The 57671-nt window shown below is 75.1% G+C and carries 50 protein-coding genes and 1 pseudogene (2 of these 51 cut by a window edge); 25 read left to right on the forward strand and 26 right to left on the reverse strand.

Features of this window, described 5'->3' with window-relative positions:
• The 5 genes in view from pcaC to pcaH are tightly spaced (at most 37 nt apart) and all read right to left on the reverse strand, a layout consistent with a single transcriptional unit that may run on beyond the window.
• Positions 1 to 184, reverse strand: partial view of a 4-carboxymuconolactone decarboxylase gene (gene pcaC / locus ACI79S_RS11185; RefSeq protein WP_456593503.1) — the 5' portion only. Its footprint begins 218 nt before the window's first position; 184 of the gene's 402 nt are visible here — the first part of the coding sequence; the start codon lies at positions 182 to 184; the stop codon falls past the left edge of the window.
• On the reverse strand, positions 181 to 963 hold the full coding sequence (gene pcaD / locus ACI79S_RS11190) for a 3-oxoadipate enol-lactonase (protein ID WP_456593504.1): 783 nt from the start codon (positions 961 to 963) through the stop codon (positions 181 to 183). Before pcaD ends, pcaC begins: the two co-directional genes overlap by 4 nt.
• Entirely contained in the window at positions 960 to 2282 is a 1323-nt protein-coding gene (gene pcaB, locus ACI79S_RS11195) for a 3-carboxy-cis,cis-muconate cycloisomerase (RefSeq protein WP_456593505.1), read from the reverse strand. The genes pcaD and pcaB overlap by 4 nt, the downstream gene beginning before the upstream one ends.
• Before the next feature lie 37 nt (positions 2283 to 2319).
• Positions 2320 to 2982, reverse strand: coding sequence for a protocatechuate 3,4-dioxygenase subunit alpha (gene pcaG, locus ACI79S_RS11200; protein ID WP_456593506.1), 663 nt, complete (start codon positions 2980 to 2982; stop codon positions 2320 to 2322).
• On the reverse strand, positions 2979 to 3725 hold the full coding sequence (gene pcaH / locus ACI79S_RS11205) for a protocatechuate 3,4-dioxygenase subunit beta (RefSeq protein WP_456593507.1): 747 nt from the start codon (positions 3723 to 3725) through the stop codon (positions 2979 to 2981). Before pcaH ends, pcaG begins: the two co-directional genes overlap by 4 nt.
• 68 nt (positions 3726 to 3793) lie before the next feature.
• On the opposite strand from pcaH, the gene ACI79S_RS11210 reads away from it, so the two are divergent.
• The 7 genes from ACI79S_RS11210 (at position 3794) to ACI79S_RS11240 (ending at position 12269) form a co-directional block, all read left to right on the forward strand.
• On the forward strand, positions 3794 to 4570 hold the full coding sequence (locus ACI79S_RS11210; RefSeq protein ID WP_456593508.1) for an IclR family transcriptional regulator: 777 nt from the start codon (positions 3794 to 3796) through the stop codon (positions 4568 to 4570).
• A 115-nt stretch (positions 4571 to 4685) separates the two neighbouring features.
• A complete protein-coding gene (locus ACI79S_RS11215; protein ID WP_456593509.1) occupies positions 4686 to 6689 on the forward strand; it encodes a PIG-L family deacetylase in 2004 nt (667 codons plus the stop codon).
• A complete protein-coding gene (locus ACI79S_RS11220; protein ID WP_456593584.1) occupies positions 6578 to 7690 on the forward strand; it encodes a 4-hydroxybenzoate 3-monooxygenase in 1113 nt (370 codons plus the stop codon). Before ACI79S_RS11215 ends, ACI79S_RS11220 begins: the two co-directional genes overlap by 112 nt.
• 51 nt (positions 7691 to 7741) lie before the next feature.
• Entirely contained in the window at positions 7742 to 7984 is a 243-nt protein-coding gene (locus ACI79S_RS11225) for a hypothetical protein (protein ID WP_456593510.1), read from the forward strand.
• A gap of 179 nt (positions 7985 to 8163) precedes the next feature.
• Positions 8164 to 9756: a carboxylesterase/lipase family protein gene (locus tag ACI79S_RS11230; protein ID WP_456593511.1), complete on the forward strand. Its 1593-nt coding sequence runs from the start codon at positions 8164 to 8166 to the stop codon at positions 9754 to 9756.
• Positions 9757 to 9938: 182 nt separating this feature from the next.
• Positions 9939 to 11114: an acyl-CoA dehydrogenase family protein gene (locus ACI79S_RS11235; RefSeq protein WP_456593512.1), complete on the forward strand. Its 1176-nt coding sequence runs from the start codon at positions 9939 to 9941 to the stop codon at positions 11112 to 11114.
• 6 nt (positions 11115 to 11120) lie between these two features.
• Positions 11121 to 12269 (forward strand): acyl-CoA dehydrogenase family protein, encoded by a 1149-nt coding sequence (locus ACI79S_RS11240; protein ID WP_456593513.1) that lies wholly within the window; start codon positions 11121 to 11123, stop codon positions 12267 to 12269.
• A 122-nt stretch (positions 12270 to 12391) separates the two neighbouring features.
• Here ACI79S_RS11240 and ACI79S_RS11245 read toward each other — a convergent pair whose 3' ends face one another.
• Positions 12392 to 13228 carry an HDOD domain-containing protein gene (locus ACI79S_RS11245; protein WP_456593514.1) on the reverse strand — a complete coding sequence of 279 codons (837 nt, stop codon included), beginning with the start codon at positions 13226 to 13228 and terminating at the stop codon, positions 12392 to 12394.
• The gene (locus ACI79S_RS11250; protein WP_456593515.1) at positions 13225 to 15300 is read right to left on the reverse strand and encodes a putative bifunctional diguanylate cyclase/phosphodiesterase; all 2076 of its coding nucleotides are present in this window, start codon (positions 15298 to 15300) and stop codon (positions 13225 to 13227) included. Before ACI79S_RS11250 ends, ACI79S_RS11245 begins: the two co-directional genes overlap by 4 nt.
• Positions 15301 to 15606: 306 nt before the next feature.
• Between ACI79S_RS11250 and ACI79S_RS11255 the strand changes: the two genes are divergently transcribed.
• From ACI79S_RS11255 to ACI79S_RS11275, 5 genes are all read left to right on the forward strand, one after another.
• The gene (locus ACI79S_RS11255; protein WP_456593516.1) at positions 15607 to 17178 is read left to right on the forward strand and encodes a Re/Si-specific NAD(P)(+) transhydrogenase subunit alpha; all 1572 of its coding nucleotides are present in this window, start codon (positions 15607 to 15609) and stop codon (positions 17176 to 17178) included.
• On the forward strand, positions 17175 to 18590 hold the full coding sequence (gene pntB, locus ACI79S_RS11260) for a Re/Si-specific NAD(P)(+) transhydrogenase subunit beta (protein ID WP_456593517.1): 1416 nt from the start codon (positions 17175 to 17177) through the stop codon (positions 18588 to 18590). Before ACI79S_RS11255 ends, pntB begins: the two co-directional genes overlap by 4 nt.
• 47 nt (positions 18591 to 18637) lie before the next feature.
• The gene (locus ACI79S_RS11265; protein WP_456593518.1) at positions 18638 to 19024 is read left to right on the forward strand and encodes an STAS domain-containing protein; all 387 of its coding nucleotides are present in this window, start codon (positions 18638 to 18640) and stop codon (positions 19022 to 19024) included.
• A 99-nt stretch (positions 19025 to 19123) separates the two neighbouring features.
• Positions 19124 to 19558, forward strand: coding sequence for a hypothetical protein (locus ACI79S_RS11270; protein WP_456593519.1), 435 nt, complete (start codon positions 19124 to 19126; stop codon positions 19556 to 19558).
• A gap of 2 nt (positions 19559 to 19560) precedes the next feature.
• Positions 19561 to 20292 carry a sulfite exporter TauE/SafE family protein gene (locus ACI79S_RS11275; RefSeq protein WP_456593520.1) on the forward strand — a complete coding sequence of 244 codons (732 nt, stop codon included), beginning with the start codon at positions 19561 to 19563 and terminating at the stop codon, positions 20290 to 20292.
• 3 nt (positions 20293 to 20295) lie between these two features.
• On the opposite strand, the gene ACI79S_RS11280 is transcribed toward ACI79S_RS11275, so the two are convergent.
• Positions 20296 to 20679, reverse strand: coding sequence for a hypothetical protein (locus tag ACI79S_RS11280; RefSeq protein WP_456593521.1), 384 nt, complete (start codon positions 20677 to 20679; stop codon positions 20296 to 20298).
• 227 nt (positions 20680 to 20906) lie between these two features.
• Here ACI79S_RS11280 and ACI79S_RS11285 point away from each other — a divergent pair, with 227 nt between their 5' ends.
• A complete protein-coding gene (locus ACI79S_RS11285) occupies positions 20907 to 22070 on the forward strand; it encodes a glycoside hydrolase family 3 N-terminal domain-containing protein (protein WP_456593522.1) in 1164 nt (387 codons plus the stop codon).
• Positions 22071 to 22213: 143 nt separating this feature from the next.
• Here the strand turns inward: ACI79S_RS11285 and ACI79S_RS11290 are convergent, their stop codons facing one another.
• The 5 genes from ACI79S_RS11290 to ACI79S_RS11310 all read right to left on the reverse strand — a co-directional run bounded on the left by ACI79S_RS11290 (position 22214) and on the right by ACI79S_RS11310 (position 27351).
• Positions 22214 to 23059, reverse strand: a complete 846-nt coding sequence (locus ACI79S_RS11290) for an aggregation-promoting factor C-terminal-like domain-containing protein (RefSeq protein ID WP_456593523.1) — start codon at positions 23057 to 23059, stop codon at positions 22214 to 22216.
• Between the two features lie 211 nt (positions 23060 to 23270).
• Complete coding sequence (locus ACI79S_RS11295) at positions 23271 to 23927, reverse strand: class I SAM-dependent methyltransferase (RefSeq protein ID WP_456593524.1); 657 nt, start codon at positions 23925 to 23927, stop codon at positions 23271 to 23273.
• Between the two features lie 46 nt (positions 23928 to 23973).
• Entirely contained in the window at positions 23974 to 24984 is a 1011-nt protein-coding gene (locus ACI79S_RS11300) for a GNAT family N-acetyltransferase (RefSeq protein WP_456593525.1), read from the reverse strand.
• Between the two features lie 40 nt (positions 24985 to 25024).
• Positions 25025 to 25864, reverse strand: a complete 840-nt coding sequence (locus tag ACI79S_RS11305) for an SDR family NAD(P)-dependent oxidoreductase (RefSeq protein ID WP_456593526.1) — start codon at positions 25862 to 25864, stop codon at positions 25025 to 25027.
• Positions 25864 to 27351, reverse strand: a complete 1488-nt coding sequence (locus ACI79S_RS11310; RefSeq protein WP_456593527.1) for a flavin-containing monooxygenase — start codon at positions 27349 to 27351, stop codon at positions 25864 to 25866. The genes ACI79S_RS11305 and ACI79S_RS11310 overlap by 1 nt, the downstream gene beginning before the upstream one ends.
• 123 nt (positions 27352 to 27474) lie before the next feature.
• Here ACI79S_RS11310 and ACI79S_RS11315 point away from each other — a divergent pair, with 123 nt between their 5' ends.
• On the forward strand, positions 27475 to 28128 hold the full coding sequence (locus ACI79S_RS11315; protein WP_456593528.1) for a TetR/AcrR family transcriptional regulator: 654 nt from the start codon (positions 27475 to 27477) through the stop codon (positions 28126 to 28128).
• Between the two features lie 12 nt (positions 28129 to 28140).
• Here the strand turns inward: ACI79S_RS11315 and ACI79S_RS11320 are convergent, their stop codons facing one another.
• From ACI79S_RS11320 to ACI79S_RS11330, 3 genes are all read right to left on the reverse strand, one after another.
• The gene (locus ACI79S_RS11320; RefSeq protein WP_456593529.1) at positions 28141 to 29061 is read right to left on the reverse strand and encodes an SMP-30/gluconolactonase/LRE family protein; all 921 of its coding nucleotides are present in this window, start codon (positions 29059 to 29061) and stop codon (positions 28141 to 28143) included.
• 80 nt (positions 29062 to 29141) lie between these two features.
• Positions 29142 to 29651, reverse strand: coding sequence for a universal stress protein (locus ACI79S_RS11325; RefSeq protein WP_456593530.1), 510 nt, complete (start codon positions 29649 to 29651; stop codon positions 29142 to 29144).
• Positions 29652 to 29751: 100 nt separating this feature from the next.
• Complete coding sequence (locus ACI79S_RS11330; RefSeq protein WP_456593531.1) at positions 29752 to 30642, reverse strand: DivIVA domain-containing protein; 891 nt, start codon at positions 30640 to 30642, stop codon at positions 29752 to 29754.
• Between the two features lie 251 nt (positions 30643 to 30893).
• Here ACI79S_RS11330 and ACI79S_RS11335 point away from each other — a divergent pair, with 251 nt between their 5' ends.
• On the forward strand, positions 30894 to 32039 hold the full coding sequence (locus ACI79S_RS11335; RefSeq protein WP_456593532.1) for an LLM class flavin-dependent oxidoreductase: 1146 nt from the start codon (positions 30894 to 30896) through the stop codon (positions 32037 to 32039).
• Entirely contained in the window at positions 32036 to 32656 is a 621-nt protein-coding gene (locus ACI79S_RS11340; RefSeq protein WP_456593533.1) for an FMN reductase, read from the forward strand. Before ACI79S_RS11335 ends, ACI79S_RS11340 begins: the two co-directional genes overlap by 4 nt.
• Before the next feature lie 31 nt (positions 32657 to 32687).
• On the opposite strand, the gene ACI79S_RS11345 is transcribed toward ACI79S_RS11340, so the two are convergent.
• The 5 genes from ACI79S_RS11345 to ACI79S_RS11365 form a co-directional block, all read right to left on the reverse strand.
• Positions 32688 to 32858 carry a hypothetical protein gene (locus ACI79S_RS11345; RefSeq protein WP_456593534.1) on the reverse strand — a complete coding sequence of 57 codons (171 nt, stop codon included), beginning with the start codon at positions 32856 to 32858 and terminating at the stop codon, positions 32688 to 32690.
• A 137-nt stretch (positions 32859 to 32995) separates the two neighbouring features.
• Positions 32996 to 34570 (reverse strand): FMN-binding glutamate synthase family protein, encoded by a 1575-nt coding sequence (locus ACI79S_RS11350; RefSeq protein ID WP_456593535.1) that lies wholly within the window; start codon positions 34568 to 34570, stop codon positions 32996 to 32998.
• 58 nt (positions 34571 to 34628) lie between these two features.
• The gene (locus ACI79S_RS11355; protein ID WP_456593536.1) at positions 34629 to 36185 is read right to left on the reverse strand and encodes a GntP family permease; all 1557 of its coding nucleotides are present in this window, start codon (positions 36183 to 36185) and stop codon (positions 34629 to 34631) included.
• A 28-nt stretch (positions 36186 to 36213) separates the two neighbouring features.
• The gene (locus ACI79S_RS11360) at positions 36214 to 37776 is read right to left on the reverse strand and encodes a gluconokinase (RefSeq protein ID WP_456593537.1); all 1563 of its coding nucleotides are present in this window, start codon (positions 37774 to 37776) and stop codon (positions 36214 to 36216) included.
• A gap of 70 nt (positions 37777 to 37846) precedes the next feature.
• Positions 37847 to 39178: an MFS transporter gene (locus tag ACI79S_RS11365; RefSeq protein WP_456593538.1), complete on the reverse strand. Its 1332-nt coding sequence runs from the start codon at positions 39176 to 39178 to the stop codon at positions 37847 to 37849.
• A 90-nt stretch (positions 39179 to 39268) separates the two neighbouring features.
• Between ACI79S_RS11365 and ACI79S_RS11370 the strand changes: the two genes are divergently transcribed.
• Positions 39269 to 39898 (forward strand): TetR/AcrR family transcriptional regulator, encoded by a 630-nt coding sequence (locus ACI79S_RS11370; RefSeq protein ID WP_456593539.1) that lies wholly within the window; start codon positions 39269 to 39271, stop codon positions 39896 to 39898.
• A gap of 4 nt (positions 39899 to 39902) precedes the next feature.
• Here the strand turns inward: ACI79S_RS11370 and ACI79S_RS11375 are convergent, their stop codons facing one another.
• A complete protein-coding gene (locus ACI79S_RS11375; protein ID WP_456593540.1) occupies positions 39903 to 40646 on the reverse strand; it encodes a class I SAM-dependent methyltransferase in 744 nt (247 codons plus the stop codon).
• 112 nt (positions 40647 to 40758) lie between these two features.
• On the opposite strand from ACI79S_RS11375, the gene ACI79S_RS11380 reads away from it, so the two are divergent.
• On the forward strand, positions 40759 to 41994 hold the full coding sequence (locus tag ACI79S_RS11380; RefSeq protein ID WP_456593541.1) for an acyltransferase family protein: 1236 nt from the start codon (positions 40759 to 40761) through the stop codon (positions 41992 to 41994).
• 914 nt (positions 41995 to 42908) lie between these two features.
• Here ACI79S_RS11380 and ACI79S_RS11385 read toward each other — a convergent pair.
• The 3 genes and pseudogenes from ACI79S_RS11385 to ACI79S_RS11395 all read right to left on the reverse strand — a co-directional run.
• Positions 42909 to 46130 (reverse strand): annotated as a pseudogene (locus ACI79S_RS11385) (alpha-(1->3)-arabinofuranosyltransferase domain-containing protein); the annotation flags it as partial.
• A gap of 41 nt (positions 46131 to 46171) precedes the next feature.
• Positions 46172 to 47134, reverse strand: a complete 963-nt coding sequence (locus ACI79S_RS11390; RefSeq protein WP_456593542.1) for a DUF3068 domain-containing protein — start codon at positions 47132 to 47134, stop codon at positions 46172 to 46174.
• 154 nt (positions 47135 to 47288) lie between these two features.
• Positions 47289 to 48056, reverse strand: a complete 768-nt coding sequence (locus ACI79S_RS11395) for a class I SAM-dependent methyltransferase (protein ID WP_456593543.1) — start codon at positions 48054 to 48056, stop codon at positions 47289 to 47291.
• Positions 48057 to 48127: 71 nt separating this feature from the next.
• Between ACI79S_RS11395 and ACI79S_RS11400 the strand changes: the two genes are divergently transcribed.
• On the forward strand, positions 48128 to 49495 hold the full coding sequence (locus ACI79S_RS11400) for a glycosyltransferase family 4 protein (protein ID WP_456593544.1): 1368 nt from the start codon (positions 48128 to 48130) through the stop codon (positions 49493 to 49495).
• Here ACI79S_RS11400 and ACI79S_RS11405 read toward each other — a convergent pair.
• A complete protein-coding gene (locus ACI79S_RS11405; protein WP_456593545.1) occupies positions 49387 to 51126 on the reverse strand; it encodes a hypothetical protein in 1740 nt (579 codons plus the stop codon). The genes ACI79S_RS11400 and ACI79S_RS11405 overlap by 109 nt on opposite strands.
• 67 nt (positions 51127 to 51193) lie before the next feature.
• Between ACI79S_RS11405 and ACI79S_RS11410 the strand changes: the two genes are divergently transcribed.
• The 6 genes from ACI79S_RS11410 to ACI79S_RS11435 all read left to right on the forward strand — a co-directional run.
• Positions 51194 to 52483: a hypothetical protein gene (locus tag ACI79S_RS11410; protein ID WP_456593546.1), complete on the forward strand. Its 1290-nt coding sequence runs from the start codon at positions 51194 to 51196 to the stop codon at positions 52481 to 52483.
• Between the two features lie 127 nt (positions 52484 to 52610).
• The gene (locus ACI79S_RS11415; RefSeq protein ID WP_456593547.1) at positions 52611 to 53012 is read left to right on the forward strand and encodes a cupin domain-containing protein; all 402 of its coding nucleotides are present in this window, start codon (positions 52611 to 52613) and stop codon (positions 53010 to 53012) included.
• Positions 53013 to 53129: 117 nt separating this feature from the next.
• Positions 53130 to 55979: an FAD-binding and (Fe-S)-binding domain-containing protein gene (locus ACI79S_RS11420; RefSeq protein WP_456593548.1), complete on the forward strand. Its 2850-nt coding sequence runs from the start codon at positions 53130 to 53132 to the stop codon at positions 55977 to 55979.
• Between the two features lie 19 nt (positions 55980 to 55998).
• Positions 55999 to 56382, forward strand: coding sequence for a hypothetical protein (locus ACI79S_RS11425; protein ID WP_456593549.1), 384 nt, complete (start codon positions 55999 to 56001; stop codon positions 56380 to 56382).
• Between the two features lie 50 nt (positions 56383 to 56432).
• On the forward strand, positions 56433 to 56927 hold the full coding sequence (locus ACI79S_RS11430) for a cation:proton antiporter regulatory subunit (RefSeq protein ID WP_456593550.1): 495 nt from the start codon (positions 56433 to 56435) through the stop codon (positions 56925 to 56927).
• Positions 56928 to 56933: 6 nt separating this feature from the next.
• On the forward strand, positions 56934 to 57671 hold the 5' portion of the coding sequence (locus ACI79S_RS11435) for a cation:proton antiporter (RefSeq protein WP_456593551.1). 429 nt of this gene lie beyond the right edge of the window; 738 of the gene's 1167 nt are visible here — the first part of the coding sequence; it begins with the start codon at positions 56934 to 56936; the stop codon falls past the right edge of the window.

The raw sequence follows: 57671 nt of genomic DNA on the forward strand, positions 1-57671 counted from the left end.
GGCGGGCCAGCCCCGGGCGCTGCCAGAGGTCGCCCCACGCGGTCCGGGTGATGAAGTCCTGGAACGCGGCGGTGAACGGCGTCGTGCTCGCGACCGCGCGGTCGACCCACGCGTCCCCGAGCACCTCGCGCCGGGTCCGCATGCCCGCCTCGCGCCGGGCGTCGTCGGTGTTCGGCTCGCTCATCGCGCACTCCCGGCGGCGTCGAAGTGGGCGAGCAGCGCAGCGGTGACCTCCGACGGCTGCTCGATGTTCGCCAGGTGCGCGCCGGGGCTCACGGTGAGCACCCGGGCCCCCGGGATGGCGTCGGCGATCGCCTGCTGGTGCTCCGGGGGCGTGGCCGGGTCCTCCGCGCCCGAGATCACCAGCGTCGGCGCGGTGATGGCCGGCAGGTCGGCGCGCAGGTCCATGTCGGCGATCGCCTCGCAGCAGCCGGCATACCCCTCGCCGTCGGTGCCCGCGACCATCTCGCGGAGGCGGGCGACGACGTCCGGGTGCTCCGCGGCGTAACCGGCGGTCACCCACCGGCTGACGACGGTGGCCGCGAGCACGCCGGTGCCCTCGGTCCGCGCGGTCGCGGCCCGGTCCACCCAGTTCTGCCGCGGCCCCAGCAGCGCCGCGGTGCACAGCAGCGCCAGCCGGTCCACCCTCCCCGGTTCCCGGGCCGCGAGGCGCATGCCGGTCATCCCGCCCAGCGACAACCCCGCGACGTGCGCCCGTGCGGCGCCGACCTCGTCGAGCAGGGCGACCAGGTCGTCGGTGAGGTCGTCGAGGGAGTACGGCCCCCGAGGTGCCGGGGACTCGCCGTGCCCGCGGGTGTCGTAGGTGACCACCCGGAACCGCTCGGCCAGGGCCGGCACCTGGGCGTCCCACATGGCTCGGGTGGCCCCGAGGGAGTTGGACAGCACGACCACCGGCGCGTCGGCAGGCCCGGCGACGGTGTACGAGACGGCGATGGCGGTCACGGCGTGCCTCCGGTGCGGGCGTGGTGGTCGGCGAGGACGGCGTCGACCTGGGCGCCGGCCTCGCCGACGTCGGGGGCAGTACGCAGGTCGGCGGGGTCGAGATCGGCGCGCTCGGCGAGCAGCTCGGCGAGCGGGCGGCCGGTCGCGCGGGCGGCGCGGGCGGCCTCGGCGACGGCCTCGTGGGCGGCACCCCGGCCCAGCCGGGCCGCGAGCGCGTCGGTCGCCGCCGCGGCGAGCGCCGGCGCGTCCGCCGCCGCCACGGTCGCGGCCATGCGGTCCGGATCGGGCCGCAGCGACTCCAGGCTCTCGGCCAGCCAGGACGCCGCCGAGCCGACCGTGGCCAGCAGGGCCGTGAGCGTCGGCCACTCGCTGTGCCACGCACCAGCGGCCCGCTCGTGCTCCTGCTCCATGGCCGCGAGCAGGGTGGCCACCAGCCCGGGGGCCCGGCGGGCGCACGCACGGGCAGAGATGGCGGCCACCGGGTTGTTCTTGTGCGGCATCGCCGAGGAACCGCCACGGTGCTCGCTCACCTCGGCGACCTCGGCCACCTCCGTCTGGGCGAGCAGCACCAGGTCGAGGGCCACGGACGCCACGACGCCCCCGGCCGAGCCGAGCGCACCGGCCAGGTCCGCGATCGGCAGCCGCATCGTGTGCCACGCGACGGGCGTGGCGGACAGCCCCAGCTCCGCGGCGAGCGCCTCCCGCAGCGCCACCCCCGAGCCGTCCAGGCCGCTCAGCGTGCCCACCGCGCCCCCGTACTGCACCGGCAGGGAGGCATCCACGGCTCGCAACCGGGCGCGGGCGCCGTCGAGCCCGCTGAGCCAGCCGGCCGCCTTGAGCCCGAACGTGGTCGGCAGGGCCTGCTGCATCAGCGTGCGCCCCATGGCCACCTGGTCGCGGTGGCTGCGCGCGAGCCCGGCCGCCGCCTCGGCGGCGACGGCGAGCTCGCGGTCGATCGCGGCGACCGCCCGGCGGGCCAGGAGGACCAGCGCGGTGTCCAGCACGTCCTGGCTGGTGGCACCGAGGTGCACCGCGACCGCGTCCCGCTCCCCCACCGCCGAACGGAGCACGCGCACCAGCGGGGGCACCGGGTTGCCGGCGTCGGCCGCCGAGGTGATCACCGAGGCCAGGTCCAGACCGGCCGGCTCGGCGCAGGCACGGGTCACCGCGTCGGCCGCCGTCGTCGGCACGAGCCCGAGGCGGGCCGCCGCGCGGGCGAGCGCGGCCTCCACGTCGAGGAGCGCGTCGATCCAGGCGGAGTCGGAGACTGCCGCCGCGGCACCTCCACGAGCGAAGGTCCCGTCGAAGAGGCCGGTCACGGATCGTTCCTGCCGGAGCCGCAGGTGGCGCAGCGGCTCATACCGCGAAGAACACCGTCTCGCGCTCACCCTGCAGGTGGATGTCCAGGCGGTAGCCGTCCTCGACGGGTGTGGCCAGCAGCGTGCCCCGCCGGTCCTCGGGCAGCCCCCGCAGCACGACGTCCTCGGCGTTCGCCTCCGCCTCGTCGGCGAAGTAGATCCGGGTGACCACCCGGTCGAGGATCCCGCGGGCGAACACCGAGACGTCGATGTGCGGGGCCTGCAGGCCGCCCTCGCCGTCGGGCACCCGGCCGGGCTTGAGGGTGAAGACGGCGTACTCCCCGGGCGGCTGGACCGTCGCCGATCGCGCGTAGCCCCGGAACCCCGGGTAGGACGACGCGCCTCGCGGGTCCTCCGGCGACGGGAAGCCGCCGTCGGGGTCGGCCTGCCAGGTCTCCACCATCGCGTCGGGGACGGGGTCACCGGCGCCGTCGAAGATCCGGCCGCGGATCCAGAAGCCGCCCTCGGTGCCCTCCTCGGCCGCCCAGACGCCGTCCGGCCAGGTGAGCCCGATGGCGAGGTAGGGCCCGACCGTGGCGCTCGGCGTGGGGCCCAGGCGCAGCGGATCGGTGAGGAAGCCGGAGCCGCGCTGCCCCGACCGGGGCTGGTACGGCTCGCTGACCTCGGGGACGTCCAGCAGGTTCACGATCGGCCCGGTCATGCCACGTCTCCGTCGTCCTCGGTCTCGAACGGGGTCTGCTCGCTGCCGCGGAGCACGATGTCCCACTCGAACGCGAGCGCCCAGTTGTCCTGGGTCCGCTCGAGGGAGTGGCGGCTGATCGCGCGGTGCCGTGCCGCGGCGGGGATCGCGTTGAAGATCGGGTCCTGGCCGAAGAGCGGGTCGTCCGGGAAGTACATCTGCGTCACCAGGCGCTGCGTGAACGCACGCCCGAAGAGGCTGAAGTGGATGTGCGCCGGCCGCCACGCGTTGTGGTGGTTGCCCCACGGGTAGGCGCCGGGCTTGATCGTCATGAACTCGTAGCGGCCCAGGCTGTCGGTGACCACCCGGCCGAGACCGTCGAAGTGCGGGTCGACCGGCGCCGGGAAGGTGTCGACGACGTGCCGGTAGCGGCCTCCGGCGTTCGCCTGCCAGATCTCGACCAGCGCGTCGGGCACCGGGCGGCCGTCGCTGTCCAGCACCCGCCCGTAGACGAGGATCCGCTGCCCGATCGCCTCCCCGCCGTTGCGCAGGGTCAGGTCGGCGTCCGCGGCGGTGACCCGGTCCTCACCCAGCACCGGCCCGGTGATCTCGGTCAGCCGGTGCGGCAGGTCCACCGGCGTGCGCAGCGGCGCGCGGAGCGCCGTGCTGCGGTACTGGGGGAACCCGACGGGCGTCCGCAGGGCGTCGTCCTCGCGGTAGTAGCGCGGCAGGTGGAGCCCGGCGCTCGGTGTGGTCCCGGTCATGCCGGGAAGGTACGGCTCCGCCACTATGCTCACCAAGCCCAGGCTTCCACTGCGCGGGAGGAGCTCGCATGGCCGGCCGCAGCGCCGAACCGGGCCGCTCGGTCACCTCGCGGGCACTGGCCATCCTCGACGCGTTCGACAGCTCGGCGCCGCGGCTGCTGCTGTCGGAGATCGCCGAGCGCTCCGGAACGCCCCTGACCACGGCACACCGGCTCCTGGGTGAGCTCACCGCGTGGGGTGCCCTGCACCGCAGGTCCGACGGCCGCTACGAGATCGGCCGCAAGATCTGGGACCTCGGTCTGCTCGCACCCGTGCAGATGGAGCTGCGTCAGGTCGCCGCGCCGTTGCTGCACGACCTGCACACCACGATCCGCGACACGGTGCACCTCGCCGTCCGGGACGGGCTGCGGGCGCTCTACGTCGAGCGGATCTCCGGTCGGGAGTCCGTGCCGATCGTCAGCCAGGTGGGCAGCCGGCTCCCCCTGCACGCGACCGGGGTCGGCAAGGTCCTGCTGGCGTCGGCACCCCCCGACGTCGTCGAGCAGGCGCTCGGCTCGCTGAGCCGGGAGACCCGGCACACCGTCGTCGACCCCGGCCGGTTGCGGCGCGAGCTCGCCGAGGTCCGCCGCCGCCGCTACGCCCGGACGTCGGAGGAGATGTCCCCCGGCGCCGCATCCCTGGCGGTACCGGTGCAGGTGGACCGCCCCAGCGGGCCGGTCGTCGTGGCCGCCCTGGGCATCGTCGTCCCCCCGCACCGGCGCGACCTCCCCCGCCTCGTGCCCGTTCTCGAGGTGGCGGCGCGGGGCATCGGCCGGGAGCTCGCCCGCACGCGCGAGTTCCGCTGACCCGCGGTGAGCTCCCCGGGCAGCCCGGCGCGCTTCCGTCCGCCGGGCTGCCCGGGGAGGATGCTGCAACCGCCCGGCGAGGTCTCGCCGATCCGGCGAGCGGGAGGAGAGGCCGGTGGACGCCTCCGTCGTGGCCGTCGTCGCCCATCCCGACGACGACCTGCTGTTCCTGAACCCGGACCTCGACGCCGGCATCCACGCCGGGATCCCCACCACCGTGGTCTACGTCAGCGCGGGGGACGCACTGCTCCCCCGCGAGGAGGCGTCGATCCGCGCCCGTGACCGGCGACGCGGCATCCAGGACGCCTACCGGATCTCCGGCGACGTGCGGGACCTCACCCTCCAGGACGAGTGGGAGGGCGAGGTGGTCCGGCTCGGGGGCCACCTGGTGGAGGAGTTCCGGCTCCGCGACCGGCCCGAGGTGCGGGTCACCTTCATGGGGCTGCCCGATGGCCGGCTCTCCCGGCTCCTCTCCGGCGCCACCCTGGAGACCGTTCCGGCTGCCGGTGGGCTCGTCGACCTGGCGCAGCGGTACGACGAGGACGACGCGGTGGCGGTGCTGCGCGGGCTCATGGAGCGCTACCGGCCGACGGTGCTGCACGTGACCGAGCGCTTCGCCGACCACCGGTACGACGCGCCGCAGTCGCACCCGGACCACCGGGCGGCGACCGCCCTCGCCCTCGAGGCCGTGCGCCGCTACCGGGCGGTGCAGGGCACGTGGCTGCCGTACGTGCTCGAGCACCGCGACTACGGCGTCGGCCAGCACCCGGTGAACCTCGACAGCGCGACCCGCCTCCGCAAGCGGGAGCTCTTCGCGACGGCGTACCAGCCGTGGGACCCGGCCGCGGCGGACGTGTTCGGCGCGACCGACCGCTCCTACTACCGGACCTCCCGCGGCACCCGGTGGTCGGCGACCGACGGCGAGGGCGCGGTGCGGCTCTTCGCCGTGCGGGACGGCCGGGTCGCCTGCTGGGTCGGTCCGGGCAGCTGGGCGGGCCCGGTGGACCTCGGCCCCGACGACCTCGGCGCCGGCGTCACCACGGTCGTGGCGGCGACCGGGACCGACGGCAGCACCCACCTCGCGGCCCGCACCGACGACGGTCGGGTGGCGGTGCGCCCCCTGGCCGGCGGCACGTGGACCGACCTGGGCACGCCGAACCCCGGCGACGCCGCCCGGTACGTCGGCAGCCCCGCCCTCGCGCCGAACGCGGACGGCCGGCTGCAGGTCGTCGTCGTCAACGCCGGGGGCGGCCTGTCCACCCGCCGGCAGGAGGCCGACGGGGCCTGGCACCCCTGGGTGGACCTGGGGGGCACCGACCTGCAGGACCCGTGCGACGCGCTGCTGGACGCCACCGGGCGCATCGAGGTCGTCGCTGCCTCGCGGACCGGACTGGTCCTGTGGCGGCAGGCCGTGCCCGGCGGCGGCTTCCTGCGGGGTCCGGTGCCCGGCCTGACCCCCGCCAGCGCCGCCACGTTCGCCGTCAACGCGGACGGGAGACCGGAGGTGCACTACCGCCAGGCGGGCACCGCGGACGTCGCGACCAGCTGGCAGGACCGCGACCTCGCGTGGCGATCGGCCACCGCGATCGGCGGGCACGGCGGCACGGGGCCCACGGCGAACGCCACCGTCGACGGGCGGATCGCCTGCATCGCCCGGAACGCCGGCGGGGGCCTCTCGGTGGCCGAGCAGGTCGCCCCCGACAGCCACTACGGCCCGTGGACCGACCTGGGCGGTTTCGTCACCGATCACCCCACCGCCGCCGTCACACCCGACGGCCGGCTGGTCGTGGCGGTGGTCGACGCGGGCGGCGCGCTCGCGCACCGGATCCGGTCGGCCGACGGGGAGTGGGGGCCCTGGCGGGGGTCGGCGAGATCGTCTGACGGGGTCTTTCCTCCGCTGGACGGAAGGAACCCAGCGACAGCAGCGGCGGCGGACGGGACACTCGCCTCGTGCGCACCCAGGTTGCCATCATCGGTGCCGGCCCGGCCGGCCTGCTCCTCTCCCGGCTGCTCTCCCTGCAGGGCGTCGACTCGGTCGTGCTGGAGAACCGCTCCCGGGAGTACGTGGAGGCCCGCATCCGGGCCGGGATCCTGGAACAGCACACCGTCGACACGCTGACCGACGCCGGGCTGGGCGACCGGCTGCACCGGGAGGGCATGGAGCACCGGGGCATCTACCTCCAGTACCCGGGCACCCGCCACCAGCTGGACTTCGCGGAGCTGTGCGGCCGCACGGTCTGGGTCTACGGGCAGACCGAGGTCACCAAGGACCTCATCGCCGCCCAGCTGGACGGCGGCCCGCCGCTGCTGTTCGACGTCTCCGACGTCGCCCCGGAGGACGTCGACTCCGAGAGCCCGCGGGTCCGGTTCACCGACGCCGACGGGGTGGCCCGGGTGCTCGAGTGCGACGTGATCGCCGGCACCGACGGCTTCCACGGCGTCTCGCGCCCCGTGGTGCAGGCCGCCGCCGGCGGGCGGACGTGGGAACGCACCTACCCCTACGCCTGGCTGGGCATCCTGGCCGACGCGGCGCCGGCCACCGACGAGCTGATCTACGCCTGGCACCCCGAGGGGTTCGCGCTGTACTCGATGCGCTCCCCCTCGGTCTCCCGGCTCTACCTTCAGGTCGACCCCACCGAGAAGATCGAGGACTGGTCCGACGACCGGATCTGGGAGAACCTCGCCCGCCGCTTCGCGTTCGACGGCTGGGAGATCGGCACCGGCCCGGTGACCGAGAAGTCGATCCTGCCGATGCGCTCGTTCGTCAGCGCACCCATGCGCCGCGGCCGGTTGTTCCTGGCCGGCGACGCCGCCCACATCGTCCCGCCGACCGGCGCCAAGGGGCTCAACCTCGCCGTCGCCGACGTGACGCTGCTGGCCCAGGCGCTGGTGCGGCTGCTGACCGAGAAGCAGAGCGACCTGGCCGACACCTACTCCGACCGGGCGCTGGCCCGCGTCTGGCGGTCCACGCACTTCTCCTGGTTCATGACCTCGATGCTGCACACCTCCGGCGACGACTTCGACGCCCACCTGCAGCTCTCCCAGCTGCGGCGCATCTGCTCCTCGGAGGCGGCCGCTCGCGAGCTCGCCGAGAACTACACCGGCCTGCCCGTGGAGTAGCGGGACCGAGGAGGGTGCATCCGCCGGGCGGACGTCGTCCGAATGCGGTGCGTGGAGTCCCCTGCCCCGCAGCAGCAGACGGTATGGCTGGTGCAGCCCCTGGTCGACGCCGGGCTGGACCTCGACGAGATCCAGGTGCTGGTGACGCGCCTGGGCTTCGAGGCCGTCGTCGGGACCGGGCGGGCCGCCGCCACCGACTTCCTGGATGTCGTCGGCGACCGCCCCCGCGGCGTCCGGGCCGCCTGGGTCGAGGTCCTCGAACGGATGACCAGCCCGCCGCTGCCCGGCTGCTGAGCAGCTGCCCCGGCGGTCACCGGGCCGGCGAGGCGGGCAGGCAGTGTGACCCCCGGCACACCCGGTGCAACACGTGTGGTTAGTGTCCCAGGTGCTGTGGCCCAGCTCACCCCAGGGCTCGGCCGGCACTCCTTGGAGGTCACGTGCGCACCACTCCCCCACGTCCCGCCCGAAGGTCGTTGCTCGCACTCGGGCTGGGCGCCGCCCTGACCGCCGGCGCCCTCGCCACCGCCGCGCCCGCCGGAGCCGCCCCCGATCGCGCCCCGCTGGTCGTGCAGACCACCGAGGGCGCCGTCGAGGGCACCGCGGCCGACGGCTACCGCCTGTTCCAGGGCATCCCGTACGCCGCCCCGCCGGTGGGCGACCTGCGGTTCCGGCCACCGGCCCCGGCGGAGCCGTGGGAGGGGGTCCACGACGCCACCGTCCCGGGCAGCGCCTGCCCGCAGGAGCCCGGTGCCACGAACCCGACGTCGTCGGTGGAGGAGGACTGCCTCTACCTCAACGTCACGACCCCCTCGGGCCTGGACACCTCCCGGAAGAACCTTCCGGTCATGGTCTGGATCCACGGTGGCTCCTGGCAGACGGGCAGCGGCGACCGGTACGACGCCAGCAAGCTCGCGCTCGAGGGCGACGTCGTCGTGGTGACGATCAACTACCGGCTCGGCGCGCTGGGCTTCATGGCCCAGGAGGACCTCTCCCGCGAGAACGGCGACGTCGCCTCCGGCAGCGCCGGGCTGCTCGACCAGCAGGCCGCGCTGCGCTGGGTCGAGCGCAACATCCGCTCCTTCGGCGGCAACCCCGGCCGGGTCACCATCTTCGGTGAGTCCGCGGGTGGCTCAGCCGTCTGCGCGCAGCTCACCTCGCCGTCGGCGCGGGGCCTGTTCGACCGGGCCATCGCCCAGAGCTACAGCTGCACCGCCCCCTACGACACGCTGGAGACGGCGGAGGCCAAGGGCGCCGGGGTGGCCGAGACCGTCGGGTGCGACACCGCGGCCGACGTCGCGGCCTGCCTGCGGGAGACGCCGGTGCAGGAGCTGCTCGACGCCTGGCCGGGCGGCGCCTTCGTCGTCGGCGGCTCGGCGCTTCCGGTCCAGCCCGCCGAGGCGATCGCGGCCGGCGACCACGCGCGCGTACCGGTCATGCACGGCAACCTCAGCGACGAGAACACCCTGTTCACGCCGCTGAACCCGGCCGTGGCGGCGCTCGCGAACGACGCCGGCGGCTTCACGGAAGCCGACTACGCGGCCGTCCTCGCCGGGGTCTTCGGCGACGCCGCCGACGAGGTGCTGGCGCGCTACCCGGCCGGCGCCCACCCGTCGCCGCTGCGTGCCCTCGCCGCCGTCAACAGCGACGCGGGCAGTGCGCTGTCGACCTGCGAGCACGTCGACGCCTACGACACGCTGGCCCGTCCCCCGGTGCCGGCGCCCGTGTTCGCCTACCAGTTCCGCGACGAGACGGCCGACCCGCTGCTGGACTTCCCGTACCCGGCGTACCCGGAGGACGCGCAGCACGCCACCGAGCTGCCGTACCTGTTCCCGGGGCTGTTCGGGGACGGGCTGGACGCCGAGCAGGAGGAGCTCTCCACGGCGATGGTCCGCTACTGGACCAACTTCGCGGCCCACGGCAACCCCAACGGCCCCGGCGTCCCGCCGTGGACCCGCTACCGGGCCCCGGCCGACGTCCAGGGCCTGGACATCGCCTCCGACGGGGGGATCGGCCCGGTCGACGTCGCCGCCGAGGCCAACTGCGCGTTCTGGGAGACCATCTCCTAGACCGTGGGGCAGGGGGCACCGGTTCCCGGGTGGGACCACCACCCGGGAACCGGTGCCCTCCCGCTTTTTCGCCCCGCCAGGGGTGCCGCATCTACTGGCCAGTACCCCGTGTGGGATCGTCCGAGGCACACGTCGAGACGGCGCGCGCGACGACGAGTGCCGCCGTCAGGAAATGAGGACCGATGCGGTTGCAGCTGTCCCCGGAGCTCGAGGCCTTCCGGGAGGAGATGCGGACCTTCTTCACCACGCAGGTGCCGCAGGAGATCCGCGACAAGGTCGCGTCCCACCGGCACGTGACCAAGGATGAGTACGTCGAGGCCCAGCGCGCGCTCAACGCCGCGGGCCTGGCCGTGCCCCACTGGCCGGTCGAGTGGGGCGGCCAGGACTGGACGCCGCTGCAGCGCCACATCTGGCGCGAGGAGATGCAGCTCGCCGGTGTGCCCGAGCCGCTGGCCTTCAACACCAGCATGATCGGCCCGGTCATCGCCGCCTTCGGCAACCAGGAGCAGAAGGAGCGCTTCCTGGCCAAGACGGCCAACCTCGACATCTGGTGGTGCCAGGGCTTCTCCGAGCCCGACGCCGGCTCCGACCTCGCCTCGCTGCGCACCACCGCCGTCCGCGACGGCGACGACTGGGTGGTCAACGGGCAGAAGACCTGGACCACCCTGGGCCAGCACGCCGACTGGATCTTCTGCCTGGTCCGCACCGACCCGACGGCGGAGAAGAAGCAGCGCGGCATCTCGATGCTGGTCTTCCCGATGGACACCCCCGGCGTCACGCTGCGCCCCATCGAGCTCATCGACGGCGGGTTCGAGGTCAACGAGGTGTTCTTCGAGGACGTGCGCGTTCCCGCCGAGAACCTCATCGGCGAGGAGAACCGCGGCTGGGACTACGCCAAGTTCCTCCTCGGCAACGAGCGCGTCGGCATCGCCCGCGTGGGCGCGACCAAGAAGATGCTCGCCCAGGCGAAGGAGTACGCCCGCGAGATCACCGTCGACGGCCGTCCGCTGCTGGAGGACCCGTTCATGGCCCGGCGGATCGCCGAGGTCGAGAACGAGGTGGTGGCCCTGGAGCTCACCGCGCTGCGCGTGGTCGCCAACTCCGCCGACGGCAAGCCGCACCCGGCCTCGTCGGTGCTCAAGCTCAAGGGGTCGGAGCTGCAGCAGGCCGCCACCGAGCTGCTGGTCGACATCGCCGGCCCGCTCTCGGTCGCCTCGTTCGCGCAAGAGGGCTCCGACGTGCCGGACTGGGCACGCACCGCGACGCCGCACTACCTGAACTACCGGAAGGTCTCCATCTACGGAGGCTCCAACGAGGTTCAGCGCACCATCATCGCCGGCACGATCCTGGGGCTGTGATCTGACGTGAACTTCGATTTCGACAGCGAGCAGAACGACCTGCGGGAGGCCGTGCGCGGCCTGCTGGCACGCACCTACGGCGACAGCGAGCAGCGTCGGAAGGTGGTCGCGAACGACCCGGGCTTCGATGAGAAGACCTGGTCGCGGCTGGCCGAGATGGGGCTGCTCGGTCTGCCCTTCGCCGAGGAGCACGGCGGCATGGGCGCCGGGCCGATCGAGGTGGCGATCGTCGCCGAGGAGATCGGCCGGGTCATCGCCCCGGAGCCGTTCATCGAGGCCGTCGTGCTGGCCGGTGGGCTGATCGCCGCCGTCGGCACCGACGAGCAGAAGAGCGAACTGGTGGGCGCGATCGCCGAGGGCACCAGCGTGCCGGCGTTCGCGCACGCCGAGATCGGCACCCGGTGGAGCCCGTCGGCCTCGGCGGTCACAGCCACGCAGGCCGGCGACGGCTGGACCCTCTCCGGCGTGAAGGAGCCGGTGCCCACGGGCGCCCGCGCCGACGTCCTGGTGGTCTCGGCCGTGGTCGACGGCGGCACCGGGCTGTTCGTCGTGCAGGGGGACGCGGCGGGGCTGACCCGCACCGGCTACCGCACGCACGACGGCACCCGCGCGGCCAACGTCCGCTTCGACGGCACCCCGGCGACGCTGCTGGGCACCGGCGGCGACCAGACGGCCGCCATCGAGCGGGCGCTGGCCGAGGCGCGCATCGCCTACAGCCACGAGGCGATCGGCGCGATGGACACCGCGCTGCGGATCACCGCGGAGTACCTCAAGACCCGCAAGCAGTTCGGGGTCACGCTCAACAAGTTCCAGGCGCTCACCTTCCGCGCGGCGGACATGTACGTGTCCCTGGAGCTGGCCCGGAGCACCGGGCTGTGGGCGTCGATGGTGGCCGACGCCGGCGGCGACGTCGTCTCCGCGGCCGACCGCGCCCGGCTGCAGACCAGCCGCGCCGGCCGGCACGTCGGCAAGGAGGCCATCCAGCTGCACGGCGGCATCGGCGTGACCGCGGAGTACTCCGTCGGGCACTACGTCAGCCGGCTCACCGCCATCGACCACCTGCTCGGCGACGGTGACTTCGCCGTCGCCCGGCTGGCCCGCACGGTGGGCGAGCGGGAGACCGTCGACCCGCTGGGCGCGCCCTACGCGGTCTGAGGGGTACACCCCCGCCACGGAGCCCCGTCCCTCCTCGTGAGGGGCGGGGCTCCGCCGCGTCGTGGCCCCGTTTCTGGGCCCCGCCGTGAGCCTGCGAACGGTGGGGGGAACGGGGTCCTTCTTCAGTCGCCGAGCATCGCCCGGCGGAGCTCGTCGGCGTCGGCCCGGACGGAGTCGAGCACCGGCACCAGGTCGTCCTCGCGCAGCTGCCCGCAGGTGAGCCGCGCGATCGGCACCGCCTCGTAGTCCTCGGTGGTCAGGCGCGCGGCGACCTCGAAGGCGGCGCGCAGCAGACCACCCTCGACCGACGTGAAGTCGTCGACCAGGTTGAGCCGGTTGGTCATGCTGTGCGGGAAGCCCCACTGCTCGAGGGCGACGGCGGTCAACCGCACGCTGTTGATGCCGTACCGGTGCAGCTCGGCAGTGCGCCGCGCGGCGAAGGCCGGGTGCTCGGCCACCAGCGCCCCGTAGCTCTCGGGGTCGTTGTGGTGCAGGAGCGCCGCGCCCATCTGGGCCAGCAGGCCCACGCAGAGCGCCTCCTGCGAGCGCTCCCCGAACCGCTGGGCCAGCGTCGAGGCCGCCAGTGCCAGGCAGGTGGTCACGTCCCAGAAGTTCTCCGGGAGCCGCGACTCGTCGTCCAGCTCGGTCAGCGCGACGGTCGCCATCGTCCGGACGGTGGTGAAGCCGACCACCGTCACGGCGAACTGCAGCGAGGTGACCCGCCCGCGCATGCCGAAGTAGGCGGAGTTGGCCAGCTTCATCACCCGGCCGGCCAGGGCGACGTCGGACGCGAGGATGTGGGAGAGCGCCTTCGCGCTGGTGTCGTCGGAGTTGGCGACCGACACGATCTGCGCCGCCACGGGGCGCTGGGCCGCCATCGTGTCGATGCCCGCGAGCACCTTCTCCAGGTCGAAGACGGGCGGTACCTCCGCGCGGGCCGGTAGCGGGGTCACGGTCATCGGGCGCACACTCCGTGGGTCGCGAACCAGGCGGCGGTGTCCGCTCCGGTCATGGGTGGGCAGAGGCTGAAGCCCTGCAGGTAGGTCGCGCCCAGCCGGCCGAGCTCGGTCGCCTGCTCCGGGGTCTCGACGCCCTCGGCGACGGTGCTCAGGTTGAGGCTGCGGGCCAGCGCGATGACCGCGGAGGCGATCTCGGTGTGGCCGTGCGCCAGCTCCGCCACGAAGGAGCGGTCCACCTTCAGGCAGTTGACCGGCAGGTGCCGGAGGTAGGCCAGCGACGAGTAGCCGGTACCGAAGTCGTCGATCGCCAGCTCGACGCCCTGGTCGCGGAGCTGGTGCAGCGTCTCCCGGGCCGAGTCGGGGTCCTGCATCAGCGCCGACTCGGTGATCTCCACGGAGATCCGGGACGCGTCCAGCCCGTGCCGCTGCAGCGCGTCGGCCACCTGCGGCGGGAGGTTGGCGTCCAGCTGCAGGGCCGAGACGTTGACGTTCGCCCGTGGTGGCGCGGCGGCCCCCATGCGGCGGTCCCACTCGGCCAGCTGCCGGCAGGTCTCGTCGAGCACCAGCAACCCGAGGCCGGCGATCAACCCGCTCTCCTCCGCCAACGGCACGAACACGGCCGGGCTGATCGGGCCGCGCTCGGGGTGCGTCCACCGCGCCAGCGACTCGACGGCGACCGGGCGGCCGTCCTCGGTGCTGAAGATCGGCTGGTACAGCAACGTGATGTCGCACCGCTCGATGGCGTCCCGCAGCTCGGCGACCAGGCGCAGCTTGTCGCGGGCCTCCTCACGCGCCCGCTGGTCCAGCACGGTGATCCGCCCCTTGCCCCCGGCCTTGGCCTGGTACATGGCGATGTCGCAGTCGCGGATCAGCTCCTCGGCGCCGGTGTGCTCCTCGGTCTGCACGGTGACCCCGACGCTGGCGTAGGGGCGGACGTCGACGCCCCCGAGCCGCACCGGCCGGGCCAGCTCGGCCGTGATCCGCTCGGCCAGCGCGACCGCGGCGGTCTGGTCGACCTGCTCGCAGACCACCACGAACTCGTCGCCACCGAACCGCGCCACCAGGTCTCCGGGGCGGACGGCCGACCGCAGCCGGCTGGCGACCTCGGTGAGCAGCTCGTCGCCGGCGGTGTGCCCGAGCGAGTCGTTGACCACCTTGAAGTTGTCCAGGTCGAGGAACAGGCAGGCCAGCGTTCCGGCGCCGGGCACGAACCGCTCGGCGACGTACTGCGCCAGCAGCGTCCGGTTCGGCAGCCCGGTCAGCGGGTCGTGGTTGGCCTGGTGCGCCAGCGTGGCCTCGAACGCGAGCCGGTCGGTGATGTCCTCGATCGTGCCGACGAAGCCGGCGCCCACGCCCGGGGTGAACAGGTGGGCGAAGCGGATGACGGTCGTGCGGATGGTGCCGTCGTCGCGGAGCAGGCGGGCCTGCGCCTCGACCTCCTCGCCGTCCAGCGCCGCCGACACCTGCTCGATCACCGTGTCGAGGTCGTCCTCGTGCACCGTGGCCATCCACCCGGTGCCCAGCAGCTCCTCGGCCCGACGGCCGACGAGGCTGCAGTACGCGTCGTTGACGTGCGCCAGCCGCATGCCCTGCTCGGAGAGCAGCGTCGGCACCGGCGACCGTTCGGTCAGCGTGGAGAAGCGGCGCTCGTGGGCGTCCGCGGTCGCCCGCAGCGCGCGCTCCTGCTCGTTCGTGGTGCTGACGATGCGCACGGTCCACATCCGGCCGCTGGGCGAGGGTGTCGTGGTCACCTGGGCCTCGATGGCGGCGCCGCTCGCCGTCCGGACGGGCAGCGTCATCCGGGCCGCCCGCTCCCGCCGCAGCAGCAGCTTCAGCTCCCCGCCCCCGAGGCTGGGGAACAGGTGCTCGACGGGCAGCGTGCGGAGGTCGTCCAGCCCGTAGCCCAGCAGGTCGACGGCCCCCACGTTGCCCCAGCTGACCCGGGGTCGCCCGGCCACCATCTCCGCGACCACGATCGCGAGGTTGTCGCTGACGGTGGCGCTGTAGAAGACCGAGGCCACGATCTCCGGCGGGACGCGGTCGTCGCCGGGCCGGTTCATGCTGACGGACACGGTCCTCCCCTCCTGCGGCGCGGACGTCCGTGTCCGCTCCGACAGGAGTCCTTCGGCCGGTTGCCCGTGCGCTCTTCACCCGGAGGCGGCCGGACGCCCCCCGTTCGGGGGGCCCCGGCCGAGCGGGCGGGGGGCGCTCCACCCGCACGGTCGACCAGCCGGCGTGCCGTGCCTCACATTCGCGTGGCCGGGCACCGCGGCCGGGCGTCAGCAGGCAAGATCCGTCCAACCCACCGAGCACCGCGCACGACCCCAGCACTGGCGAGCAGGCGACGAGGCCTGCCCACCGAGGAATGGAGCGCCACGATGCAGATCGGAGTCCCGCGCGAGACGCGGCCCCGCGAGACCCGGGTGGCGGCGACACCGGCGACCGTCACGCAGCTGGTGCAGCTGGGCTACGAGGTCGTGGTCGAGACCGGCGCCGGGGCGGCCGCCAGCTTCCCGGACGAGGCGTACGCACAGGCCGGTGCGCGGGTCGGCTCGGGAGCCGAGGCCTGGGGCGCGGAGATCGTGCTGCGCGTGAACGCCCCCTCCGTGCCGGAGCTCGGGCGGCTGGCCGACGGCGCGACGCTGATCGGCCTGCTGGCCCCCGCGCTGAACCCCGAACTGGTGGACGCGCTCGCCACCCGCCCGATCACGGCGCTGGCCATGGACGCGGTGCCCCGGATCTCCCGGGCCCAGTCGATGGACGTGCTGTCCTCGATGGCCAACATCGCCGGGTACCGGGCGGTCGTCGAGGCGGCCAACCTGTTCGGCCGGTTCTTCACCGGCCAGGTGACCGCGGCGGGCAAGGTCCCCCCGGCCAAGGTCCTGGTCGCCGGTGCGGGCGTGGCGGGGCTCGCCGCGATCGGCACCGCGTCCAGCCTGGGCGCGATCGTGCGGGCCACCGACGTCCGCCCGGAGGTGGCCGAGCAGGTGCGCTCCCTGGGTGGCGAGTACGTCGCCGTCCCCGCCGGGGAGCTGGAGGTCAGCAGCGACGGCTACGCCCGGGAGATGGGTGAGGACTTCAACCGGCGGGCGGCGCAGATGTACGCCGAGCAGGCGAAGGACGTCGACATCATCATCACCACCGCGCTGATCCCCGGCCGGCCGGCGCCGCGGCTGATCACCGAGGAGATGGTCGCCGCCATGCGCTCGGGGTCGGTGATCGTCGACATGGCCGCCGCGCAGGGCGGCAACGTGGCCGGCTCGGTGGCCGACGAGGTGGTCGTGACGGCGAACGGGGTCACGATCATCGGCTACACCGACCTGCCCGCCCGGCTCCCCGCACAGGCCTCCCAGCTGTACGGCACCAACCTGGTCAACCTGCTGAAGCTGCTGACCCCCGGCAAGGACGGGCGACTCGTCCTGGACTTCGACGACGTCGTGCAGCGGGCCATCACCGTCGTGCGCGCGGGCGAGAAGACCTGGCCACCACCTCCGGTCCAGGTATCGGCTGCGCCTCCCCCGCCACCCGCTCCCCCCGCCGGCGCCACGGCCGGGGCCCCCACCGTTCCGCAGCGCACCCCCGCCCCGGCGCGCCGGTTCGCCCTCGTGGGCCTGGGCGCGGCCCTCCTGTTCCTGGTGGCCGCCTACTCCCCCGATGAACTCCTCGGGCATTTCACGGTGTTCGCGCTCGCCGTCGTCGTCGGGTTCTACGTCATCGGCCACGTGCACCACGCGCTGCACACCCCGCTGATGTCGGTGACCAACGCGATCAGCGGGATCATCGTCGTCGGTGCGCTGCTGCAGCTGAGCAGCGACGACGGCGTCGTCCGCGCGCTGGCGTTCGTCGCGACCCTCGTCGCGAGCATCAACGTCTTCGGCGGATTCGCCGTCACCCGCCGCATGCTGGGCATGTTCTCCCGCGGCCCGAGCCAGGAAGGCGCCGCCCGATGACCGCCACCAGCGCCGCGGCCGCGGCCTACATCGTCGCCGCCCTGCTGTTCATCCTGAGCCTGGCCGGGCTGTCGCGGCACGAGACCGCCAAGGCGGGCAACGCCTACGGCATCGCGGGCATGGCGATCGCGCTGGCCGCGACGGTCGGCCTCGCCACGCGGGACATCTCGGCCGTGGGGCTCACCCTGCTGGTCATCGCCGTGGTGACCGGTGCGGCGATCGGCATCTGGCGGGCCCGCAAGGTCGAGATGACCGGCATGCCCGAGTTGATCGCCCTGCTGCACAGCTTCGTCGGGCTGGCAGCCGTCCTCGTCGGGTGGAACGGCTACCTGTCGGTGGAGGGTGTCGAGCCGCAGGACGGTGGCCCGCTGCTCACGGGTACCGAGGCCGGCATCCACTCCGGCGAGGTCGTGGTCGGCGTCTTCATCGGCGCGGTCACCTTCACCGGCTCGATCGTGGCCTTCCTGAAGCTGTCGGCCCGGATCAAGAGCAACCCGCTGATGCTGCCCGGCCGCAACTGGCTCAACCTGGGCGCGCTCGTGCTGTTCGCCGTCCTGACCGTGGTCTTCGTGATCGAGCCGAACCTGCTCGTGCTGTCGGTCGTGACGGTCCTCGCCCTGGCCCTGGGCTGGCACCTGGTCGCCTCGATCGGCGGCGGCGACATGCCCGTCGTCGTCTCCATGCTCAACAGCTACTCCGGCTGGGCCGCCGCGGCGTCGGGCTTCCTGCTGGGCAACGACCTGCTGATCATCACCGGCGCCCTGGTCGGCTCCTCCGGTGCCTACCTCTCCTACATCATGTGCAAGGCGATGAACCGATCGTTCCTCTCGGTCATCGCGGGCGGGTTCGGCAACGAGGGCGCGGCGACCGCCTCCGACGTGGACTACGGCGAGCACACCGAGATCTCGGCCGAGGAGACCGCCGAGCTGCTGCGGAACGCGAAGTCGGTGGTCATCACCCCGGGCTACGGCATGGCGGTCGCCCAGGCGCAGAGCACCGTCGCCGAGCTGACCCGCAAGCTGCGTGCGCACGACGTCGACGTGCGATTCGGCATCCACCCGGTCGCCGGGCGCCTGCCCGGGCACATGAACGTGCTCCTGGCCGAGGCCAAGGTCCCGTACGACGTCGTCCTGGAGATGGACGAGGTCAACGACGACTTCGCCGACACCTCGGTGGTGCTGGTCATCGGCGCCAACGACACCGTCAACCCGGCCGCCACCGACGACCCGACCAGCCCGATCGCCGGCATGCCGGTGCTGCGGGTGTGGGAGGCCGAGCACGTGGTCGTGTTCAAGCGGTCGATGAACACCGGGTACGCCGGCGTGCAGAACCCGCTGTTCTTCCGGGAGAACAGCCGCATGCTCTTCGGCGACGCGCGTGAGCGGGTGGAGGACATCCTCAAGGCGCTGTGACCCGTTCGCCCTGGCCCGCAGCACCCCGGAGCCCCTACGCTGTGCACATGTATGCGCACGTTCCGCTGAGCGGAGGCTCTTCGCCGCGCGAGCGCGACCACGTGCGCCCGGAGCGGCTCGGCTCGCCGTCCTTCCACGCCCACGTCGACCGGCAGCCGATGGCGCTGGTCGGGGATCTCGACGTCGCGGGCGCCCAGCGGCTGGCGGAGATCCTGGGCGCCGCCCCGGTCGAAGGCGACACCTGCACCCTGGACCTGTCCGGGCTCCGGTTCGCCGACGTCGCCGGCTGCCGGGCGATCGCCCGCTGGGCCCGGTCCCTGACCGACGCCGGAGTCCGGGTGGAGCTGCGCAACGCGCCGCCGCTCGTGCAGCGGGCCTGGCAGCTGCTGGCGCTCGACCGGTGGGCGCGCGTCGCGTTCACCGACGCCGCCTGACCGGCCCGCCCGCAGGAATCCCCAGCGCCCGGCCGCGACCCGTGGCCGTCGCCACGCGGCCGGGTTGCGCCGGCGGCGCCGGTCGACCACGGTTTGCGGGTGGATCCCTTCCGCGGCCTCGGCATGCCCCGCATCCCCGGGTTCGGTGAGCTGCTCGCCCTGCTGCAGACGCAGACCGAGGCGCTCTCCCAGCTCCCCCGGACCCTGGCCGACCTCAACGGCACGGTCCGCGAGCTGACCGCCGCCACCACGTCCGCACGGGAGACGATCGCCTCCGCACAGCGGATCACCGAACGCCTGGAGGGCCTGCTCGAGGAGCTGGAGGAGCCGGTGCGGGCGCTGCGCCCCGGCATCGAGCGGGTCGGCCGCGTGCTCGACGACCCCGCCGTCGACACCGTGCCCGAGACGCTGCGCCGGATCCACGACGATCTCATGCCCCTGGTCCACGGGCTGCGCCAGGCGCAGAGCCGGGTGGGTTCGGTCACCGGCCTGCTCCGCCGTCGTCCCCCGGAGGACGCGGACGACGGCTACTGAGCGTGGAGCTGGCCACCGACCCGCTCGCCCTCCTCGCGTGCGGCCTGGCGGTGCTGGTGGCGTCCGTCGTCCAGACGGCGACCGGCATGGGCTTCGGCCTGCTCGCCGGGCCGCTGGTGCTGCTGGTGCAGCCCGCGCTCGTGCCCGGCCCGCTGCTGGTCGGCACGCTGACCGCGCTGCTGCCGGTCGTGTGGCGCGAGCGCGCGGCGCTGGAGTTCACGGCCATGCGCGGTGCGGTGCTCGCGTCGGTCCCGGGCGTCGTGGCGGGCTTGGTGCTGTTGCAGGTGATCGATGGTCGGTTGTTGGGCATAACGGTCGCCGTCGTCGTGCTGCTGGCCTGCGGGGCGTCGCTCGCCGGCGTGCGGCTGCCGGGCGGCCGGCGTGCGCTCGCCGTCGCCGGGTTCGCCTCCGGCACGCTGTCGACGGTCGCGGCGACGCCGGGGCCGCCCCTCGTGGTCACCTACCGGGCGCCCACCCCGGCCGCCCAGCGGGCGAACCTGTCGGTGTTCTTCGTCGGGACGACGCTGCTCTCCCTCACCGTGCTGGTCGCCGGCGGCGAGCTCGACGGTGGCGGGCTGGTCGCCGGCGCGGTGCTGGTGCCGTTCGTGCTGCTCGGCTTCCTGTTCGCCGGACCGCTGCGCCGCCGGCTGGCCCTGCCGGCCATGCGCCGCGCCGCCCTCGTGCTGTGCCTGCTCTCCGGTGCGGCGCTGCTCGTCAGGTCGCTGGCGGGCTGAGCGTCACTGCTCGGCGGGCGGCTCCCGGCGCACGATGTCGCCGACGGCCTCCTCCAGCCGCGCCCAGGTGGAGCTCCACTCGACCAGGGGGTCGATGATCCGCTCGAAGACGGCGAGCTGCTGGTCGAACGCGTCGAGCTGGGCACGCATGGCGGCGATCGAGGTGCGCTGTGCGGTCACCATCTCCTTGATCGCGCGGAGCTGGGCGGCGGACATCGCGCCGGGCGGGCTGGGCAGGGCCGGCAGCGGCAGCCGGGACGTCGCGCTGCCGGCGAGGCCGCGGGCGCGCTCGCTGAAGAACCGCAGCTGGGACACGAACTCGTCGATCGACCGGCCCACCAGACCGCTCTGCGGGCTGCTCCGGTCGGCGTCGCCGGCCTCCGTCATCGCTCCCCCTCCGTCGGCGCTGGACCGACCTTAGGCAGCACGGGCGCTCCACGGCGAGGGCGCTGCACCGCCTCGCCCGGGGCTGCCGGGCCGGGCGCGGCGGTACGGGCGGTGCGCCGGCGCACCGTGGGACGGGCGGGGCGGGCACCCCGCGTCGGAGCACGGACGGACGCGCCACCGCACGGAGGCTGGCCCGCGGACCGAGCCCCCGAACCCCTGGGAGACCCGTGCGCCTCCACGGCATCCTGCCGGCCCTCGCCTCCGTCGTGCTCTGCACTGCGCTGGCCGGCTGCACCACCCCGACTGCAGTGCGCCCGGCCTCGGCCACCGCCGACGCGGGCCGGACGCCGCCACGCGACCCCGCGGCCGCCGTCGACGCCGTCCTGGCCGTGCTCGACCGGCGCGCCGAGGTCGCCCAGCTGTTCGTCGCGGGCGTCGCGCTGGACGACCTCACCGACGCCCAGGCCCTCGTGGCCCAGGGGGTCGGCGGCGTGTTCCTCGCCGGCCGGAGCACCGTCCCCGCCACCGCGCTGGCCGCGACGACCGCCGGCTGGCAGGAGCGCGCACCCGGACCGGGGTTGTGGATCGCGGCCGACCAGGAAGGCGGCGCCGTCCAGACGCTCACGGGCGAGGGGTTCGACCGGTTCCCGGCGGCCGTCGAGCAGGGGGCCCTGCCCCCCGACCGGCTCGCCGACCTCGCCGACGGCCTGGGGCGGGAACTGAGCTCGGCCGGGCTGAACCTCAACCTCGCGCCGGTCGCCGACGTCGTCCCGGCCGGCACCGAGCAGGGCAACGAGCCGATCGGCGCCTTCGGCCGCCAGTACGCCGGCACCGGGCCCGAGGTCGCCGCGGACGCCGCCGCGGTCGCCGACGGGCTCGCCGCGCACGACGTGGTGCCCACCTTCAAGCACTTCCCCGGCCTCGGGCTGGTGCAGGGCAACACCGACACGAGCACCGGCGTCGTCGACCCGGTCACCGGCGCCGACGGAGAGCAGGTCACCGCCTTCGCCGAGGTGCTGACCCGGACCTCGGCCGACGGGTTCGTGATGACGTCGTCGGCGACCTATCCGCGCATCGACCCGGACAACCAGGCGGCGTTCTCCCGCGCGGTCGTCACCGACCTGCTGCGCGGCCGGCTCGGCTTCGACGGCGTGGTGATCTCCGACGACCTGGCCAACGCGACGGCGGTCCAGGGGCTCCCCGCCGGCGAGCGGGCCACCCGCTTCCTCGCCGCCGGCGGCACGCTGGTGCTCAGCTGCGACGGCGACCTGGTGCCGGAGATGGTCGACGCGGTGCTGGCGCGCGCCGAGGCGGACCCCGGGTTCGCCGACGTCGTCGACGCCGCCGTCCGCACCGCGCTCACCGCCAAGGCCGAGGCCGGCCTGCTCTGACTCCCGACGACGAGATCGGCGATCTCGCCCCCTTCAGGCCGCTGATGGGGGCGAGATCGCCGATCTCGCTGTGAGGTGCTGGAACGGCCTCGCTGCAGGGTCCCGCCGCGAGCCCGCGAGCGGTGGGGGGCAGCGAGGTCCTCCTAGTACCAGCCGGTGGACTGGGAGTGCGCCCACGCACCGCACGGGGAGCCGTAGCGGTTGTTGATGTAGATCAGGCCCGCGTCGATCTGCCGGTAGCCGTCGGAGGTCTTGGCGATGCCGGTCCCGGCCCAGGTGGAGTCGAGGAACTGCGCGATGCCGTAGGCGGTGCTCCGCGGGTTCTGGGCGTTCGGGTTCCACCCGCTCTCCTTGCCCCAGAGGCTCTCCAGGCAGGAGAACTGGCTGCCCGAGCCGCCGAGCTTGCCCATCGCGTACTCCTGGAAGGAGCCGGCCGGGGCCGCGGCGGCCGGTGCGGGCGCGCTCCGGGCAGGAGCCGGGGCGGGCGCGGCGGGCGCCGGGGTGCGGGCCGCCTGCTCGCGGGCCGCCTGGGCGCGGGCCGCCTCCTCGGCGGCGGCCTTGCGGGCGGCCTCCTCCTCGGCGGCCTTGCGCGCGGCCTCCTCCTCTGCGGCGCGGCGGGCGGCCTCCTCGGCGGCACGGCGATCCAGCTCGGCCTGCTCGGCAGCGGCCCGCGCCTCCGCGGCAGCGGTCTGCTCGGCCGCACGCTCGCCGCGGCTCGCAGCCAGCGGGGCGAGCCCCTCGACGGCGGACTCGACGGCGTCGGTGGCGGGGGCCTCGGTGGGGATACCGAGCTGCTCGGCGACGCTGACGGACGCCAGCTCCGGCTCGGCCTGCGCGACCGGCTCGTCGGCGACGACGCCCGCGGTGAGCAGGCCGCCTGCCGCGGTGACCGCCAGGAGCAGCAGCGCGGAACGGCGGACGGTCCTCGTCGAGGGGCGCCCGGTCGTCGGCCGGAGAGCACGGGTGATCGAGGTGGCGCGAAGGTTCATGGGGAGGAACTGCTCCAGGGGCAGGGGGCGGCAGGGCCGGCGACGGCGACGGGAACTGCTGCGCGGGTGGTCGGGTGGCACCTGCGTCGGGCGGACGCCCGGGCGCTCAGCGCGGGGAGGTCGCGCGCGAGGCACCGGGGCGGGACCCACGGTAACCAGCGTTATCCGTTCGTGACAATCCCCTGTCGGGAAAAGGAACGGGAGGTGACCCTCAGGGCAGCCGCCAGACCGTGGTCCGGCGGACCGGCACCGGCCCGGATGGCGACGGCTCGGTGTCGGGCACGTCGTAGGTCGCCAGCGCCTCCAGCCGGTCCTCCGGCAGGTACACCCGCCCCGGATCGCCGATCAGCACCTCGGCGCCGCGCGCCCGGGCGGCGCCGAGGAAGGGCAGCACCCGGTCGGTCATCTCGCGGTCGTAGCAGACGTCGCCGGCCAGGACGACGCCGACGTCCGGCGGGTCCGCCCCGAGCACGTCGCCGACCGGCGTGATGCCGGGCGTCCCGTTCCGCTCGGCGTTGACGGCGATCGCGGTCAGCGCGAACGGGTCGACGTCGCTGGCCAGCACCGCGGTCGCGCCGGCGAGGACGGCCGCGACGGCGACCAGGCCGCTGCCCGCCCCCAGGTCGAGGACGGTCCGTCCGGCCACCAGCGAGGGGTGGTCGAGCACGTGCCGCGCCAGCGCCTGCCCGCCCGGCCAGGCGGCGGCCCAGAACGGCGGGTCGGTGGAGGTGCGCCCGTGCTCGGTCTCCATCGCCTCCCACAGGGCGACGACGTCGCCGGCGACCAGCAGCTCCACCTCGGGCACCAGGTCCGGGCGCACCGGCCGGGTGTGGGCGCGGACGAATTCGGCGGGGATGGGGCGGTCCACCCCGGCAGTCAACCGCACCCGGCCGCGGACCCCCGGGCCGCCCGGCTCAGAGACGGGCCGACCAGGAGGACAGCGCGCCCGCGGGGCGGAAGCCGAGCTGCTCGTTGACCGCGACCATGGGGGTGTTGCCCTCGGAGTTGTAGGTGCCGATCCGGCGCACCTCCGGGAACCCTGCGGCGAGCTCGCGCAGCACGGCGGCCTTCATGCGGGCGCCGAGCCGGTGGCCGCGGTGCTCGCGGAGCACCAGCGTGCCGCCCTGGTGGGCGAGCAGCGGCTGCGCGAGCGGGATCTGCAGGTCGGTGAACCCGACCAGGCGGCCGCCGGTCACCGCCCCCGCGCTGAGCACCGTCCGGCCCCGGGCGAGGTGGGTGCCCTCGTACTCGCGGATCCGGTTCCCGTCCCACTCCGCCTCCCCCACCGGCAGGTCGCCGTGCGGCGCGTCGGTGGTCATGCGCCGCTCCAGCAGCGCCCGGTCGGCCAGCAGCGGGTCCGGGGTGTGGTCCCGCCAGGTGACGACCTCGTACCCGGCGCCGGCCGCGGCCGCATCGGTCTCCAGCGCCGCCAGCCGCTCCTCGTCCACCGGCAGCGCCAGCTCCCGGCGGGTCTCCACCAGGTCGCAGCTCCAGCCGTGCCGCTCGGCGAAGGCCCGCCCCGGCGCCCGGGGCCCGGGTTCGTCCACCTCGGTCACCAGCAGCGTGCGGCCGTGCGCGGCGGCGATGGCCCTGGCCTCGGCCAGCAGCGCGGTGCCCAGCCCCCGGCGCCGGGCGGCCGGGTGCACCGCGATGTCGACCACCGCCAGCGACGGGTTGTCCCGGAGCGGGAGGATCAGCCGCAGCGCACCGGCGACCGCGCCCTCCACCAGGGCCGCCCGGTGGGTGCCGTCCCGCAACCCGCCGGGTGCCACGAGCTCGCGACCCAGCGCGACGTGCTCCTGGGCCGGGCGGGGCGGGTCGTCGGGCCGGGCGTCGCGGCCCGCGGCGGCCCACACCTCGCACCAGAGGGGGAAGAGGTCGTCGTCGGGCGCGAGCTCGACGATCCGGCACGAGGTGCGGGTCACAGCTCCCGTTGTACCGAGCGCGGCAACCGCTTTTCCGGCCTCAGGTTCTCGGCTTCGCCGGCGCCGCCCGGCGGGCGATCAGCCGCCAGTACGTGCCGGGCAGCAACCGGACGAGCACGTCGGGCACCGTCGCCGTCCAGCCGATGAGCAGCCGCGGACGGCGGCGCTCGACCGCCGCGACGATCCGTGCGGCGGCGACCTCCGGCGGGATGCGCAGCAGCCTGCTGAACTGCTTGCGCCCCTCCTCGTACTCCTCCACCGACACCCCGGCGCCGGTGCGGGCGCTCTCGGCGATCCGGGTGCGGATCCCGCCCGGGTGGACGACGGTGACCCCGATGCCGTCATCGGCCAGCTCGTGGCGCAGCGCCTCGCTGAAGCCCCGGACGGCGAACTTGCTCGTCGCGTAGGCGACCTGCCCGGCCGGGGCGAAGATGCCGAAGACGCTGGAGACGTTGACGACGTGGGCGCCGGGGTGGGTCTTCAGCACGGGCAGCAGCGTGTGGGTGAGCCGGACGACGGCGCGCAGGTTGACCGCCAGGACCCACTCGAAGTCCTCCAGGCCGACCTGGTCGAAGCGCCCGCCCAGGGCGACGCCGGCGTTGTTGACCAGCAGCGTGGTCTCCGGGTGCTCGGCCACGAGCGTCGCGGCCACCCGGGCGGTCGCCTCGTCGTCGGCCAGGTCGACGACGTGCGTCGCCACCCGCAGCGCCGGGTGGTCGGCGGCGATCCGCCCGGCCACGGCACTCAGCCCGTCGGCATCGCGGTCGAGCAGCACCAGGTGGCTGCCCCGGTCGGCCAGCTGCCCGGCCAGCGCCTCGCCGATCCCGCTGGCGGCGCCGGTGACGACCGCCGTCCCCCCGGCGAACGCGTACGGCCGCATCAGGCCACGACCCGGCCGGCGTCGGCCGCGGCCGGCACCCGCGGCTGGAAGGTCATGCCCTCGTCCTCCAGGGGCCCGCGGCGCATCATCGCGACGTCGCGCAGGTAGTTCTGGTGCAGCCGCCAGGGTGTGCGGCGCCCCTGCTGCGGCAGGCCGGCGATGCTGCGCTGGACGTAGCCCGCCGCGAGGTCGAGGAAGGGCGCTCCCCCGCCCTCCGGCGGGGCGACCGGCGTGGCCGACGCGTAGCCGTGCTCGTCGAGGTGGGCCAGCAGGCGGCAGACGTAGCGGTTGACCAGGTCGGCCTTGAGCGTCCACGAGGCGTTGGTGTAGCCGACGACCATGGCGAAGTTCGGTACGCCGGAGAGCATCATGCCCTTGTAGGAGACCCGCTCCGGCAGCTCGACCGCCTCCCCGTCGACCACGATCCGCATCCCGCCGACCGGCAGCAGGTTCAGCCCGGTCGCGGTGACGACGACGTCGGCCGCCAGGTGCTCCCCCGACGCCAGCTCGATCCCGTCCTCGGTGAAGGTGGCGATGCGGTCGGTGACGATCGACGCCGCGCCCCGGCGCAGCGTGCGGAACAGGTCGCCGTCGGGCACCAGGCACAGCCGCTGGTCCCACGGGTCGTAGGGCGGGTTGAAGTGCGTGTCGACGTCGATCCCCGGCAGCTGCTTCTGCGTCATGCGACGGATCAGCGAGCGGACCAGGGCCGGCCGGCGCCGGCTGAGCTGGTAGAGCGCGGTGCTGGTGAGCACGTTCTTCCACCGCACGACCGAGTACGCCGCGCGCTCCGGCAGCCTGGCCCGCAGCTTCCGGGCCAGGGGGTCGCGCCCGGGCAGCGACATGACGTAGCTGGGCGTGCGCTGCAGCATCGTCACGTGCGCGGCCTGCTCCGCGAGGTTGGGCACCAGGGTGATCGCGGTGGCGCCGCTGCCGATGACGACGACCTGCTTGCCGGCCAGGTCGATGTCCTCGGGCCACTGCTGGGGGTGGACCAGCTGCCCCCGGAAGCGCTCCTCCCCCGGGAACTCCGGCCGGAAGCCCTGGTCGTAGCGGTAGTAGCCGGAGCAGACCTGCAGCCAGGAGCAGGTGAGGGCCACCGTCTCCCCGGTGTCGGTGCGTTCGGCGGTGACCGTCCAGCGGGCGTCGGCGCTCGACCACTCGGCCGACACGACGCGGTGGTGGTAGCGGATCCGCTCCGTCACGCCGTACTCGCGGGCGGTCTCCTCGAGGTACCGGCGGATGGCCGGGCCCTCGGCGATCGACTCGGGCTCCTGCCACGGCCGGAAGGAGTAGCCGAGCGTGAACATGTCCGAGTCCGACCGGATGCCCGGGTAGCGGAACAGGTCCCAGGTGCCACCCAGCGCCGCCCGCGACTCCAGCACCGCGTACCGGGTTCCCGGCCGTTCCCGCTCCAGGTGGCAGGCGGCCCCGATCCCGGATAGCCCGGCGCCGACGATCAGGACGTCCACGTGCTCGCTGGTCACATCGCACTCCCCGGTTCGCTCCGCAGGCCGGGCTGCCGCGGGCCGGCCCTGACGCTATCGACACCCCGTCGAATCCGTCAACGGGGTGTCGAGAAGCGCCGCGGAGTGGCTATCCTCCCTCCCGTGCCGACTGCCGCGACCGATCCGCCCGTCGCCGGTCGCGGCCGGCGAGCGGCCCGCCCGTCCGGCGACGACCGGGAGCTGGCCATCCTCGCCACCGCCGAACGGCTGCTCGCCGAACGGCCGCTGGCGGCGATCTCGGTCGACGACCTCGCCCGCGGCGCCGGCATCTCCCGCCCGACGTTCTACTTCTACTTCTCGTCCAAGGAAGCAGTGCTGCTCGCGCTGCTCGACCGGGTGGTCGCCGAGGCCGACACGGCGATGCGCCGGGTGTTCGACACCCCGGCGTCCGGTGCGCGGGACGGCTGGGCGCGCGCGATCGGCGCCTACTACGACACCTTCCGGACCCACCGCTCGCTCACCGTCGCCTGGGCGCAGGCCCGCTCCACCAACGAGGAGGTGCGCGCGCTGTGGTCGGCGGTCGTCGAGCGCTGGGTGCAGCGTTCGGCGGCGGCGATCGACGCCGAGCGCGCTCGTGGCGCCGCGCCGCCGGGACCGGCTGCGCGCGATCTCGCCGTCGCCCTGACCTCGATGAACGAGCGGGTCCTCTACGCGACCTTCAGCGGGGACGGCCCCGCTATCGCCGAGCAGGACGTCGTCGACGTCCTGCTCGGCATCTGGCTCTCCGCCGTCTACGGCGCCCGGGCTCCGGGCTGACCCGGGAGGTCGTCAGACGGCGACGGTCGCCACCGTGCTGCCGGTGAGGCTGCCGAACCACAGGGTGCCGCCGGCCTCCCGCACGCCGGTGAGCATCTCGAACCCGGGGATCTCCCCGCTGAACCGGTGCACCGTCGCCCCACCGCCGTCGACGGCGAGCACCCCCAGCGTCCGGCCGGGGCTGGGCTGCAGTCCCGGCGGCAGCGTGCTCAGCAGCGCCCGCACCGGTGCGGGCAGCCGGTGGATGGCGGCCAGCGCCGCGACGCGGGGGCTGGGCAGGGTGATCCACACCAGCCCGTCGGAGCCGAGGGCGATGTTGTCGGGGTGGCCGGGGAGGTCGTCCACGAACACCTCGCTCGCGCCGGCCCGGGCGCCGGTCAGCCAGACCCGCCGCAGCCGCGCCGCTCCGGTCTCCGCGACCGCCACCCAGGACTCGTCCGCGGCCAGGGCGACCCCGTTCGCGAACTCCAGGCCGCCGAGCAGCTCGGTCACCGTGCCGTCGGGGGTCCGGCGGAACAGGCGCCCGCTGGCGGTCCGCCGGACGAGGTCCGCCCGCCACTGCGGGATGCGGAACCGCTGGGAGGAGTCGGTGAAGTAGATCGTGCCGTCCGCGGCGACGGCGGCGTTGTTCACCGCCTCCAGCCGGTGGCCGGCCACCCGGTCGACCAGCGTGCGCACGGCGCCGCCGGCGAGCGGGACGGCCAGCAGCCCGGCGTCGGACGCGCACACCAGCAGCTCCTCCGCCCCGAGGAACTCCAGGCCCAGCGGACGGCCCGGTACGCGCGCGACGGTCTCGACCGGCGCGCCCGGGCCGGCGATGCGCACGATCCGGCCGTCGGCCAGACCGGCGTAGACGCGCCCGGCGGCATCGACGAGCACGTCCTCCGGCCCCTCGCCGACCGGTACCACCGTCGCCCCCGCGAAGTCGCGCACGCCGTCTCCTGCCGTTCCCGCCCGCGGCCGGTCCGCAGGTCAGCGGCAGTCTGCCCGATGCCCCTCCCGGGCCGTCGGGGTCACTGCCCGACGGCGGAGCCGGCCTCGTCGGTGGTGAAGTCGCGCCCCTGCGCGCCGGTGCGCACCACGGTGACCGGGCAGGCGGCGTGGTGGACCAGCTGGTCGCTGACCGAGCCGAGCAGGAGACCGGAGAACCCACCGCGGCCACGCGCACCGACCACCAGCAGGGCGGCCCCCTCGGCAGCGGCGAGCAGCCCCGGCACCGGAGCGCGGTGGGCGACGTGGCAGGTGACCCGCACCGCGGGGTCCAGACCGGCCGCGGCCACGTGCGCGGTGAGCTCGTCGAGAACCGCCTGCTCCCAGTCGGGCAGCGGCGGCACGTAGCCCGGCTCCCAGCTCGCGGGCCGCGGTGCGGTCGTCATCGACCAGGCGCGCACCACGTGCAGCTCGACGTCGGCGCGGTGGGCCAGCCGACCGGCCCACCGCAGCGCCTCCTGCGCGCACTTGGAGCCGTCGTGCCCCACGACGACGCCACCCTCGACCTGAACGACCTCACGGACCTCGTCCACCACTGACCTCCCTGTTGGCGCGTGCCGGCGCGATCACCGTCAGGGGCAGCCTCTCACCACGCGGGGCGGATCACGCCACCGGCGCCACCGCGCCGCGCCGTCAGCCCGCGACGGGCTCCCGCCGTGCGCCCAGCAGCGCCAGCTCCTCGGCGGGCGGGACGCCGACCGCCTGCAGCGCCGCGCCGATCCGGTCGGTCAGGCACCGCAACGACTCCCGGGCCTGGTCGCGCTGCCGGCACAGGTCCTCGAACTCCACCCGCACCGCGGCCAGGCGGGTGGCGGCCGCCTCCTCGGCGGCGGCCCGGTCGCGCTGGGCCTGCTCCGCGACGCGGTCCCGCTCGGCCGCGGCCTCCGCGGCCAGCCGGTCCCGCTCGGCGGCGGCCTCCGCGTCCAGCCGGTCCCGCTCGGCCGCCGCGGCCCGCAGCAGCTCCTCGGCCTCGGCGCGGGCCTTCTCCAGGAGGGCCGTGCCCTCGGCCCGGTCGCGCTGCGCGTTCACGCGGAGCTGGTCGGCGACATCGATCGCCAGCTCCTTGATCTCGTGCGCCTTGCGCAGCCGGGCGTCGGCCTCGAGGCGGGCATCGGCCCGCAGCTGCGCCGCCTCGGCCTCGGCGGCGTCCAGCACCTGCGCCGCCTGGTCCTCGGCCAGCCGCAGCACCTCCCCCACCCGTGCGCTGACCACCGGGCGGTCCCGTCCGACCGGCTGCTCGGCGAGCAGCCGGCGGGAGATCTCCAGCTCGGTGCCACAGGCGACGACGCGGTCCAGCAGGTGCTCGCGCTCGCGGTGCGCGGCCGCGAGCTCCCCCTCGGCCCAGGCGACGTAGTTGTCCACCTCGAGCCGGTCGTAGCCGCGCACGGAGCCCCGGAAGGTGGGCCGGTGGTCCAGGAGCGCCTCCAGATCGCTCGCCGGCCGCGCGTGCCGCGGACCGCTCCCGTCCGACGGCACCCCCTCGTCCTGGACACGGTTGGCGACGAACTCGACACGCCGGAGCATCCGGATGGCCCCCCTGGGAAGTAGGTGAAGCGGAATCTGCCAGAGGGCCGCACGGCGCGCGGGGCCACCGTGATGGCTCCGTGACCGTGTCGCGGGCACCCCGGTGGTGCCACGGCGGGGCGTGCCGGAACGGTTACGGATCGCTTTCACCGGCGTACCCCCACCCGGAGGGGCGACCGGGCATAGAGGTGTGGTGCGGAGCGTTCACCAGGCAGGGATGATTGCACTCTCAACCAGATTTGGAGATCGAGATGCAGTTCGGCGTCTTCACCGTCAGCGACATCACCACCGACCCCACGACCGGCCGCACCCCCACCGAGGCGGAGCGGCTGAAGGCGGTGCTGACCATCGCGCAGAAGGCGGAGGAGGTCGGGCTGGACGTCTTCGCCCTCGGCGAGCACCACAACCCGCCGTTCTTCTCCTCCTCCCCCACGACCACCCTGGCGTGGATCGCGGCGCGGACGCAGACGCTGCAGCTGTCGACGTCGACGACGCTGATCACCACCAACGACCCGGTGAAGATCGCCGAGGACTACGCGATGCTGCAGCACCTGGCCGACGGCCGGGTCGACCTCATGATGGGCCGCGGCAACACCGGGCCGGTCTACCCCTGGTTCGGGCAGGACATCCGCAACGGCATCGAGCTGGCGGTGGAGAACTACGCGCTGCTGCGCCGGCTCTGGACCGAGGACGTCGTCGACTGGCAGGGCAGGTTCCGCACCCCTCTCCAGGGCTTCACCTCCACGCCCCGCCCCCTGGACGGCGTCCCGCCGTTCGTCTGGCACGGCTCGATCCGCTCGCCGCAGATCGCCGAGCAGGCCGCCTACTACGGTGACGGCTTCTTCCACAACCACATCTTCTGGCCGGCCGAGCACACCCAGCGGATGGTGGAGTTCTACCGCCGCCGCTTCGAGCACTACGGCCACGGCGCCGCCGACCAGGCCATCGTCGGCCTCGGCGGGCAGGTGTTCATGCGGAGGAACAGCCAGGACGCCGTGCGGGAGTTCCGGCCCTACTTCGACAACGCGCCGGTCTACGGCCACGGCCCCTCGCTGGAGGACTTCAGCCGCGAGACGCCGCTGACCGTCGGCAGCCCGCAGCAGGTGATCGAGCGCACCCTGGGCTTCCGCGACTACGTCGGGGACTACCAGCGGCAGCTGTTCCTCATCGACCACGCCGGCCTGCCCCTGAAGACGGTGCTCGAGCAGCTGGACATCCTCGGCGACGAGGTCGTGCCGGTGCTGCGCCGCGAGTTCGCCGCCCTCAAGCCGGCCCACGTGCCGGACGCCCCGACGCACGCCTCCCGGGTCGCCGCGGCCGGCGGCGCGCAGGACGCCACCGTGCACGTCGGCGGCGACGGCGTCACCGGGCGGACGGCCGAGGCGGTGGCCCGGTGAGCAGCCGCACCCTCGCCGTCCTCAGCGCCGGGCTCGGCGTGCCGTCGTCGACCCGGCTGCTCGCCGACCGGCTGAGCGCCTCGACGGTGGAGGCGCTGCGCGAGCGGGGCGTCTCCGCGACCGTCGAGGTCGTCGAGTTCCGGCAGCACGCCCGCGACCTCGCCGACAACCTGCTCACCGGCTTCGCGAACGAGGGGCTCCGCCGGGCGGTGGACACCGTCGTCGGGGCCGACGGGCTCATCGCCGTCACACCGATCTTCTCGGCGTCCTACAGCGGGCTGTTCAAGACCTTCGTCGACGTCCTGGACAAGGACGCCCTCACCGGGAAACCGGTGCTGCTGGGGGCGACGGCGGGCACCGCCCGGCACTCGCTGGCGCTCGAGCACGCGATGCGCCCGCTGTTCGCTTACCTGCGCGCGACGGTGACCCCGACCGCGGTCTTCGCCGCACCCGAGGACTGGGCGGGCGGCACCGAGGGCGATCCGGGCCTGTCGGGCCGGGTGCGCCGCGCCGCCGGGGAGCTCGCCGACCTGGTCGCCGGCCGGCCCCCGGCCGCCGCGGTGGATCCCTTCGCCGATCCGACGACCTCGTTCGAGGATCTGCTCCGCGGCGGCTGAGGCCCGTCGGCGGGGCGGCCGGGCCGCCCCGTCAGTCGTCCTCCTCCTCGCCCTCGTCCTCGCCTTCCTCCTGCTCGACCACGCCGCCCTCGTCGGCGGGCTCCTCGGCGCCACAGGCGGTCGTGGTGAACGCCGCGGCCGCGATGGCGATCCCCGCCGCGGCCGAGCGCCAGCGACGGGTGGGCAGGGACGTGCGGTTCATGGGCTCTCCTCCAGGGCGGCCGACCGGTGTCGGGTGTCGGTGCTCCCCGCTCTTCCCCGGTCGGGGCCGGCCCACTCCTCGTCCCGGGCGCTGGTCGGTGTCCGGGACGGCGACGGGCCGGAGCGCGGGACCCTCGATCAGCCGACGGCGTCCTCGGACGGCGGGGCGCTGCCGCCCTGCTCGCCCTGGCCGCACATGATCGCCGTGATCGCCGCGCGGTCGGCGGCCGAGGGCAGGCCCCAGCCCGGCTCGTACCCGTAGACCGTCGCCAGCGGCTGCGAGGCGGTGCGCCCGGTGAGGATCTCGACCGAGTCCGTCTCGATGAGCCCCGGGTGCGGCACCCCGCACGCCTCGGCGACCTTCAGCAGGTCGCGGCGCAGGGTGCGCACGTAGTTGCCCGCGCGCACGGACTTCAGCGCCGGGTCCAGGCCACGCACCAGCCAGGCGTTCTGCGTGGCGACGCCGGTGGGGCACGTGTCGGTGTGGCACTTCTGCGCCTGGATGCAGCCGATGGCCAGCATCGCCTCCCGCCCGACGTTGACCATGTCGCAGCCCAGCGCGAAGGCGACGGTCGCGTTGTCCGGGAGCCCGAGCTTGCCGGCCCCGATGAAGACGACCGAGTCGTGCAGGCCCTTGCGCGCGAAGATCGAGTAGACCCGGGCGAAGCCCACCTGGAACGGCAGCGAGACCGTGTCGGTGAAGATCAGCGGCGCCGCGCCCGTACCACCCTCGCCGCCGTCGATGGTCACGAAGTCCACGCCCCGGCCGGTGGACACCATCAGGTCGGTCAGCTCCTCCCAGAAGGAGAGGTCCCCGACCGCGGACTTGATGCCGACCGGCAGGCCGGTCTCGGCCGCCAGCAGCTCCACCCAGTCCAACAGGCTGTCGGGGTCGGAGAACTCCGCGTGCCGCGACGGGCTGATGCAGTCGACGCCCTCCCGGACACCGCGCGCCTCGGCGATCTCGGCCGACACCTTGGCCGCCGGCAGCACACCACCGAGCCCTGGCTTCGCCCCCTGGCTGAGCTTGATCTCCAGCGCCCGCACCGGCGCGGAGGCCACGAGGGCCGTGAGCCGGTCCAGGTCGAACCGCCCGTGCTCGTCGCGGCAGCCGAAGTACGCCGTCCCGATCTGGAAGACGAGGTCGCCGCCGTGCCGGTGGTACCGGGAGATGCCGCCCTCGCCGGTGTTGTGCAGGCAACCGGCCAGCGCGGCACCGCGGTTGAGCGCCTCGATCGCCGGACCCGACAGCGAGCCGAAGCTCATCGCGGAGATGTTCACCACCGATGCCGGCCGGAACGCCCCGGCCCGGCCGCGCGCGGCACCCAGGACCTTGGCGCACGGGAGGGCGACGCCCTGCCCGGTGTGCACGTCGGTGGCCGGCACGGACACCCCGAAGGTGGCGTGCTTGATCACCGGGTAGCCGGCGCTGAACTCGAGGTCGTTGTCGGTGCCGAAGCCGAAGTAGTTGTTCTCCTGCTTGCTCGAGGCGTAGACCCAGCGCCGCTGGTCGCGGGTGAAGGGCCGTTCCTCGTTGTTGCCCGCCACCAGGTACTGGCGCAGCTCCGGCCCGATCGACTCGATCAGGTAGCGCGCATGGCCGATCACCGGGAAGTTGCGCAGCAGCGAGTGCTCGCGCTGCAACAGGTCACGGGCGGCGACGGCCGCCAGGGCGGAGAGGCCGGCCGCGGCGGCACGCGAGGCGAGCTTCATCTCTCCACCCTGCCACGGTCGGCCCGACCCGACAGCCTCGTCCGACAGGGCGCGACGGTCACAGGAAGAGGCTGAGCACCAGCGCCAGGAGGAAGCCGATGGTGCCGAGCAGGGTCTCCATGACCGTCCACGTCTTCAGCGTCGTCTTCTCGTCCATCCCGAAGAACCGGCTGACCAGCCAGAAGCCCGAGTCGTTGACGTGCGACAGCACGGTCGCGCCCGAGGCGATGGCGATCACGACCAGCGCCCGGTCGGCGGTCGAGACGTCGTCGGTCGCCGCGATCACCGGCGCCATGAGACCGGCCGCCGTGGTGAGGGCGACGGTCGCCGACCCCTGGGCCACCCGCAGCAGCGTGGCGATCACGAACGCCGCCACGATCACCGGCAGCCCGATGTCACCCAGGACGTCGGCCAGCGCCTCACCGATGCCGCTGGCCCGCAGCACACCGCCGAACATGCCGCCGGCCCCGGTGATCAGGATGATCGCGCAGACCGGGCCGAGGGCGCTGTTGACCACCGACTCGATCTCCGCGCCGGAGCTGCCCCGGTGCTTGCCCAGCACGTAGGAGGCCACGAGCACGGTGATCAGCAGCGCGATCGGCGTCGCGCCGACCAGCTGCCCCACCCGCACGTACCACGCCTCCTCGTCGACGGCGCCACCCGTGGCCAGGGTGCTGAGCCCCGTGTTGAGGAAGATCAGCAGCAACGGGAGCAGGAGCAGGCCCAGGACGGTGCCGAACTTCGGTGGGCCGGCCGTCGCGGTCGCGGGCCGGTTGCCCCCGCCGGAGGGCGCGGCGACCGCGGGAGCGGTGCCGGCGACCGTCTCCTCCGGTGCCGGCGGTTGCGCCCCGCCGACAGCCGCGCCGGCCCCCGCCACGCCCGCCGCCGACGCCCCGCCCGGGGCCGGGGTGCCGGCGGTCTGCTCGGTGTCGGGTCCGGCGTTCTGCCCCCCGGACAGGATGTCGGGGACGGCGATGTCGTACCGGCGGCCGGCCCACAGCCCGAACAGGTAACTGCCCAGGAACCAGGTCGGCAGCCCGATCAGCAGCCCGAACACGAGGACCAGGCCGATGTCGGCGCCGACCAGCTCGGCGGCGGCCACGGGGCCCGGGTGCGGGGGCACGAAGGCGTGCATGACCGCGAAGGCACCGGCGACGGGCAGCCCGTAGGTGAGCAGCGAGCCACCCAGCCGGCGGGCCACCGTGAACACGATCGGCAGGAAGACGACCAGCCCGGCGTCGAAGAAGATCGGGAAGCCGAACAGCAGCGCCGCGACGCCCAGGGCCAGCGGCGCCCGTTGCTCGCCGAACCGGCGCACCAGGCTGTCGGCCAGCACCTGGGCCCCGCCGCTGAACTCCAGGAGCCGGCCGAGCATCGCGCCCAGACCCACCAGGAGCGCCACCGCGGCCAGCGTGCTGCCGAAACCGGCGGTGAGGGTGCCGACCACCGCCTCCAGCGGCACCTGGGCGGCCAGCGCCACCAGGAAGCTGACCAGCACCAGCGCCAGGAAGGCGTGCAGCTTCACCTTCATGATCAGGAAGAGCAGGACCGCGACGCCGGCTGCCGCGATGAGCAGCAGCGGGCCTGCGCCCAGCGCGGGTTCGACCTCGGGCATGGTTCCTCCTCCAGACGGGGTACGGCGGCTACTCCGGCGGACCGGTCGGTGCGTCGTCCAGGGCGTCGAGCGTGGTCAGGACGTCGGCCAGGGCTGCGGTGGACCGGTCGACCAGGGGGCGCAGCTGCCGGTAGACGACGACGGCGTCCGGGTCGGGCAGCACCGGCTCGTGCACGGCGACCAGCGCGGTGGCGGCACCGAGGTCGGGCAGCGCGCCGAGGGCGTGCCACCCGAGCAGGCAGGCGCCCAGCCCGGTGCCCTCCGGGGAGTCGGCCACCCGCACCGGCAGGTCCAGGGCGGAGGCGAGCGTCCGGATCCACAGCGGGGAGGCGACCGCACCGCCGGTGGCGCGCACCTCGCGCACCGGCACGTCCGTCGCGGCGAACGCGTCGCGCACCAGTGCCAGCTGCTGGCACACCCCCTCGACGGCGGCGCGGACCAGGTGGGCGCGGCGGTGCTCGCGCCGCAGCCCCAGGTAGGCCCCCCGCATCCCCGACCGCCACCACGGCGCCCGCTCCCCGAGGAAGTAGGGCAGGCACAGCAGACCCGAGCTCCCGACCGGCACCGCGGCGGCCTCGTCGAGCAACTGCGCGTCGAGATCGTCGGCGGCCTCCCCCTCGGGGCCCGCTGCGCCTTCGGGGCCGGCGGCCATCGCCTGGGCGGCCCAGCGCACCACCGACCCGCCGTTGTTGATCGCGCCGCCGACGACCCAGGCGTCGTCGGTGAGGGCGTAGCAGAACAGCCGCCGCCCGGGGTCGACCGTCGGGCGGGGGACGACGACGCGCATCGCCCCGCTCGTGCCGAGCGACACGGCGGCGACGCCCGGGCTCACCGCGCCGACACCCAGGTTGGCCAGCACCCCGTCGGAGGCGCCGACCACCACGGGCAGGCCGGGCGGCAGCCCGGTGGCGGCGGCCACCTCGGCGCGGATGCCCGGCAGCACCGACGTCGTCGGCAGCACCTCGCCCAGCTGGCCGGGGCGGACGCCGGCGATGCTCATCGCCTCCTCGTCCCAGCGCCCGGCGCGGAGGTCGTAGAGCCCGGTGGCCGACGCGCAGGACCGGTCGAGCACGTGCCCGCCCCCGCACAGGGCGGCCACCACCAGTTCCTTCACCCCGCCCCAGCGGGGCACCCCGGCCACCCGGTCGGCGTCCTCGGCCCGCTCCCACGACAGCTTGACCAGCGGGGACATCGCGTGCACGGGGGTGCCGGTGCGGGCGTGCAGGTCGGGCGCGCGGCCGTCGGCGACCAGCGCCTGGGCCCACTGCGCCGCGCGGTCGTCGGCCCAGGTCACCACCGGACCCAGCGGGGTGCCCCGGTCGTCCATGGGCACCAGGCCGTGCATCGCCGCGCTGAGCGAGACGGCGACGACCGTGTCCCCCCGCTCCCGGGCCCGGGCGGCGACCTCGCCCAGCGCCTCGACGGCGGCCGCGGCGAGGCGCGCGGCGTCGAGCTCGGCCCGGCCGGGGGCCGGCACGAGGAGCGGGTAGGCGACGCTGGCGACGTCGCGGATGCGGCCGTCGGTGCCCGCGGTGACCGCCTTGGTCGCGGTGGTACCCGAGTCCAGCCCGACCACGACGTCCACGGGCACCCCCCTGACCGGCTCCTCCGCTCCCGGCATCGTGCCCGTGCACGGCCGCAGCGGCAACAGGCCGTTCCGTTCAGCCGGCCGACGGCCCCCCGCGCATCCGCTGGCGGACCGCGACGTGGAGCGGCTGCAGCACGACGCCGTCGCGGGCCAGCCGGTCGCGCAGCTGCCGGCGGTGGCGCAGGACGCCGGCCAGCCCGATCGCCCAGAACAGGTACTGCACCGCGAACGCGGCCCGGAAGGCGTCGAGCTCGTAGTCGGTGGAGACGCCGGGGGTGAGCAGGTCCAGGACGGCGCCCACGGCGAGGATGGTCAGCAGCGAGGCCACGAACCCGCCGACGTTCACCACACCGCTGGCGCTGCCCTGCCGCTCCACCGGGTTCTCCGTCCGGGCGTAGTCGAACCCGATCATCGACCCCGGGCCGTTGGTGCCGAGGACCACCACGAGCAGCACCAGCACCGCCAGCGGTGCCCGGCCGGGCCACAGCAGCACGAGGGTCCACGTGCTGGCCGTGGCCGCCAGGATCCCGAAGACCAGCACCGAGCGGCGCAGCGGCCACCGGGCGCAGAGCCGGCCCAGCGCCGGGCCCACCCCCATGCCGACCAGCACCAGCAGCGTGAGCAGCCCCGCCGCGGTCCCCGGCGACAGGCCCTGACCGACCACCAGGAAGGGGTAGCCCCACAGCAGCGCGAACACCGTGCCCGAGAACTGGGTGACCAGGTGGGTGTAGAGGCCGATCCGGGTGCCCGGCTCCCGCCAGGTGTCGGCCAGCCCTCGCCGCAGCTGCGCCAGGTCGGGCGCCGCCGGGCGTGGTGTGCCCTCCGGCGCGTCCCGGAGGGCGAGCAGGACCAGCAGGGCGACGAGTGCGCCGGTCGCCGCGGCGCCCAGGAACGTCACCGTCCAGGAGGTGGCGTGCAGCAAGGTGACCAGCGGGTAGGCGGCGACGATCGAGCCGACCTGCCCGAGGATGCCGGTCAGCTGGGTGATCAGCGGCGCCGCCGAGCCGGGGAACCAGAACGCGACGACCCGGAGCACGCTGATGAACGTCATCGCGTCGCCGGCGCCGACCAGCACCCGGGCGGCGACCGCTGTGGGCACGTCCCCGGCGAGGGACAGCACCAGCTGACCGGCCGCCATGGTCACCGCCCCGGCGAGGATCATCCGGCGGGAGCCGAAGCGGTCCAGCGCGACGCCGACCGGCACCTGCAGCCCGGCGTAGACCGCCAGCTGGAGCACCAGGAACAGCGACACCGCCGACGCACCGGCGGAGAACCGCTCCTGCGCGTCCACGGCGGCCACGCCCAGCGACGAGCGGTGGAAGACGGCGACCGCGTAGGCCACCAGGCCCACGGCCCACATCGCGTAGGCGCGGCCCGTCGGTCGGGCGCTGTCGGCGGAGGTCACCTGAGGAGGACACCACGACCGGCCCGCAGCTTCCCCGCGAAGCGGTGAGGTCGCTCACCGACCGACCCACGCGCCCTACCATCGGCACCGATGGACGCGCTGGTGGACCCCACCGACGACCCGGCGGTGGACGACGGGCACCGCCGCGGGCGGATCCTGCGCGCGCTGGCCACCTGCATGGCCGAGAAGGGCTACCGGGCCACCACGATCTCCGACATCGCCCGCGAGGGCCGGGTGTCCAAGACGGTGGTCTACGCCCACTTCCGGGACAAGGAGCACTGCCTGCTCGAGCTGTACACCCGGGCCAACGACAAGGTGCTGGACCGGGTGCGCCGGGCGCAGGAGGAGGCGCGTGCCGCCGGCCTGCCGTGGCGGGAGCGGCTGCACGCGGGCATCGGCAGCTACCTGCGGACCCTCGCGACCGAGCCGGCGGTCGCCTGGGCCGCCCTCGTGGAGGTGCAGGCGGCCGGCCCGCGGGCGCGCGCCCTGCGCCGGCAGGTGTTCGACCGCTACGTCGACCTCATCAGCGAGGTGGCCGAGGGGCTGGCGCACGAGCACCCCGACGAGGTGCGCCCGGTGGAGCGGCAGCTGGTGCTCGCCGCCGTGGGTGGCATCAACGAGCTGATGCTGGCCCGGGTGGAACGGGGTGAGACGGCGCAGTTCGCCGCCGACGTGGACGCGGCGACGGCCACCGTGGTCGGCCTGCTGGAGCGCCGCTGACCCCTCAGGTCGCCGCGGGGACCACCACCACGTACCGCCGGGCACTCCAGTGCGTCGCCGGCTCGTCCACCGGGAGGGCCGCCCGCAGCTCGCCGCCGGCGGCGGTCACCAGCGCGCGCACGCGGGCCTCGGGCACACCGGTCATCCGCATGGGCGCCGGGTACCCGAGCAGCCGGCGCTGCGCCCAGGCGACCAGCCGGAAGGGGGCCAGCCGCCACACGACGCCCCGGGCGGTCCAGAGCGGGCGGGTCGGGCAGTGCAGCACCGCGACGCCCCCGGGCGCGAGCACCCGGACGAACTCGGTCAGGTAGCCCTCCAGCACCGGGCGAGGGAGGTGCTGCAGCACCCGCTCGGAGTAGACCAGGTCGACGCTGCCGTCGGGGAACGCGCGCAGGTCGCTGTCCGCACCGAGCACGAACCGGACCCGGCCACCGCTGCGGTCCAGCCGGCGGGCAGCCGCGAGCATCGGCGCCGAGACGTCCAGCCCGATCACCTCGTCGGCGTGCTCGGCGAGCGCCTGGCTCAGCCGGCCGGCGCCGCAGCCGAAGTCGAGCACCCGCGACCACCGCGTCGGCAGGCCCAGCCGGGCCAGGTCGGCCCGCGATCGCTCCACGTCCTGGCGCCCCAGCGCGAGGAACTCCTCGACGTCCCAGCGGCCACCGCGCTTGTCCGGGGCGACGTGCACCGCCCACAGCGGGTCCGCCTCCCCCAGCCGGGTCCAGTCGGCGCGCACCTGCTCGAAACTCACGCTTCCCCTTCCCGACCGTCCCCCGGACGAGCGGGACCGGTCAGGACGCTACCGGCCGGTAGGCGATCTCTCCTAGGCTGCGGCGACCCGCCGTCGGCCCGAAAGAGGACCAGTGACCGCATCCGCCGCCATCGAGGGTGGCCAGGAGTCCCGCGTCGAGCGGGCCTTCCCCGCCCTCGACGGGCTCCGCGCGATCGCTGCCACCGCGGTGCTGGTGCACCACGTCGCCTTCTGGACCGGCGACTACACGCCCGACCAGCTCGGCCGCGTGTTCGCCCGGCTCGACGTCGGGGTGCCGATCTTCTTCGTCCTCTCCGGGTTCCTGCTGTCCCGGCCGTTCCTGCTCGCCGTCGTGCAGGGCCGCCGGGCGCCCCGCACGGCGGCCTACCTGTGGCGCCGTGGGCTGCGCATCCTGCCCGCCTACTGGCTGACGGTCGTGGCGGCCCTGCTGGTGCTGCCCCAGAACGACGGCGCGGGCCTGCAGACCTGGACGCGGCACCTCACCCTCACCCAGATCTACGGGGCAGGCCACCTGGCGGAGGGGTTGTCCCACACCTGGAGCCTGGCCACCGAGGTCTCCTTCTACCTGGCGCTCCCGCTGATCGTGCTGGGCCTGGCGCGGCTGGTCGGGCCGCACCCCCACCGCCCGGCGCGCGTGCTGGCGGCCCTGGGCGGGGCGGCTCTGCTCGGGTCCGCGGTGCTGGCCGTCCACTGGGGGACGGGCGCCACGGTGCCCCTCGCGCTGGACCTGTGGCTGCCCACGTTCGCCGGGTGGTTCGGCGCCGGGATGGCACTGGCGCTGCTGACGGTGGCCGACCCCGGCTGGCGGCCGGTCCGCATCGCCACCGAGCTCGGCGCGAGCCTGGGCACCTGCTGGGCCGCGGCCGGTGCGCTCTTCTGGGTCGCCACGACGCCGCTGGCCGGCCCGCTCGGCCTGGTCGAGCCGACCCCCGGTCAGGCGGTGTTCAAGCAGACCCTGTACCTCGGGGTCGCCACGCTGCTGGTGCTCCCCCTCGTCCTCGGCGACCAGCGGGCCGGCCTGGCCCGCCAGGCGCTGGGCTCCCGCGCCGGCAGGTTCCTCGGCGAGATCTCCTACGGCGTGTTCCTGGTCCACGTGACGGTCCTCGCCGGTGCCTTCGCGCTGTTCGACCTCGTCCAGTTCACCGGCAACGTGGTCGTCGTCGGCACGGGGACGTGGCTGGTCTCCGTCGCGCTGGCCACGCTCCTCTACCGGCTGGTCGAGCGTCCGGCGAGCCGGTGGCGGACCCTGGTCCAGGACCCGGTGGCCCCGGCGGTGACGAGCAGCGCGGCGACGACCGCCACGACCGCGAGCAGCGCCAGCACCTGAACCGCCAGCTGGGCGGCGCCGCCGGTCAGCGTCACGTGCACCAGCCCGGCGGCGCCCAGGGCGCCGCCGGCGAGCCGGCCGAACACCAGCTGCCGGCGACGCACCCGGGCGCCGGCCACCACCGCCCCGGCCAGGGCGACCAGGCCCCAGGGACCCCCGACGACCGCGACACCCGCCACCGCCGCGAGCGCCACACCGAGGCCCACGCCGCCGCGGGTTCCGGTCGGCGGTGGCCCGGCGCCGCGCGCGGGCAGGAGGAGCAGCACGGCCAGCCCCAGGAGCGCGGCGGCACCCGCGGCGAGCGCGGTGTGGTAGATCGTGCCGGCGCGGAAGTGCAGGACGACCTCGTCGGCGGCGCCGGCCGGGACCACGTACCCCTGCTGCCAGCCGTCGACGGTCCGCGTCTCGAGCTCCCGGCCCCCCAGCGTGGCGACCCAGCCGGGGTTGGTGCTCTCCGGCACCACCAGCAGGGCGGCCTCGTCCCGCGCGGCGATGCGCACGACCCGGTCCTCCCGGTCCCACCGCTCCACCTGCACCTCGGTACGCCGGCCCGGCTCGCCGAGCTCCGCGCCGGACCGGGTCAGCGTCGCCGACCGCACCGTGAAGACGTCGGTCCCGCGGGCGACCAGCCGGTGCTCACCCGCGGCCAGCTCGCCGGTGGACGCGTCCCCGGAGCAGATCCCGAGCGGCACCGGCCGCAGTGACCGCAGGTCGCCGAGGGTGGTGCGCAGCGAGGTCTCCCGCACCACGCCGTCGACCGCCACGGTCGGGCCCGCCCCGCAGGGGAGCTCGACGACGGTGTCCGCGTCCCCCTCGGCGACGCCGTCGACCGCCAGCTCGGTGACGCCGACACCGAGCGGCTCCACCCGGCGCTGGTACGGGTCGAAGGACTCCCGCTCCTGGCGGAGCAGGAAGGTCACGGTGAGCCGGTCGGTGGTGAGCGGTGCGAACTCGGCGACGCCCTCCTCGTCCAGGGTCACCGTCTGCTCCAGCCCGCCGTCGTCGATCGCGACCGCCATGGCCGCGGACGCGGCGGTGCCGGGGAGCAGGCCGACCCGGACCCGGTCGATCGTGCGCGGCTCCGGCCAGGTAAGGGTGAGCGCCGGGCGGCCGTCGTCGGCCGCGGCGACCCAGGTGGTGCGCGGGTCGCCGTCCACCGCCGCGTCCCCACCGGCCCGCGGGTCGGGCACGACCGCGCTGGTCACCGTCACCTCCGGCCCGGCCGGTCGCGCCGCGGTGCCGATCAGCGCGTCCAGCGCGGGCCCCGGGCGGGGCACGGCGACCGCGGCCAGATCGAAGCCCGCCGCCTGCCCGACCGTGAAGGTGCGGTCCAGCCCGCCGCCCTCCTCGGCCGGGCGGACCAGCGTGGCGGCGCAGCGAGTCGTGCCGCCGGCCTCCTCCACGCAGCCGCTCGTGGCGGGGTTCGTCGCGTCGAAGGCGTACACGGCGACCGGCTCGTCGGCAGGTGGCGTCACCAGCGTCCGCTCGATCCGCAGCCCCGGCACCTCCACCTCGGCCAGCGCCAGGGAACGGGTGGTCGGCCCGGGGACCTCCAGCGTGACGACCGAGGTGGCGCCCACCGGCAGGGGCAGCACCTGGGGCTCGGTCGTGTCGGCCACGCGCACGACGCGGGAACCGGCGTCGGTGGTGACGCGCAGCATGGTCGGGGGCGTCCCGTCGGTCTCGGCGAGCCGGACGGTGATCTCCCGGGCGGCGAGCGGGCGGTCGCTCTCCACCCGCCACCACACCTGCTGCGACGGGGCCAGCCACCGGGCCGGGCGCCAGGCGGTGGCGGGGTCGCCGTCGAGCGCGGCGAAGGGCTGGTCGGCCGGACGGGCACCGCCGAGGGCGTCGGCGTCGGCGGCCGAGCTCGACGCCGAGACGCGCCCTCCCTCGTACCGGACGTGGGTCTCGGAGAGTTCCGCGCCGGGGTAGCTGTAGTCCAGCTGCGGGCCGTCGAGGCGACGGGGCTCCCCCGGTGCCAGCGCCTGGGAGACGGCGTCGGCGATACGGCCGAAGTTGCGCTCGCGGCGGACCTGCGCGTCGCTGACCATCGTCGTCCCGGTGGAGTGCCCGTCACCGTCGGGGAGCAGCGCCGGGCGGTCGGTCAGCAGCCCGCGGTCGGCGAGCGCGAGGATCCCGTCGGGGCCACCGACGACGGAGACGGTGTCCGACAGCGGCGTGGCGGAGGCGCGGGGCGCGGGGTCGGCGACCGCGTAAACGACGACCGCCTGTTGCGGAGGAATGAGGTAGTGGTCCAGTGCCCGGCCGAACAGCTCGGTGTCGGAGGGGACGAGCGGCCCGAAGCCCGCCACCTGCCGGAAGCCGGGCGAGTTCCGCAGCGCCTGGCGGACCAGGATCGTCCGCGTGGCGTCGACCGCCCCGAAGTCCAGGTCGTTGCGCACCACGAGGTGCGAGATGCCGGCCCGCGCGAGGTAGCCGGCCAGCCCCGCGGAGGGCTCCCCGCGGGCGAGCTGCGCCTCGACGGCGTCCAGCAGGCGGATGTGCCCGGTCGAGCTCAGCGGGATGGCGTTGCGCACCGTCCACGGCGAGTCGGCCAGCGCCTGGAGGGGCTCGTCGGAGGTGCTGCCCCAGAAGTAGGTCCCTGACGAGGAGGCGGGGAGCAGCAGAGCCCGGCCGTCGGGCCGTTCCGCGGCGAGGAAGTCCGCCGTCTCCCGCCAGTACTCCGGCACGGCCTCGTAGCCCGTGGGTGGCGAGAGCCGCCCGGCGATCGCCGGCGAGGCCGTCGCGACGAGCGCCACCGCGACCACCCCCACACCGGTGCGCGCCAGCACGCGGGTCACCGAGGCACGGGACGGCAGGCCACCCGCCGGCGCCCCTCCGGGCTCCCCTCCCCCGCGCGGCCGCGGACCCGCCTGTCCGGCGCCGTCCCGGCCCCGGCGGGCCAGGAGGAGCCCGCACAGGTGGGCGATGCCCAGGGCCAGCGGCAGGCGCAGCACCGGGTCGTACTTGTGCACGTTGCGCAGCGGCGCGAGGACGCCGTCCAGCGCCGCGTGCAGCGGCTCGGCGAACAGCCCCTCCACCGTGGCCAGGTGACCCATGGTGACCAGCGCGAGCCCCGTCAGCAGGCCGAGGACCAGCCAGCTGCGTTCGGGCATGGTCCGGCGGGTCAGCCCGACCAGCCCCGCGGCGGCGAGCAGCACCGTGGCGAGGGCGGGGACCACGTCGTGCACCAGGGACCACCCCGTCGGCCACAGCGGTCCGGAGCCGTCGGCGAGGTAGGCGACCCACTGCGTGGTCCCCCGCAGGGTGGAGAGCAGGCCGGTGGTGACGGTCGTGTTGCCGGCCGTCTCGATGTAGTCCAGGAACGGTGGGCTGAACCGGCGCAGGAGCAGCAGCGGGCCGACCCACCAGGCCGTGGCCAGCGCCACCGCCGCCGCCCACCACCCGATCAGCCGGCGGCGGCGCGGTCCGGCCGGGCGGGTGAGCAGGTAGAGCGCGGCGAGCGGCAGCACGGCGGAGGTGGCCACGGCGTTCACGCCACCGACGCAGAACACCGCCAGCCCCGAGCGGGCGGCGGCGCGGCGCGGGGAGCCGCCCCGGGCGCCGGTGACCAGCGGGACCAGCACCCACGGCGCCACCGCCATGGGCAGCACCTCGATCGACGTGGCGCCCAGCCCCATGAGCATGCGCGGGGCCAGCGCGTAGGCCAGCCCCCCGATCAGCTGCGCCGCGGGACCGCCGATGCCCAGCCGCCGGGCCAGCGTGAGCGCGCCGAGGAACGCCACGCTCAGCAGCGCGGCCATCCACAGGCGCTGCACCACCCAGCCGGGAAGCCCCGCACTCTGCAGGACCGCGAAGAAGGGGCCCATCGGGAAGAGGTAGCCGTAGGCCTGGTTCTGCACCTGCCCGGCGAACCCCTCGGGCTCCCAGAGCTGCAGCGCCCGGCCCAGGAAACCCCACGGGTCGGCCGTGAGGTCGAGCTTGGTGTCGGTGAGGACCTTGCCCGGCTGCTGCGAGAGCGTCAGGGCGAGGAAGGCGACGCAGACCGTCACCCAGCGGAACCGCTCGGTCAGCGACGGGCGACGGGCACCCTCCGCGTCACCCGGGACGGTGCCGGCCGGGGCGGGAGCCGGTCCGGGGCGGGGATCCGGGCGGTCGAGGAGGGTGGCCATCGGGAGGCAGCGCGGAGAGGTGAGGGACCTCCCTCAGCCGGTCACTGGACCGGGTCGGCCGAGTCGTGGCGAGAGTGCCGGCCGGCGGCGTCGGCGCGGCGCAGGAGCAGGACGCCGCCCACGATCGCGACCAGGCCCAGCACCACGAGCACCAGCGGGATCACGGTCTTCAGCATCGTGATCTGGCCCCGGGTGTCCTCGGCCCGCTCCACGCCCTGGGCGATCGTCTCGTCGGTGCCGGCGAACCGGCCGGCGAGGATGGTCGCCCCGGTGGTGCCGTCGGGGCCCCGGAGCACCGTGTTGGGCTCCTCCTGGGCGGTGACGATGACGCCGCTGGTCGGCTCGACCCACAGGGTGCGCGTGTTGCTGTAGACCACCTCGGCGGTCACCGTGCCGGCATCCGGGGTGCCCACGAGCGCGCCGGGGACCTCGGTCTCGCGGATGACCGTCTCGGGGATCTCCAGCACGAACTTGTAGACGTCGAGGCCGTTCAGCTCCTCCTCGCTGTCGAAGCGCGCGGGGAAGGCCTGGGCGGCGTTGGCGTTCCAGACGTCGTAGTCGCGCTTCTCGGTGCCGAAGGGGAACGTGAGGGTCAGCCCCTCGACGTCGACGTCGCGGTCGTAGTCGACGGCGTCGACCGCGCACTCGACGGCGACTGCCGTGCGCCGGTCCAGGCAGACCCGGTAGGTGCCGGCGTTGAGCAACCGGTCGTCGCTGTCGGTGATCGTCGAACCGAAGTTCCACACCGCGACGTCGTCGCCGGCCGCCTCGGCGCCGGGGTCACCCTCCACGCGCTGGGTGACCTGCGCCTCGAGGCCGCGCAGCTGACGCTGGTTCTCCAGGTCGAAGTAGCTGACGTCGGTGCCGACGGCGGTGGGGCTGGCCGACTGGTCGAGCGGCAGCTTGACCATCGTGGGCACCAGGACGAGCCGGACCATGAGGGCACCGACGAGCAGGAAGGCCCCCAGGCCCAACAGGCCCAGACCGATCGCGCGTCCTCGCATGCGGATGGCTCCTCCAGTCGTGCATGACGACCCCATGGCGTCACGGCGGCGCAACACTACTGGCCGGTAGCCCGCGCACCAACAGCCGTTGGTAACAACCCGTACCGGCCGGCGGAATTCGCGCCTGATACGGCCCCGTACCAGCGATGGGGGTTCACCCGTGCGGGTGAACGGCGGGTGCACCGCCCGCATCTGCGGCCCGCTTCCGCAGCACCAGGACGACGTTCCAGACCGCCAGCTCCCGCAGGACGGGCACGCGCGCCACCCAGGTCGCCCACCAGGGGTGGTAGCGCGGGAAGACGGCCACCAGGTCGGCGTCCGGACACCGCCGGGCCCAGCGCACGGCGGCCCCGACGGAGACGGCGAACAGGCTCTCGCCGAACCGGTTCTTCGGCTCGTGCCCGTGCCGGCGCCGGTAGCGGCGTCGCGCCCGGTGCCCGCCGAGGTAGTGCCAGGGACCCGTCTCGTGCCCCCCGTGCGGCGACCACCAGGGGGTGAACGACAGGAAGACCGTTCCTCCGGGGCGCGTCACGCGCACCATCTCCGCAGTCATCCGCCACGGCGCGGCCACGTGCTCGAGGACGTTGGAGGAGTAGCAGACGTCGACCACCCCGGTGCGCACCGGCAGCGCCTCGCCGCTCGCCCGGAGCGTTCCGGGCGCCGGCTCGCCCCGGGCGACGAGCTCGCCGGCGTCCGGCTCCAGCCCGATGTAGCGGGCACCCTCCGCGCGGAACGCCTCGGCGAAGTAGCCCGGCCCGCCGCCGACGTCGAGCAGCAGCGCGCCCTCCAGCGGGACGACGTGCCGCAGCTGCCGGGCGGAGTCCTCGGCCAGGGTGCCGTAGAAGTGATCGGGGTCAGTCTGCTCGCGCAGGAATGCGCGGAAGAGGGTGGTGCTCCGGCCGAGAGTGGCGTATCGGGCCATTTCGCGCGCCCTCTCCCTTCTGGTTGAACGAGCTGGTGGAATTGTTGTTACCCGGCGGTAGTCTCCCGCGGGTGCTGAGACGATCACCCCCGGACGACGTGCTGTTCGTCAATTGGCGGGACACCACCCACCCCGAGGGCGGCGGCTCGGAACGCTACGTCCAGCGCGTGGCCGAGGGGCTCGCCGCCGGCGGCCTGCGCGTCTCGCTGTTCTGCGCGGCCCACGACCGGGCACCGGACGAGCAGTGGGTCCGCGGCGTGCGCGTGGTCCGCCGCGGGGGGCGGCTCGGCGTCTACCCGCGAGCCCTGCTGCACGTGCTCCGGCACCGGCCGCGGCTGGTCGTCGACGTGCAGAACGGGCTGCCCTTCGGGAGCACTCTCGTGACGCGCCGGCCCGTGGTCGCCCTGGTCCACCACGTCCACCGCGAGCAGTGGCGGATCGTGTTCGGCCGGGTCGGGGGCGCGATCGGCTGGTGGGTGGAGTCGGTCCTCGGCCCCCGGCTCTACCGCCGCTGCCGCTACGTCACGGTGAGCACGTCCACCGCCGAGGAGCTGGCCGGGCTGGGCGTGGACCCGGCGCGTGTCACCGTCGTCCACAACGGGGTCGAGCCGCCGCCGGCCGTCGCCGCGCTGCGCTCACCGGAGCCGCGGCTGGCGGTGCTGGGCCGGCTCGTGCCGCACAAGCAGGTCGAGCACGCGATCGAGGTGGTCGCCCGGCTGCGCGACCGGTGGCCGGGCCTGACGCTGGCCGTCATCGGAGAGGGCTGGTGGGAGGCGGAGCTGCGCGCGCTGGCCGGGCGGCTGGGGGTGACCGACCTGGTCGAGTTCCACGGCTTCGTGGACGAGCAGACCAAGCACGAGCAGCTGGCCCGCGCCTGGGTCCACCTGTGCCCCTCCGTCAAGGAGGGGTGGGGCCTGGTCGTGACCGAGGCCGGAGGCCACCGGGTGCCCACGGTGGGCTACCGGTCGGCCGGCGGCCTGCGCGAGTCCGTCCAGGACGGGCGTACGGGCGTGCTGGTCAAGGACCTCGACGAGCTCACCGCCGCCGTCGACCGGCTGCTGGCCGACGGGCGTACGCGACGGGAGATGGGCGAGGCCGCGGCACGCCACGCGGCGGCGTACAGCTGGGCGTCGAGCGTCAGGGGCTTCGCCGAGGTGCTGTCCACCGCCGTCCGCGGCTCAGCGCTCGCCGTAGTCCAGGACGTTGATCGGCCCCTGGCTGCCCTGCTCGATGGCGTTGTCGGGGTCGAAGGCGGCCTGGACACCGAGGATGGTGGCCACACCGAGACCGGCCCCGCCGCCCAGGGTCAGCACGACGGCGATCAGGGTCTTCATCGGGCGACTCGCTTTCGTGGAGGACGACGACGGGGCGAGACGCTAGAGGCCCGCGCCATGATCCACAACACCGCACCGACGCAGACACCCAGCGCGAGCGCGTGAGCTGCTCCCACGGCGGTCACCCGGACGGGCGACGGCGCGGGCGCCGGGCGGGCGCCGGGCACCCGGTGCAACCGCAGGTCGGCGCCGTCCACCGCGAGCGGCAGCCGGTCCACGGCGTCGGGCACGACCCGGCCGGGCGTGCCGCGTTCCACCAGCACCCAGCCGATGCCGAGGTCGGCGAGCGCCCGCGGGTCGTCGGCGGCCGCGGCCGCCGCGCGCGCCCGCTGGTCCTCCCCGGCCACCGGCCGGCCCCCGACGACCAGCTCGTCGTCGGTGACGGTCGGACGTGGCAGCCAGCGGGGCGCCGGGTCCAGCAGCGGCCGGTCCGCGTTCCACCCGAACGAGCGGTAGGTGCCGAAAGGGAGCACGAGGACGTCACCGGTGGCGTCCTCGGCCGACAACCGCTGGCGGACCCGTTCCCAGTCGGCCGGGTAGCTCACCGGCTGCAGCCGGCCCCCGACGCCCCAGGCCAGGTCCGGCAGGGCGACCAGCGGCAGCACCAGCACGGCCGCGACGGCGATCCCGCCCAGACCCGGCGAGGGGCTCCGCGCCGCGACCGCCGCGCCGAGGCGGCGGGCGCCGAGGCCGGCGCCGACGGCGAGGGCCAGCGCCCACCACGCCGCCCACTTCTGCCCGTCCCGCAGCAACCCGGCACCCGGCACGGCCTGCACCAGCCACTCGAGCACGTCGGCGAGGCCCGGGACCGCGCCGGCGCAGGCCAGCACCACACCACCGGCGGCGAGCAGCAGCAGCCGGCGCGCGGGCCGGGTCAGCACCCCTGGGGCGGTCCAGCCGACCGCGGCCACCGCCACCAGCACCAGGGTGAGCAGCGGGACGAGCACCGAGGCGCGGCTGCCGGGCACCGCGCCGGAGTTCCAGATGCCACCGGTCCCGAGCACCGACAGCAGCGTTCCGCCCCAGCCCTCCGGGCGCGCGGCGAAGGCGCCCACGCCCGCGGGGTCGGAGGCGCCGCCCGCGGGGTGCAGCGCGCCGGCGACGATCCACGGCAGCGAGAGCACGAGCACCCCTCCCCCGGCCAGGAGCAGCCGCTCCCGGCCGACCAGCACGAGCACCAGGCCGGCGGCGAGCAGCGAGCCCGTCGGGGTCAGCGCGGCGGGCGCGCACACCAGCAGCAGGCAGGGCAGCGCCCCCGGGACGCCGCCGCGCAGCCGCAGCGACTGCCGCGCGATCCAGGGCAGCGCGGCGTAGGCCAGCAGGAGGGTCCAGTGCCCCATGAGGAGGCGTTCGGCGAGGTAGGGGCTCCACCCGTACACGACCCCGGCGACGGCGCCCGCGGCTCCGCGCCGGCCGTCCGCACCCGGCGGTACCAGTCGCGCGGCACCCAGGACGGCGGCGTAGACGGCGCCGAGCAGGACCGCCTTCTGCACCACGTCCCCGGGCACGACGGCGGTCAGCAGACCCATGACGGCGTCGACGGGCACGGCGCGCGGCAGGGACCCGCCGAGGCCCAGGGCGTCCAGGTCGAGGTCCTGCCTCGGGACGAACACCATGTCGCGGAGGAGGACGTAGCCGGGGGCGAGCGCCGGAGCGGTCACGAGCAGGGCCACGGCCAGCGCGAGCACCCGCGCAGGCCACGGCGACGCGTCGGGCCGGGTCCATCGCTGGTCCACGTGCGCTCGCACCTCCGTCCCGGCATCCGCACGCCGGGCTCCCGGCGGACGAGCGCAGAGTAAGGGGGTGAGCGCACTGGAACCGAGCAACCGCCGGCCGGACGCAGTCCCGGCTTCGCGGTCGCCCCGCGCGCTCGGCTCGGCGGCGCTGGTGTCCGCGGCGTTCCTCGGGGCCAACGCCCTCGCGTACGTGTTCACCGTGCTCGCCGCCCGGCTGCTGGCGCCCGCCGCCTACGGGGAGCTCGCCGCGCTGCTGGGCGTGGTGCTCGTCGGGGCGGTCCCGGGCAGCGGCGTCCAGACGACCGCGGCACTGCTCCTGGGCGGGCGGTCGGGCGACCGGTGCGCGACCGGCCGGCTGCACGCGACCGCGCTGGCCACGGGTCTGGGCGTCTGCCTCCTCGCGCTGGCGCTCGTGCCGGCGCTGGTCGCGCTCCTGCACCTGCCGACCGCGGCCGCCGCGGTCTGGCTGGCCCTCCTGCTCTTCCCGCAGACGGTGGTCCAGGGGTACCAGGGGCTGCTCCAGGGCGCGGGACGGTTCCGCCGGCTGGCCGTGGTCACGGTCGTCTTCGGCGCCGGCAAGCTGGTCGGCGGACTGGCCGGGCTGGTGGCCGGTGGCACCCCGGCGGCCGCCCTCGCCGGCATGGCCGCCGGAGCCGCGCTCGCGGCGGTCGTCGGCTGGGTGGCTGCGGGCCGGCCGGGGCTCGTGCGTGGTCTGGGCCGGCCGGTCGGGGCCTCGCTGCGGGCCGCCGGGGCCTTGCTGGGCCTCGTCGTGCTGCTCAACCTCGACGTGCTGCTGGCCCGCCACCACCTCCCGGGCGCGGCGACCGGTGAGTACGCCGTCGCCTCCATCGTCGCCAAGGTCGCCTTCTGGCTGCCCCAGGGGGTCGGGGTCGTCCTGCTGCCCCGGCTGGCCGACGCCGCCGGCCGGCACCAGGTGCTGCCCTCGGCGCTCGCGGCCGTGGCGGCCGTCGGCGCCCTGCTCACGGCCGGCACCGCCGCGCTGGGCGGGGCGGCGCTGCCGCTGATCGGCGGTGCGGCCTACGGCGACGAGCTCGGCAGCGCGACCTGGGCGTTCGCGGCGCTCGGCACGCTGCTGGCGCTGGCGCAGCTCCTGCTGTTCTCCGGGATCGCCGCCGCCGACCGGCTCGCCAGCGTCGCGGTGTGGTCGGCCGCCGCCCTCGAGACCGGCGTGGTGTCGGTCCTCGCCGCGACCGGGCGGCTGACGCTGCTCTCCCTCGTCTCCACGGCCCTGCTCACCGCCCTGCTATTGGTGGGGGTGGGCCTGGTGCGCCTGCGCCGCGCGCGGGCCGTGCCCCTGATGACCGCCGACGGCATGGAGCCGGCCCCGGGGCCGTGATCCACACCGCCGGGACGGGACGACTACTCGCGGGCCGTACCGGGCAGGAGCAGCACGTCGTCGGTCGGCAGCCCCTGCGGGCGGCCGACCGCAGCCGTCCGTCCCCGAGACGAGAGGAGCGCCGCCCATGGCGTCCGTCATCCACTACACGATCGCGACCGAGGCCGAGAAGAGCCCCGACTTCCGCCGGGTCCTGTGGACCGGCAAGAACACCCAGCTGGTCATCATGACCATCCCGCCGGGTGGGGAGATCGGCGAGGAGACGCACGAGGACATCGACCAGATCCTCACCTTCGTCAGCGGCATCGGCAAGGCCGTCATCTCGGGCAACGAGAAGAACGTCGCGCAGGGCGACCTGGTCGTCGTCCCCGCAGGCACGAAGCACAACTTCCTGAACACCGGCGAGAACCCGCTGGTGCTCTACACGGTCTACGGCCCGCCCGAGCACGCCGACGGCGCGGTGCACAGGACCAAGGAGGAGGCCGACGAGGCCGAGGAGTCGGGCGCGGACGAGCCGCCGACGTCCTGACCCCTCCGCAGGAGCACCGGCCGTGGCCGGGCACCCCCGGGTGCCCGGCCACGGGCGTCCCCGGGTACCGACCACCCGGACGCACCCGCCCCGCGGGCGGGTACCAGACTCGGCACCATGAGCGCACCGGCCGCGGACACGACGACGCGCACCGACGACGGCCGGGCGGTGGTGGCCGAGCTGCGGCGCGCCGGCATCGGTGACGTCGACGACTCCGGGCTGGCCCGCGCCCTCTACTCCTCCGACGCGTCGCTGTACCGCGTCCTCCCCCGGGCCGTGGTGCGGCCGCGGCACCCGGACGAGATCGTGGCGGCGCTCGACGTGTGCCGCTCGCTCGGGGTGCCGCTGACCGCGCGCGGCGCCGGCACCTCGATCGCGGGCAACGCCGTGGGCACCGGTGTGGTGCTGGACACCAGCCGGTACCTGTCCCGGGTGCACGAGGTCGACCGGGAGGCGGGCACCGCGACGGTGGACCCCGGCGTCGTGCAGGCCGCCCTGCAGACCGCCGCCCGCCCGTACGGCCTGCGCTTCGGACCGGACCCCAGCACGCACAACCGGTGCACGGTCGGCGGGATGATCGGCAACAACGCCTGCGGCTCGCGCGCCCTGGGGTACGGCCGGACGTCGGACAACGTCGTCGGCCTGGACGTCGTCACGGGCACCGGCGAGCGGCTGCGGCTCGGGCCGGGCACCACCCCGGGCGAGGGCGTGCTCGCCGACCTGCACCGCCTGGTCGCCGGTGACCTCGCCACGATCCGCACCGAGCTGGGCCGGTTCGGCCGGCAGGTGTCGGGCTACTCGCTGGAGCACCTGCTGCCCGAGCGCGGGTTCGACGTCGCCCGGGCCCTCGTCGGCAGCGAGGGCACGCTGGCCGTGGTCCTCGGCGCCACCGTCCGGCTGGTCGCCGACGCCCCCGTCCGCGGGCTGGTGGTGCTCGGCTACCCCTCGATGGCCGACGCCGCCGACGCCACCCCGGGGCTGCTCCCCCACGAACCCACGGCGGTCGAGGGTCTCGACGAGCGGATCGTGCAGCGGCTGCGGGACGTGCCCGCCGCCGTGGTCCCCGACCTGCCGCGCGGCGCCGGCTGGCTGATCGTCGAGCTGACCGGGGACAGCGTCGCCGAGGTCGAGGGCAAGGCGCGCGGCGTGCTCGCCGACGCCGGCGCCGTCGACTCGATGGTGGTCACCGACCCGGCGCACGCCGCGGCGATCTGGCGGATCCGCGAGGACGGCGCGGGGCTGGCCAACCGCACGTCCGACGGGCGGCCGGCGCACGCGGGCTGGGAGGACGCCGCCGTCCCGGTGGAGCGGCTCGGCGACTACCTGCGCGGCTTCGAGGCGCTGCTCGACGGCCACGGTCTGCAGGGCGTGCCCTACGGGCACTTCGGCGACGGCTGCCTGCACGTGCGCATCGACTTCCCGTTCGGGGTGGGGGACGACGGCGGGCGCGGCGCGTACCGGTCCTTCGTCGAGGACGCCGCCCGGCTCGTCGCCGGCTACGGCGGGTCGCTGTCCGGGGAGCACGGTGACGGCCGGGCGCGCAGCGCGCTGCTGCCCCTGATGTACTCTCCCGCCGCCCTCTCCCTGTTCGAGCGGGTCAAGGCCGTGTTCGACCCGGACGACGTGCTCAACCCCGGTGTGCTGGTGCGCCCGGCACCGCTCGACGAGGACATCCGGATCGCCGCCGCCCCGCCGCTACGGAAGAGTCTCGCGCTGGCCTATCGGCACGACGGCGGCGACTTCACCGCCGCGGTGCACCGCTGCACCGGTGTGGGCAAGTGCCGGGCCGACCTGCAGTCCTCCGGCGGCGTCATGTGCCCCTCCTGGCCGGCGACGCGGGAGGAGAAGGACACCACCCGCGGCCGGGCCCGCGTGCTGCAGGAGATGCTCGCGCCCGGCGGCCCGGTGAAGGACTGGCGGTCGCCGGAGGTGCACGAGGCGCTGGACCTGTGCCTGTCCTGCAAGGGCTGCTCGTCGGACTGCCCGACCGGCGTGGACATGGCCTCGTACAAGGCCGAGGTGCTGCACCAGTCCTACCGGCGGCGGTTGCGCCCGCGCGCCCACTACACGCTGGGCCGGCTGCCGTTCTGGTCGGACCTGGTGGCCCGGGCCCCCCGCCTGGTCAACGCGATGCTCGGCTCGGCGCTCGTGGGTTCCGTGGCCAAGTGGGGGGCGGGCATCGACCAGCGCCGCTCGGTGCCGGCGTTCGCCCCGCGCACCTTCCGGCAGCTGTGGGCCGACCGGCCGGAGACCGGCGACGGGCCGCGCGTCGCCCTGTGGGTCGACTCGTTCACCGACCACTTCGCCCCGGAGGTCGCCGTCGCCACGGCGCGGGTGCTCACGGCCGCCGGCTACCGGGTCGAGGTCCCGGGGGCCGACACCTGCTGCGGTCTCACCTGGATCACCACCGGCCAGCTCGACGCCGCGAAGCGCATCCTCGGTGACACCGTGCGCACCCTCGCCCCGCTCGCGGCGGCCGGGGTGCCGGTCGTCGGCATCGAGCCCTCCTGCACCGCGGTGCTGCGCAGCGAGGCGCTGGAGCTCGTCGGCGGCGCGGAGGCCGAGCAGGTCGCCGCCGCCACCCGCACGCTCGCCGAGCTCCTGACGAGCACCCCGGGCTGGACGCCGCCGTCCCTGGACGGGCTGGAGATCGTCGCCCAGCCGCACTGCCACCACGCGTCGGTGCTCGGCTGGTCCGCCGACGCCCGGCTCCTGCAGGACGCGGGCGCCCGGGTGAACCGGCTCGGCGGCTGCTGCGGGCTGGCGGGCAACTGGGGCGTCGAGCGCGGCCACCACGACGTCTCGGTGGCGGTCGCCGAGCAGCAGCTGCTGCCCGCCGTCCGCGCCCTGCCCGAGGACGCCGTCGTGCTGGCCGACGGGTTCTCCTGCCGCACGCAGCTCGACCAGCTGGCCGGGCGGCGCGGCCGGCACCTCGCCGAGCTGCTGGCCGACCGGCTGGACCGCTGACGACGAGCGGGACGGCACCGTGAGCGGCGCCGACGGGTGGCCCACGTACACGGTCGACGTGGAGCACCTGCCCGAGCGGAGCATGCGCCTGTGGCTGCGGGAGGGCGCCTCCCGCAGCTCGCTGGGCACGGTCGAACGAGCCACCGGCATGTACCCCGTCGTGCACCAGCGGGTGGCCGACCACCTCGGTCTGACCGATCCGGAGTTCTACGTCGAGCTGCGCATCCCCCGGCCGCCCTACGTGCGCGACGGTGACCGGGTGACGGTCACCGAGGACGACGGCCGGCGCACCGAGGGGGTGGTGCGCGGCTGGATCGACGGGCACGCCCTCGTCGAACCGGTCGACCCCTCCCTCGGCGGCGGGCTCTTCGCCCCCGAGGAGCTCCTCCACCACGACGGCTGACGGCGCGACCAGCCGTACCTCTCCCGGCTGGGGCGGCACGGTCTGCGACGATGCCGGATGTGGAGCTCGAGGAGACCCTGCTGCCCGGTGTCGGCGTCCGGTACCAGCTGCGGACCCGGTCGGGTCAGCTGCTCGGCATCGTCGTCCAGCGCGAGGGCGGCGCCGAGATCGCCGTGTTCGACCGGCGCGACCCCGACCAGGCGCGGGAGACCTTCCGGCTCGACGCGGAAGAGGTCGACGCCGTCGCCGAGGTGCTGGGCGCCCCCCGGCTGACCCAGCGGTTCGCCGACCTCTCGCGCGAGGTGCCGGGGCTGGAGTCCGCCCGGATCACCGTCCGGGACGGGTCGCCTTTCGCCGGCCGGACGCTGGGTGACACCCGGGCCCGCACGCTGACCGGCTGCTCGGTGGTCGCCATCGTCCGCGGCGCCGACGTCGTCCCGTCCCCGGCCCCCGGGGACCCGCTGTACGCCGGGGACGTGCTCGTCGTGATCGGCTCGGCGGCCGGACTGGAGCAGCTGGACCGGCGGATCGCGGGCCAGGAGTAGCCCGCGGTGGACCACGTCGCCGCCCTGCTGCTCGAGCTGGGGCTGCTGTTCCTCGGCCTGTCGGCGCTCGGGCTGCTGGCCCGGCGCCTGGGCCTCTCCCCCATCCCGTTCATCCTGCTGGCCGCGCTGGCCCTCGGCGAGGGCGGGCTGGTGCCGATGGAGAACGCCGCGCCGTTCCTGGAGGCGGCCGCCGAGATCGGCGTCGTCCTCCTGCTGCTGACCCTCGGCCTGGAGTTCTCCGCCACCGAGCTGTTCGCGTCGTTCCGCCGGCACGCGCCGTCGGGGCTGGTGGACCTGGTGCTCAACGGCCCGCCCGGCTTCGTCGCCGGGCTGCTGCTCGGGCTGCCCTGGGAGGGGGCGCTAGCCCTGGGCGGCGTCACCTACATCTCGTCGTCGGGCATCATCGCGCGGCTGCTCGGCGACCTGGGGCGGCTGGCCAACCGCGAGACCCCGGCGGTGCTCTCGGTGCTGGTGCTCGAGGACCTCGCGATGGCCCTGTTCCTGCCGCTGCTCGTGGTGGCCCTCGCCGGCCAGGGCCCGATGTCGGCCGCGGCCGGGATCGGCCTGGCCGTCGGTGCGGTGCTCGTGGTGCTCCTCGCGGCGCAGCGGCACGGCCCGCGGCTGGGCCGGTGGCTCACCCACGACGACGACGAGCAGGTGATGCTCCGGCTGATCGGGCTGACCCTGCTGGTCGCCGGCGCCGCGCAGGCGCTGGGGGCCTCGGCGGCGGTCGGTGCGTTCCTG

It is taken from the genome of Blastococcus sp. SYSU DS1024 (genome assembly GCF_054050795.1).

Excerpts from the sequence above, each read along its gene's own strand:
- ACI79S_RS11390 (WP_456593542.1), bottom strand. The coding sequence starts at position 47,134 with ATGCGAGGACGCGCGATCGGTCTGGGCCTGTTGGGCCTGGGGGCCTTC.
- pcaH (WP_456593507.1), bottom strand. The coding sequence starts at position 3,725 with ATGACCGGGACCACACCGAGCGCCGGGCTCCACCTGCCGCGCTACTAC.
- ACI79S_RS11395 (WP_456593543.1), bottom strand. The coding sequence starts at position 48,056 with ATGGCCCGATACGCCACTCTCGGCCGGAGCACCACCCTCTTCCGCGCA.
- ACI79S_RS11430 (WP_456593550.1), top strand. The coding sequence starts at position 56,433 with ATGCCGGATGTGGAGCTCGAGGAGACCCTGCTGCCCGGTGTCGGCGTC.
- pntB (WP_456593517.1), top strand. The coding sequence starts at position 17,175 with ATGACCGCCACCAGCGCCGCGGCCGCGGCCTACATCGTCGCCGCCCTG.
- ACI79S_RS11210 (WP_456593508.1), top strand. The coding sequence starts at position 3,794 with ATGGCCGGCCGCAGCGCCGAACCGGGCCGCTCGGTCACCTCGCGGGCA.
- ACI79S_RS11415 (WP_456593547.1), top strand. The coding sequence starts at position 52,611 with ATGGCGTCCGTCATCCACTACACGATCGCGACCGAGGCCGAGAAGAGC.
- ACI79S_RS11245 (WP_456593514.1), bottom strand. The coding sequence starts at position 13,228 with ATGACCGTGACCCCGCTACCGGCCCGCGCGGAGGTACCGCCCGTCTTC.
- ACI79S_RS11350 (WP_456593535.1), bottom strand. The coding sequence starts at position 34,570 with ATGAAGCTCGCCTCGCGTGCCGCCGCGGCCGGCCTCTCCGCCCTGGCG.
- ACI79S_RS11345 (WP_456593534.1), bottom strand. The coding sequence starts at position 32,858 with ATGAACCGCACGTCCCTGCCCACCCGTCGCTGGCGCTCGGCCGCGGCG.
- ACI79S_RS11335 (WP_456593532.1), top strand. The coding sequence starts at position 30,894 with ATGCAGTTCGGCGTCTTCACCGTCAGCGACATCACCACCGACCCCACG.
- ACI79S_RS11265 (WP_456593518.1), top strand. The coding sequence starts at position 18,638 with ATGTATGCGCACGTTCCGCTGAGCGGAGGCTCTTCGCCGCGCGAGCGC.
- ACI79S_RS11235 (WP_456593512.1), top strand. The coding sequence starts at position 9,939 with ATGCGGTTGCAGCTGTCCCCGGAGCTCGAGGCCTTCCGGGAGGAGATG.
- ACI79S_RS11420 (WP_456593548.1), top strand. The coding sequence starts at position 53,130 with ATGAGCGCACCGGCCGCGGACACGACGACGCGCACCGACGACGGCCGG.
- ACI79S_RS11255 (WP_456593516.1), top strand. The coding sequence starts at position 15,607 with ATGCAGATCGGAGTCCCGCGCGAGACGCGGCCCCGCGAGACCCGGGTG.
- ACI79S_RS11305 (WP_456593526.1), bottom strand. The coding sequence starts at position 25,864 with ATGCGGCCGTACGCGTTCGCCGGGGGGACGGCGGTCGTCACCGGCGCC.
- ACI79S_RS11290 (WP_456593523.1), bottom strand. The coding sequence starts at position 23,059 with ATGAACCTTCGCGCCACCTCGATCACCCGTGCTCTCCGGCCGACGACC.
- ACI79S_RS11355 (WP_456593536.1), bottom strand. The coding sequence starts at position 36,185 with ATGCCCGAGGTCGAACCCGCGCTGGGCGCAGGCCCGCTGCTGCTCATC.
- pcaG (WP_456593506.1), bottom strand. The coding sequence starts at position 2,982 with ATGACCGGGCCGATCGTGAACCTGCTGGACGTCCCCGAGGTCAGCGAG.
- ACI79S_RS11280 (WP_456593521.1), bottom strand. The coding sequence starts at position 20,679 with ATGACGGAGGCCGGCGACGCCGACCGGAGCAGCCCGCAGAGCGGTCTG.
- ACI79S_RS11330 (WP_456593531.1), bottom strand. The coding sequence starts at position 30,642 with ATGCTCCGGCGTGTCGAGTTCGTCGCCAACCGTGTCCAGGACGAGGGG.
- ACI79S_RS11370 (WP_456593539.1), top strand. The coding sequence starts at position 39,269 with ATGGACGCGCTGGTGGACCCCACCGACGACCCGGCGGTGGACGACGGG.